General features: G+C 67.0%; 42 protein-coding genes and 1 pseudogene (1 of these 43 running past the window's edge). 14 read left to right on the forward strand and 29 right to left on the reverse strand.

Features of this window, described 5'->3' with window-relative positions; translation table 11 throughout:
• From ACVOKU_RS11040 to dnaA, 11 genes are all read right to left on the reverse strand, one after another.
• Window positions 1-111, reverse strand: partial view of an ExbD/TolR family protein gene (locus ACVOKU_RS11040; protein ID WP_053517211.1) — the start only. It extends 303 nt beyond the left edge of the window; only the first 111 of its 414 coding nucleotides appear in the window; it begins with the start codon at window positions 109-111; its stop codon lies beyond the left edge, outside the window.
• Between the two features lie 3 nt (window positions 112-114).
• On the reverse strand, window positions 115-540 hold the full coding sequence (locus tag ACVOKU_RS11045) for an ExbD/TolR family protein (RefSeq protein WP_053517212.1): 426 nt from the start codon (window positions 538-540) through the stop codon (window positions 115-117).
• Between the two features lie 61 nt (window positions 541-601).
• The gene (exbB, locus tag ACVOKU_RS11050) at window positions 602-1,363 is read right to left on the reverse strand and encodes a TonB-system energizer ExbB (RefSeq protein WP_053517213.1); all 762 of its coding nucleotides are present in this window, start codon (window positions 1,361-1,363) and stop codon (window positions 602-604) included.
• A 92-nt stretch (window positions 1,364-1,455) separates the two neighbouring features.
• Window positions 1,456-2,124 (reverse strand): energy transducer TonB, encoded by a 669-nt coding sequence (locus tag ACVOKU_RS11055; RefSeq protein ID WP_053517215.1) that lies wholly within the window; start codon window positions 2,122-2,124, stop codon window positions 1,456-1,458.
• Window positions 2,125-2,267: 143 nt separating this feature from the next.
• Window positions 2,268-3,461, reverse strand: coding sequence for a tetratricopeptide repeat protein (locus ACVOKU_RS11060; protein ID WP_128987818.1), 1,194 nt, complete (start codon window positions 3,459-3,461; stop codon window positions 2,268-2,270).
• A 132-nt stretch (window positions 3,462-3,593) separates the two neighbouring features.
• A complete protein-coding gene (locus ACVOKU_RS11065) occupies window positions 3,594-4,400 on the reverse strand; it encodes a M48 family metallopeptidase (RefSeq protein WP_053517217.1) in 807 nt (268 codons plus the stop codon).
• 70 nt (window positions 4,401-4,470) lie between these two features.
• On the reverse strand, window positions 4,471-5,316 hold the full coding sequence (locus ACVOKU_RS11070) for a CPBP family intramembrane glutamic endopeptidase (RefSeq protein WP_279942069.1): 846 nt from the start codon (window positions 5,314-5,316) through the stop codon (window positions 4,471-4,473).
• A 67-nt stretch (window positions 5,317-5,383) separates the two neighbouring features.
• Window positions 5,384-7,843, reverse strand: coding sequence for a DNA topoisomerase (ATP-hydrolyzing) subunit B (gyrB, locus tag ACVOKU_RS11075; protein ID WP_065182134.1), 2,460 nt, complete (start codon window positions 7,841-7,843; stop codon window positions 5,384-5,386).
• 112 nt (window positions 7,844-7,955) lie between these two features.
• On the reverse strand, window positions 7,956-9,050 hold the full coding sequence (recF, locus tag ACVOKU_RS11080) for a DNA replication/repair protein RecF (RefSeq protein WP_481559927.1): 1,095 nt from the start codon (window positions 9,048-9,050) through the stop codon (window positions 7,956-7,958).
• 706 nt (window positions 9,051-9,756) lie between these two features.
• Window positions 9,757-10,857: a DNA polymerase III subunit beta gene (gene dnaN, locus ACVOKU_RS11085; protein WP_005411731.1), complete on the reverse strand. Its 1,101-nt coding sequence runs from the start codon at window positions 10,855-10,857 to the stop codon at window positions 9,757-9,759.
• Between the two features lie 275 nt (window positions 10,858-11,132).
• Window positions 11,133-12,464, reverse strand: a complete 1,332-nt coding sequence (gene dnaA, locus ACVOKU_RS11090; RefSeq protein ID WP_053517222.1) for a chromosomal replication initiator protein DnaA — start codon at window positions 12,462-12,464, stop codon at window positions 11,133-11,135.
• 254 nt (window positions 12,465-12,718) lie between these two features.
• Between dnaA and rpmH the strand changes: the two genes are divergently transcribed.
• From rpmH to ACVOKU_RS11115, 5 genes are all read left to right on the forward strand, one after another.
• On the forward strand, window positions 12,719-12,859 hold the full coding sequence (gene rpmH / locus ACVOKU_RS11095) for a 50S ribosomal protein L34 (protein WP_005411729.1): 141 nt from the start codon (window positions 12,719-12,721) through the stop codon (window positions 12,857-12,859).
• A gap of 5 nt (window positions 12,860-12,864) precedes the next feature.
• Window positions 12,865-13,359, forward strand: coding sequence for a ribonuclease P protein component (rnpA, locus tag ACVOKU_RS11100; RefSeq protein WP_080375251.1), 495 nt, complete (start codon window positions 12,865-12,867; stop codon window positions 13,357-13,359).
• Window positions 13,359-15,074: a membrane protein insertase YidC gene (gene yidC / locus ACVOKU_RS11105; RefSeq protein WP_481559928.1), complete on the forward strand. Its 1,716-nt coding sequence runs from the start codon at window positions 13,359-13,361 to the stop codon at window positions 15,072-15,074. Before rnpA ends, yidC begins: the two co-directional genes overlap by 1 nt.
• Window positions 15,075-15,186: 112 nt before the next feature.
• Complete coding sequence (gene mnmE / locus ACVOKU_RS11110; protein WP_481559929.1) at window positions 15,187-16,536, forward strand: tRNA uridine-5-carboxymethylaminomethyl(34) synthesis GTPase MnmE; 1,350 nt, start codon at window positions 15,187-15,189, stop codon at window positions 16,534-16,536.
• A gap of 101 nt (window positions 16,537-16,637) precedes the next feature.
• A complete protein-coding gene (locus tag ACVOKU_RS11115; RefSeq protein WP_481559930.1) occupies window positions 16,638-17,753 on the forward strand; it encodes a glycerophosphodiester phosphodiesterase in 1,116 nt (371 codons plus the stop codon).
• 70 nt (window positions 17,754-17,823) lie between these two features.
• Here ACVOKU_RS11115 and ACVOKU_RS11120 read toward each other — a convergent pair whose 3' ends face one another.
• Window positions 17,824-18,594 (reverse strand): rhomboid family intramembrane serine protease, encoded by a 771-nt coding sequence (locus tag ACVOKU_RS11120; protein ID WP_074902529.1) that lies wholly within the window; start codon window positions 18,592-18,594, stop codon window positions 17,824-17,826.
• Window positions 18,595-18,697: 103 nt separating this feature from the next.
• Entirely contained in the window at window positions 18,698-19,660 is a 963-nt protein-coding gene (locus tag ACVOKU_RS11125) for a TerC family protein (RefSeq protein WP_253118415.1), read from the reverse strand.
• Window positions 19,661-20,010: 350 nt separating this feature from the next.
• Between ACVOKU_RS11125 and ACVOKU_RS11130 the strand changes: the two genes are divergently transcribed.
• Both ACVOKU_RS11130 and ACVOKU_RS11135 read left to right on the forward strand, forming a co-directional pair.
• Window positions 20,011-21,180 (forward strand): class I SAM-dependent rRNA methyltransferase, encoded by a 1,170-nt coding sequence (locus tag ACVOKU_RS11130; protein WP_053517230.1) that lies wholly within the window; start codon window positions 20,011-20,013, stop codon window positions 21,178-21,180.
• Window positions 21,181-21,308: 128 nt separating this feature from the next.
• Window positions 21,309-22,550: a dipeptidase gene (locus ACVOKU_RS11135; RefSeq protein ID WP_481559931.1), complete on the forward strand. Its 1,242-nt coding sequence runs from the start codon at window positions 21,309-21,311 to the stop codon at window positions 22,548-22,550.
• A 51-nt stretch (window positions 22,551-22,601) separates the two neighbouring features.
• Here ACVOKU_RS11135 and ACVOKU_RS11140 read toward each other — a convergent pair whose 3' ends face one another.
• From ACVOKU_RS11140 to ACVOKU_RS11150, 3 genes are all read right to left on the reverse strand, one after another.
• Window positions 22,602-24,029 (reverse strand): amino acid permease, encoded by a 1,428-nt coding sequence (locus ACVOKU_RS11140; RefSeq protein WP_053517233.1) that lies wholly within the window; start codon window positions 24,027-24,029, stop codon window positions 22,602-22,604.
• Window positions 24,030-24,202: 173 nt separating this feature from the next.
• Window positions 24,203-24,832 carry a leucine efflux protein LeuE gene (leuE, locus tag ACVOKU_RS11145; RefSeq protein ID WP_053517234.1) on the reverse strand — a complete coding sequence of 210 codons (630 nt, stop codon included), beginning with the start codon at window positions 24,830-24,832 and terminating at the stop codon, window positions 24,203-24,205.
• A 15-nt stretch (window positions 24,833-24,847) separates the two neighbouring features.
• Entirely contained in the window at window positions 24,848-25,819 is a 972-nt protein-coding gene (locus ACVOKU_RS11150; RefSeq protein ID WP_481559932.1) for a LysR substrate-binding domain-containing protein, read from the reverse strand.
• Window positions 25,820-25,910: 91 nt separating this feature from the next.
• Here ACVOKU_RS11150 and ACVOKU_RS11155 point away from each other — a divergent pair, with 91 nt between their 5' ends.
• Window positions 25,911-26,918 (forward strand): zinc-binding alcohol dehydrogenase family protein, encoded by a 1,008-nt coding sequence (locus tag ACVOKU_RS11155; RefSeq protein ID WP_481559933.1) that lies wholly within the window; start codon window positions 25,911-25,913, stop codon window positions 26,916-26,918.
• A gap of 72 nt (window positions 26,919-26,990) precedes the next feature.
• Here ACVOKU_RS11155 and ACVOKU_RS11160 read toward each other — a convergent pair whose 3' ends face one another.
• Complete coding sequence (locus ACVOKU_RS11160) at window positions 26,991-27,596, reverse strand: glutathione S-transferase family protein (protein WP_481559934.1); 606 nt, start codon at window positions 27,594-27,596, stop codon at window positions 26,991-26,993.
• A gap of 50 nt (window positions 27,597-27,646) precedes the next feature.
• Here ACVOKU_RS11160 and ACVOKU_RS11165 point away from each other — a divergent pair, with 50 nt between their 5' ends.
• The 3 genes from ACVOKU_RS11165 to ACVOKU_RS11175 all read left to right on the forward strand — a co-directional run bounded on the left by ACVOKU_RS11165 (window position 27,647) and on the right by ACVOKU_RS11175 (window position 30,284).
• Window positions 27,647-29,209, forward strand: a complete 1,563-nt coding sequence (locus tag ACVOKU_RS11165) for a DNA recombination protein RmuC (protein ID WP_481559935.1) — start codon at window positions 27,647-27,649, stop codon at window positions 29,207-29,209.
• Between the two features lie 71 nt (window positions 29,210-29,280).
• Window positions 29,281-29,670: a hypothetical protein gene (locus ACVOKU_RS11170; RefSeq protein ID WP_481559936.1), complete on the forward strand. Its 390-nt coding sequence runs from the start codon at window positions 29,281-29,283 to the stop codon at window positions 29,668-29,670.
• A 68-nt stretch (window positions 29,671-29,738) separates the two neighbouring features.
• Window positions 29,739-30,284 (forward strand): glutathione peroxidase, encoded by a 546-nt coding sequence (locus ACVOKU_RS11175; protein ID WP_340044140.1) that lies wholly within the window; start codon window positions 29,739-29,741, stop codon window positions 30,282-30,284.
• Between the two features lie 57 nt (window positions 30,285-30,341).
• Here ACVOKU_RS11175 and ACVOKU_RS11180 read toward each other — a convergent pair whose 3' ends face one another.
• Genes ACVOKU_RS11180 through ACVOKU_RS11205 form a run of 6 tightly spaced genes read right to left on the reverse strand, consistent with a single transcriptional unit; the run spans window position 30,342 to window position 34,428 of the window.
• On the reverse strand, window positions 30,342-31,346 hold the full coding sequence (locus ACVOKU_RS11180; protein ID WP_481559937.1) for an MlaA family lipoprotein: 1,005 nt from the start codon (window positions 31,344-31,346) through the stop codon (window positions 30,342-30,344).
• Between the two features lies 1 nt (window position 31,347).
• Window positions 31,348-31,659: an STAS domain-containing protein gene (locus ACVOKU_RS11185; protein WP_053517244.1), complete on the reverse strand. Its 312-nt coding sequence runs from the start codon at window positions 31,657-31,659 to the stop codon at window positions 31,348-31,350.
• Window positions 31,649-32,311, reverse strand: coding sequence for an MlaC/ttg2D family ABC transporter substrate-binding protein (locus tag ACVOKU_RS11190; protein ID WP_053517245.1), 663 nt, complete (start codon window positions 32,309-32,311; stop codon window positions 31,649-31,651). Before ACVOKU_RS11190 ends, ACVOKU_RS11185 begins: the two co-directional genes overlap by 11 nt.
• Window positions 32,308-32,832 (reverse strand): outer membrane lipid asymmetry maintenance protein MlaD, encoded by a 525-nt coding sequence (gene mlaD / locus ACVOKU_RS11195; RefSeq protein WP_053517247.1) that lies wholly within the window; start codon window positions 32,830-32,832, stop codon window positions 32,308-32,310. The genes ACVOKU_RS11190 and mlaD overlap by 4 nt, the downstream gene beginning before the upstream one ends.
• 58 nt (window positions 32,833-32,890) lie before the next feature.
• Entirely contained in the window at window positions 32,891-33,640 is a 750-nt protein-coding gene (locus ACVOKU_RS11200; protein WP_065174057.1) for an MlaE family lipid ABC transporter permease subunit, read from the reverse strand.
• Complete coding sequence (locus tag ACVOKU_RS11205; protein WP_481559938.1) at window positions 33,640-34,428, reverse strand: ABC transporter ATP-binding protein; 789 nt, start codon at window positions 34,426-34,428, stop codon at window positions 33,640-33,642. The genes ACVOKU_RS11200 and ACVOKU_RS11205 overlap by 1 nt, the downstream gene beginning before the upstream one ends.
• A gap of 190 nt (window positions 34,429-34,618) precedes the next feature.
• On the opposite strand from ACVOKU_RS11205, the gene recC reads away from it, so the two are divergent.
• The 3 genes from recC to recD are packed head-to-tail and all read left to right on the forward strand — an operon-like array spanning window position 34,619 to window position 43,517.
• Complete coding sequence (gene recC / locus ACVOKU_RS11210) at window positions 34,619-37,969, forward strand: exodeoxyribonuclease V subunit gamma (protein ID WP_481559939.1); 3,351 nt, start codon at window positions 34,619-34,621, stop codon at window positions 37,967-37,969.
• A gap of 8 nt (window positions 37,970-37,977) precedes the next feature.
• Window positions 37,978-41,640, forward strand: a complete 3,663-nt coding sequence (gene recB, locus ACVOKU_RS11215) for an exodeoxyribonuclease V subunit beta (RefSeq protein ID WP_481559940.1) — start codon at window positions 37,978-37,980, stop codon at window positions 41,638-41,640.
• Window positions 41,637-43,517, forward strand: a complete 1,881-nt coding sequence (recD, locus tag ACVOKU_RS11220) for an exodeoxyribonuclease V subunit alpha (protein ID WP_481559941.1) — start codon at window positions 41,637-41,639, stop codon at window positions 43,515-43,517. The genes recB and recD overlap by 4 nt, the downstream gene beginning before the upstream one ends.
• 43 nt (window positions 43,518-43,560) lie before the next feature.
• Here the strand turns inward: recD and ACVOKU_RS11225 are convergent, their stop codons facing one another.
• The 6 genes and pseudogenes from ACVOKU_RS11225 to ACVOKU_RS11250 all read right to left on the reverse strand — a co-directional run bounded on the left by ACVOKU_RS11225 (window position 43,561) and on the right by ACVOKU_RS11250 (window position 49,216).
• The gene (locus ACVOKU_RS11225; protein WP_481559946.1) at window positions 43,561-43,959 is read right to left on the reverse strand and encodes a hypothetical protein; all 399 of its coding nucleotides are present in this window, start codon (window positions 43,957-43,959) and stop codon (window positions 43,561-43,563) included.
• A gap of 123 nt (window positions 43,960-44,082) precedes the next feature.
• Window positions 44,083-46,080 (reverse strand): annotated as a pseudogene (locus ACVOKU_RS11230) (FUSC family protein); the annotation flags it as partial.
• Between the two features lie 3 nt (window positions 46,081-46,083).
• The gene (locus ACVOKU_RS11235) at window positions 46,084-47,535 is read right to left on the reverse strand and encodes an efflux transporter outer membrane subunit (protein WP_481559942.1); all 1,452 of its coding nucleotides are present in this window, start codon (window positions 47,533-47,535) and stop codon (window positions 46,084-46,086) included.
• The gene (locus tag ACVOKU_RS11240; protein WP_053517256.1) at window positions 47,532-48,449 is read right to left on the reverse strand and encodes an efflux RND transporter periplasmic adaptor subunit; all 918 of its coding nucleotides are present in this window, start codon (window positions 48,447-48,449) and stop codon (window positions 47,532-47,534) included. Before ACVOKU_RS11240 ends, ACVOKU_RS11235 begins: the two co-directional genes overlap by 4 nt.
• On the reverse strand, window positions 48,446-48,655 hold the full coding sequence (locus ACVOKU_RS11245) for a DUF1656 domain-containing protein (RefSeq protein WP_053517257.1): 210 nt from the start codon (window positions 48,653-48,655) through the stop codon (window positions 48,446-48,448). The genes ACVOKU_RS11240 and ACVOKU_RS11245 overlap by 4 nt, the downstream gene beginning before the upstream one ends.
• A 105-nt stretch (window positions 48,656-48,760) precedes the next feature.
• Complete coding sequence (locus tag ACVOKU_RS11250; protein ID WP_481559947.1) at window positions 48,761-49,216, reverse strand: MarR family winged helix-turn-helix transcriptional regulator; 456 nt, start codon at window positions 49,214-49,216, stop codon at window positions 48,761-48,763.
• Window positions 49,217-49,347: the final 131 nt, after the last annotated feature.

Consider the following 49,347-nt stretch of genomic DNA (forward strand, 5'->3'; position numbering starts at 1 on the left):
GATCGGCGCGGTCACGATGAAGATGATCAGCAGCACCAGCATCACGTCCACGAGGGGCGTGACGTTGATGTCGGCCATGGGGCCCTTGCCACCACCACTACTGAATGCCATGGCTTATTGCCCCTTTTCTTTGGTCGCGACGAAGCCGACGTCCAGCATGCCCTGCTCCTGCGCGACCTTGGTCAGGTCGTTGATGACGCGCATCTTGGTGGTGCGGTCACCACGCAGGTTCAGCGGCGGCTGCGGGGTCTGCTGGGCGGCGGTCGCCAAGCGCGACTCGAGCGTCTGCTTGGTGATTTCTTCGTCGTTCCAGTAGATCGAGCCGTCTTCCTTGACTGCCAGGGTGATCGGACCGGAGCGCTTTTCGGCGTCATCCGGATTCTGGATCAGGTTGGCTTCCGGCAGATCCACCTTGACCTTGTGGGACATCAGGGGCGCCGTGATGATGAAGATGATCAGCAGCACCAGCATCACGTCCACGAGGGGCGTAACGTTGATGTCGGCCATGGGGCCGCCGCTGTTACCACTACTGAAAGCCATAACGGGCTCCGTCTAGATCTTGATGACTACTTGCTTCGTCGCGGGTGGAAGCGCGCCGCAATCAGCGGACGCGCGAACCGGTGGCGAAGAAGTCGTGCAGGTCGTGCGCGAAGGTATCGAACTTGCTGATGGTCGCGCTGTTGATCTTGCTGAAGAAGTTGAAGGCGAACACGGCCGGGATCGCGACGAACAGACCGATCGCGGTCATGATCAGCGCTTCACCCACCGGGCCGGCAACGGCGTCGATCGAAGCGGAGCCGGTGGCACCGATCTTGATCAGCGCGCCGTAGATGCCCCACACGGTACCCAGCAGACCGACGAACGGAGCGGTCGCGCCGACGGTGGCCAGCAGGGTCATGCCCGACTGCAGCTTGTTGCTTTCGCGGGTGACGGCCTGACGCAGGGCGCGGTCGACGAATTCCGAACGGCTCAGGTTCTCACCCAGGCCACCGGTACCGCCGCCTTCAGCGCGCTGGTGGTGGGCAGCTGCCTGGGCAGCGTCCAGGGCGATCTTCGAGAACGGCTCCGAAGCCGGCTGCTCTTCCATCGCACGGATGGCGTCCTGCGCGTTCGGGGTGTCCCAGAACAGGCTGACGACGCGATCGGCAGCGCTCTTCAGGCGGGTGGCGCGGAAGATGTTGATGACGGTCCAGTACCAGGACATGGCCGACATGATCACCAGGGTCAGCAGCACGACCCAGGAAACAGCGAAATCACCCGGCTTGGTGGTCATTTCGTGGATCAGGTGCTCGAAGCCCATCTGCGACAGGGCGTTGGACGGATTGCCCCCGGCAGCAGCGGCGATGAAAATTTCCTGCAGCATGACGCTTACCTTTGTTGTGTGTGGTGATAAAGGGTGTAGCTAAGCTAAACAATCGAACTGGAGCGGGGGTGGCCCGAAGCCACCCGAACGCATCAGTTCAGCGCAAAGTTGACCGGGACGCGAACGCGACCTGCCGTCTTCTTACCGCCAGATTCAGCGGCGTTGAAGCGCCACTTGCGTGCTGCTTCCATCGCAGCACGGTCCAGGTCGCGGTTACGGCTGGACTTTTCCACCGTGACATTGGTGACGTTGCCGCTGGCATCGACATCAATGATCAGGATCACTTCACCCTGGATACCTGCGCGGAATGCTGCCGGCGGATAACGCGGGGGATTCATCGCCTTGGACGAGATGTCCACGCTGGCCTCGATCGACGCCGGCGGGCTTGGCGGCGACGGCGGGGTCGGCGGAGTGACGATGTCGTTCGGACGCGGTTCCGGCACGTCCACGACCGGCGCCTGCGGCGGCGGCGGGACCGGCGACGGCTTCGGCGGCGACAGATTCTTCACCGGCGGCGGCGGAGTATCTGTCGGCGGCGGCGGCGGCGGCGGCGGGGGCGGCGGCGGCGGTGCGTCGACGATGGTCACCATCACATTGCGTTCCTTCTCCGCAGCGGCCTTGGGAGCCACGGCAGGGATCAGAAGCATCATGAAGGCGGCCAGATGCAGGGCGATTACAAACGCGATGCCGACGATGCGAGGCCAGCTCAGCCCCTTGTCATCGGGTTGTTCGTACCGGTGAACGACTAGTTGTTCCGTCATGCGCCAAGAGCTCAATAGTGGGGCCGGGATGCCGGGGGCGGAATCCCTGATCAGCGGTGCATGACACCGCAGGAACCTCCAAGCTTATACCAATCCTGAGCGCCTGCGCATCAACTGAGCAGGCGTTCAGGCGTTATTCCTACTTACTTCAGGTTGATGATTTTCTTGGCATCAGCCTGGTTCTTCACGCCCTTCGCCAGCGCCTGCTGGGCGGCCTGCTTGGCCTCGGGGACGCGACCTTCGGCATGCAGGACGCGTGCCAGGTTCAGGTAGGTCTCACCGTCCTTGGACAGCGGGGCGGCCTTCTGCCACGCATCGATCGCCTGCGGTACCTGGTCGGAGTAGTAGTAGGACTGGGCCAGCGCCAGGTAGACCTGGTAATCCGGCTTCAGGATGCCCTTCTGCAACCCTTCGTTGATGACCGCGATGACGTCCTTTTCCTTGTTCTCGGTGTTGGCATAGATCGAGTACAGCTGCTTGTACTCGCGCTCTTCGGTGAGCTGGCCGCTGCTGCGCAGCTTGTCCATCACCGCGGCGGCCTTGGGCATCTGGTCGGCCTGCATGTACATGTTGGCCAGGTTCAGCTGCGCCTTCTTGTCGTTCGGGTTCTTCGCCGCCAGGGCCTCGGCGGCCTGCACGGCTTCACCGGTCTGGCCGGCCTCGGACAGGGCCGCCATCAGCAGCTGGTTCCAGCTGTCCTTCGGCTCGGTGGAGCCGGCGATCGCCTGCTTCAGCACCGGGATCGCTTCCTGGTAGCGCTCCAGCTGGTACAGCGCCTGGCCCTTGGCGATCAGCTCTTCCGGCTTGGTCGACTTGCTCTCGGCGAAGTACTTGTCCAGGGTGGCCAGGCCTTCGGCGGTCTGGTCTTCCTGCAGCTGCAGCTGGCCCAGCATCAGCATCGACTGGAAGTGGCCGTTGTTGTCCAGGCCGTTGAACTGCAGCACCTGCTTCAGGTAGGCGATGGCGGCGGCGACGTCGTCGGTCTGGTAGGCGGCCTGCGAAGCCAGCTGCGCGGCCAGCGACTTGTCGTACTCGTTCGCGGCGCTGTCAGCCAGGATCGCGTCGGCCTGGGTGCGGGTCTCCGGGAACTTTTCCTTGTTGTAGCTGTCTACCAGTTTCTGCAGCTTGCCGCCCATCTTGGCCGAGGACTTGGCCGCCGGCTCCTGGCGGGTCGCATTGGGGTACAGCGGTTCGGCCTTGGCCTGCTTGCTGCTGCCGCCGCGGTTGCCACGGTCGGAGGAACGCGAGGACTGCGCGAGCGCATCGGTGACCACGGCGCCGGTCAGGGCGGTCGCGACGAGGACGGAAAGCACAGCTTTGTGTTTACGGAAAATCATCGTTCACCTCGATCGAACCGCCGGATAGCGGCAAAGTCGGACTGTCAGAAAAATCTGAGCCGCCAAACGTATCAGAAACAGATGGCGTGAGAAATCGTTTTATGTGCTGCAATACAGCATGAAACTGCGCACTCATCCGCACTTTGGTCGCAGTCCGGCCGCCTGCGCCTGCTGGTAGACCGGCATCAGGGCAGGGGAATCACGTCGCAGCTCCTGGATCCGGTTGGCCGGATCGGGGTGGGTGGACAGCCATTGCGGGCTGCGTCCGCCGCTGGCGGCCATCATGTTCTGCCACAGGTCCACCGCCTGCGCCGGGTTGAAACCGGCCTGCGCCATCAGCCGCTGGCCGATCACGTCCGCCTCGCTTTCCTGGGTCCGCGAGCCCGGCAGCAGGAACGCCGTCTGTGCCCCCATGCCGCCAAGCTGGTTGACCGTGCTGGCCGCGCCTTCGCCATAGGCAGCGCCGGCCAGTGCGCCGAGTACCGCCAGGCCGGTCTGCGCGCCCATCTGCCGGGTGATGCGCTCCTCGTGGTGGCGGGCGATGACATGGCCGATCTCGTGGCCGATCACGGCCGCCAGCTGGTCCTGGTTCCTGGCTACGGTGAAGATGCCGGTGTTCACGCCCACCTTGCCGCCAGGCAGGGCGAAAGCGTTGGGTTCCTTGTCGACGAACACGGCGGTTTCCCACCGTACGCCACGGTATTGTGGAGGCAGCTGGGCGACCAGCGCGTTGACCACGCACTGCACGTAGCCGTTCTGCCGGCCGTCCGTGCTGATCTTTTCCTTCTGCTTCGTCTCGGCGAACGCCTGCGCGCCGAGCTGGTCAAGCTGTGCCTGCGAGACGCCACCGATCATCTGCCGCCGTCCGGTCGGCGATGTGGTGGTCGCGCAGGCGCTGACCAGGGTGGTGATGACAAGGGCCAGCAGCAGTTGTTTCATGGGTCCACCCCCGTGTTCATGAGCGCAGTGTGTATCGTCGCTGCTTAATCTTTCGTCAAGCGGGCAGCCGTTACGTCGCGCCGAAGAACACCAGCGCCGCCAGTGCCACGGCATTGTTCAGGGCATGTGCGGCGATGGCCGCCCACAGCGTTCCGGTACGGCGGTACAGCCAGCAGAATGCAGCGCCCATGCCGCCGTAGACCAGCCACAGCTGGGCGATCTCGGCCGGGCCGTTGGCGCTGGTGCCGGGAATTTCATGGATCAGGGCGAAGGCAAGACTGCTCAGTATCATGCCCAGCCAGGGGCGACCGGCCTGCCACAAGCGCCCGAACAGGACGCGCCGGAACAGCAGTTCCTCGTAGGCCGGCGCCAGCACCACCGCGAACAGCATCAGGAACAGCGGAAAGCGCGCGACCGCGTTCTGCATCAGTTCCACGTTGGTCGGCACCGGTTCGATGCCGAACTGCCGGGACAGGAAGGCGATGCCGTTGCTGCCCACTACGATCAACGTGGCCACCAGCAGCGTCCAGCCCCAGGTGGAGGGCCGGCGCAGCGCGTCACGCGACGCCTGGCGTTCGGCCGCATTGGCCGGTCGTCGCCAGAAGTACAGCAGCAGGGCCGCGCCGCCGGTAGCGAACAGCGCCATCAGGATCTGCGCCAGGGCACCCGGCTGACCCAGTGCTTCGGTCAGGGTGCCGGGATCGGGTGCGGCGCCGTTGGCCTTCGCGTTTGCGTAGCCGACCATCATTCCGCGGTACAGGCCCCAGAACAGGCCACTGATCAGGCTCAGGCCGAACAGGGTGACGGCGGCGATGCCCAGATCGATGAAGAATCCCGCCAGCGGCGAAGCGGCGCGGGGGGCGGCGGTCGCCGGCGGAACCGGCGGCGGTGCGGAAACCGGAGCGGAAGCGGACATCAGATACCTGCGATCAAGGGGCAAGGGCCGGCGCGCCTCCCCGCGCACCGGCCACGTCCCGATTGTGTCAGATATCCAGGTTGGCGACCTTCAGTGCGTTGTCTTCGATGAAGTCGCGGCGCGGCTCGACGACATCGCCCATCAGGGTGCTGAAGATCTGATCGGCGGCCACGGCGTCTTCGATGCGTACCTGCAGCAGGCGGCGGGTATCCGGATTCACGGTGGTATCCCACAGCTGTTCCGGATTCATTTCACCCAGGCCCTTGAAGCGCTGGATCTGGCGACCGCGCTTGGCTTCATCCAGCAACCAGTTCTGCGCCTTCACGAACGAATCGACCTCGATCGACTTGGCACCGCGGGTGATGGTCGCCCCCTCGCGTACCAGGCCATGCAGCAGCTTGGCTGCCTGGTGGATCGCACGCAGTTCACCGGTTTCCAGGGCCGAAAGCGGCAGCACCTGGATGTGCTCTTCGCCCATATGACGTCGGGTCACCAGCACGGCCGCGGGGCGCTGCTCATTGGCCTCCTGCAGTTCCAGACTGAAACGCGGGCTGCCCAGGCTGCCCTGGTTCAGGCGCCTGGCCAGCGCGTCCAGGCCTTCACCTTGGCCGGCATTGCGCAGGGTGTCCTGTTCCAGCGGCATGAAGTCGACCAGCGCTTCGAGCAGGTTGCGATCGTAGCGATGCGCATTGCGTTCGATCGCGTCCTGCGCGGAGGCATAGGCCAGCAGCAGCTTCTCCAGGGCAACGCCTTCGATGCCGGGCTCGCCGGCAGCCGGCACCAGCGACGCGTTTTCCACCGCGCTGCTGGCCAGATAGCTGTCCAGCGCCGGATCATCCTTCAGGTACAGCTCCTGCTTGCCCTGCTTGATCTTGTACAGCGGCGGCAGGCCGATGTAGACGTAGCCGCGCTCGATCAGCTCCGGCATCTGACGGTAGAAGAACGTCAGCAGCAGCGTGCGGATATGAGCGCCGTCGACGTCGGCGTCGGTCATGATGATGATCTTGTGGTAGCGCAGCTTGTCCGGGTTGTACTCATCACGGCCGATGCCGGTACCGAGCGCGGTAATGAGCGTTCCGACCTGGTCGGACGACAGCATGCGGTCGAAGCGCGCACGTTCCACGTTGAGGATCTTGCCACGCAGCGGCAGCACCGCCTGGTTCTTGCGGTTGCGACCCTGCTTGGCCGAACCACCTGCCGAGTCACCCTCGACGATGAACAGCTCGGACAGCGCCGGATCCTTCTCCTGGCAGTCGGCCAGCTTGCCCGGCAGGCCGGCGATATCCAACGCGCCCTTGCGGCGCGTCAGGTCACGGGCCTTGCGGGCCGCTTCGCGCGCGCGCGCGGCATCGACGATCTTGCCGGCAATCGCCTTCGCTTCGTTCGGATTCTCCTGCAGGAATTCTTCCAGACGCTGGCCGAAGGCACTTTCCACGGCCGGACGCACGTCCGAGCTGACCAGCTTTTCCTTGGTCTGGCTGGAGAAGCTGGGATCGGGCACCTTCACCGACAGCACCGCGATCATGCCCTCTCGCATGTCATCGCCGGTCAGGTTGATCTTTGCCTGCTTGGCGATGCCGTTCTGCTCGATGTAGTTGTTGAGCACACGGGTCAACGCACCGCGGAAACCGGCCAGATGGGTGCCGCCGTCCTTCTGCGGAATATTGTTGGTGAAGCAGTACATCGTTTCCTGGTAGGAATCGGTCCACTGCAGCGCCACTTCCACGGTGATGCCGTTGGATTCGCCGCTGACCGCGATGACGTTCGGATGCAGCGGCGTCTTCAGCTGGGCCAGATGCTCGACGAAACTGCGGATGCCGCCTTCATAGTGGAAGTCGTCGCGACGGCCATCACCGCGTTCGTCCGCCAGCACGATCTTGACGCCGGAGTTCAGGAACGACAGCTCACGCAGGCGACGGGCCAGGATGTCGTAGTGGAATTCGACGTTGTCGTGGAACGCGACGGTCGACGGCCAGAAGCGCACGGTCGTGCCGCGCTTGGTGGTGCTTTCCAGCTTCGCCAGCGGACTGACCGCAGCGCCGTTGCTGAATTCCTGCTGGTAATGGAAGCCGCCCTGGAATACATCCACCAGCAGCTTCTGCGACAGCGCATTGACCACGCTGACGCCCACACCATGCAGGCCGCCGGAAACCTTGTAGCTGTTGTCGTCGAACTTGCCGCCGGCGTGCAGGACCGTCATCACCACTTCGGCTGCCGAGACTTCGCGGCCCAGCTTGGCGCTCATCTGCTCATGCTTGCCGACCGGAATACCACGACCGTTGTCGGAGACCGACACCGAACCGTCGGCATGGATCGTTACCGCGACATGGTCAGCATGCCCCGCCAGCGCCTCATCGATGGAGTTGTCGACCACCTCGAACACCATGTGGTGCAGGCCGGTACCGTCATGGACGTCGCCGATGTACATGCCGGGACGCTTGCGGACAGCCTCCAGCCCTTCCAGGGCGGTGATGCTGTTGGCGTCGTAGTTGCCGTTGTTTACCGGGGTGTTCTGTTCGTCGCTCATTGCGCTTGCCGTAGGCTCCGCAGGTCGGGCGCCGCAGGAAGCGGTGCGCCGAGAATGAAAGGATTGCAACCCGAATTATACCAGCCAGGGTCGAGCCGCCCTGTTGTACGCACTATGGCACAGCCACGATCTGTCCATGTTCCACGTGGAACCGGGTGATGTCAGTCAGCGCCTGCAGCGCGGCCGGCGCTTCAGTTGCCGTGACGAAGATCTGCGCCGGGCCGGCAAGCAGGCGCTCCAGCACCCGCGCCTGGTGGGTGCGATCCAGTTCGGAGGCCAGATCGTCCAGAGCAATGACCGGCCATTCCCCGCGCTGTTCTGCATAGTCTTCGGCCTGGGCCAGCAGACACGCCAAGGCCGTGAGTTTGGCTTGGCCGCGCGAGAGCGCGTCCCGCCCGGGAATCTGGCTGAAGTCCACGCTCCAGTCCGCTCGATGGGGGCCAACGGATGTATAGCCCGCCTGCCGGTCCCGCTCGCGTGCCAACAGCAGTGCATCGGCCAGCGGCAGTTCGTGGCGGCGCCATCCCGGACTCAGGTCCAGCGCCTGGATACCCAGCTGGGGGGCAAGACTGGCCGCCAGCGCGATGGTGCGCTCCTGCAGCCGCTCTAGATAACGCTGACGTCGGCTGGTCAACGGTTCGCCGGCCTCAGCCAGTTCGTGATCCCACGTATCGAGCATCCTCGCCGGCCCACCCTGTTTAAGCAGGGCATTGCGCTGCTTGAGCGCCCGTGAGTAGCGGCGCCACAGGGACAGAAAATCCGGTTCCACGTGGAACAATCCCCAATCGAGGAAACGCCGACGGGGCTCACCACCACCGCTGACCAGAGCATGGCTGCCCGGCTCGAACGTCACCACCGCCAGTGCAGCACATAGATTGCCAAGCTGGCTGACATCTTCACCATCCAGACGCCCCTTCCAGTCCTGTCCGCTATGGCGGAGACCGGCCTTGCGGCGGTGCGGCGATGACTGGCCGCGCTGTTCGTCCCATTCCACAAAGATGTCCAGCGCATCCTGGCCCTGGCGCACCAGGCCGTCGCGCACCCGACCACGGAAGCTGCGCCCGTAAGCCATCAGATGCAACGCCTCCAGCACACTGGTCTTGCCGGCCCCATTGTCGCCCGTCAGCAGATTCAATCCCGGTTGTGGCGACAGATCCACCACGTCGAAGCGGCGCAGCTGGTGCAGGACGAGGCGACGGATCTGCATGGGGTGCGAAGGACCATCCGCACGAAGCGGTAGAGGGGCAGGGAATCCATCAGCTTACTGCATCGGTCAAGTCCGCCGTTGGCGTCAGGCTATCGCCCTGCAGACCATGGCGCGGTTGCGAACGTGTCCTGACCGGCTTACGGACGACGGCCCGCAAAAAACCTGCCGCATTTCCTTGAAATCTGCGCACCAACACCCGTGGCGGTTCCACAGATTTCAAGAATTTCAAGCCAGCGGTTTCACGCTATGCACAGCGGCCCGGTATTACTTATACACAAGGTATGGGCAATCTGTGGATAAAAAAGCCGCTTTGGCCCTGCCTGAAATCTATCCACAGGTTCCCCCCCAGCCCCAGGCGCCGATATGCAGGGGGTTTCATTGCACTAAAAACCAATGAAATCAACGAGATGACCCTGTTTTCCACGAAATCTGGCTCTACCATCACCACCAGGCTTTAGATTTATACCCAGATTTAGAAGCTAGGAAGGGCACACAGCGCCTGCAACGACGTCTGTGGATAGTCGCGTCAGCAAGAGGAGCAACTCCGCGGATCCAGGCAGCCAGAACAGCTACAGGGATCTGTCACACAGGAGACCGGCCTGTTGCAGCGCGATGGAGAACAGGAATGCTCCACGTGGAACCGCAAAAAAAAAAACGCCCGGAACGTTCCGGGCGTCTTCTGGTTCCACGTGGAACAGCGCAACTGTCAGAGGCGCAGCGGCATCACAACATGGCGGGACTTCTCGCTGCTGGACTCGCGCACCAGCGCCGACGAATTGGAGTCGCGCAGCTGGATGATGACCTCTTCGTCGCGCAATGCGGACAGGGCGTCCAGCAGGTAATTCACATTGAAGCCAATGGCCAGATCGCTGACGGTGGTATCGGCTTCGATCTCTTCCTGCGCTTCTTCCTGTTCCGGGTTATGCGCGCTGATCTTCAGGTTGCCCGGCGAAACTTCCACGCGGATGCCGCGGTACTTCTCGTTGGACAGGATGGCCGCACGCTGCAGCGAGGCGCGAAGTGCCTCACGGTCGACCTTCACCTCGCGGTCGGCACCAATCGGAATCACGGCTTCATAGTCCGGGAAACGACCATCAATCAGCTTCGAGGTGAACGTGACATCGTCCCGCTTAACGCGCACGTGGCTACGGCCCACCTCCAGCTCGATCTCCCGGTCGCCGCTCTCCAGAAGGCGCTGCAGCTCGGTCACGCCCTTGCGCGGCACGATGATCTGTCGCTTGGAGCCGCTGGGCTTGGCCAGATCCGTTTCACACAGGGCGAGGCGGTGTCCGTCGGTGGCCACCGTACGCAGCGCATCGCCACGCAGGTCGAACAGCAGGCCGTTGAGGTAGTAGCGCACGTCCTGCTGGGCCATCGCGAACGCAGTGCGTTCAATCAGCTCCTTCAGGGTCGCTTCGCCGATCGCCACGCGCTCGGTGGCTTCCACCTCGTCTACCGACGGGAAGTCGTTGGACGGCAGCGTTGCCAGGGTGAAGCGGCTGCGACCCGCCTGCACGGTGATCTTGTCACCGGTCTGCGAAACGGTGATCCGGCTGCCATCGGGCAGGGCGCGGATGATCTCGAACAGCTTGCGCGCCGGAATGGTGGTTTCGCCGTCCTGGGCATCTTCAACCGCGATCCGCGACACCATCTCCACTTCCAGGTCGGTACCGGTCAGCGAAAGCTGGCCGTTCTGCACCTGGACCAGGAAATTGGCCAGAACCGGAAGGGTCTGGCGGCGTTCGACCACGTTGACGACCTGTGCCAACGGCTTGAGAAAGGCTTCGCGCTGCAGTGTGAAACGCATGTGGTTCCGTGCCCCTATGCTTTAAAAAATGTGGAATAAATCAAAAGCTTGGTGGTGCTGGTAGAGACAGAATCGCTGGAAAACAACGTTAAGTCTTTGTAATAAAAAGGATTTCTGGCCTCGAAACCCTCTGTATTACCGCCCCCCAGAGGGTGGGGAAAGCTGTGGATAAATTCCGCGCGTTGTCAGGCGCCTTTTTTATCCACAGCTCATCCCGCGCTTGCTACCGGATTCTGCACCGTTTTGTGCGATGACGCCTCATCGGCGTCCGTGCATCATTCGCTCAGCTTCCGGATCAGCTTGTCCCAGTCCTCGCGGAGCTTGCCGTCGGTTTCCATCAACGTCCGGATCTGACGGCAGGCATGCAGCACCGTGGTGTGATCGCGACCGGCGAATGCGTCGCCGATCTCGGGCAGGCTGTGCTCGGTCAACTCCTTGGTCAGGGCCATGGCGACCTGGCGCGGACGGGCCAGCGATCGGGTGCGGCGCTTGGACAGCAGATCCTTGATCTGCAGTCCGTAGTAGTCGGCAACGGTTTTCTGGATGTTGGGAATGCTGATCGCCTGCTGCTGGGCGCGCAGCAGGTCACGCAGGGTTTCCTGCGCGAACTCGGTGGTGATCGCACGGCCGGTGAAGTTGGCGCGGGCGGTCAGGGTATTCAGCGCGCCCTCGAGGTCGCGCACATTGGAGCGCATCTTCTTGGCGATCAGGAACGCAACATCATCGGGAATCTCCGCACCGCGTTCGCGCGCCTTGGCCAGCACGATCGCCGCACGGGTCTCGAAGTCAGGCGGTTCGATTGCGACCGACAGTCCCCAGGCAAGCCGCGACTTGAGGCGCGCTTCCAGCCCTTCGACCTCACGCGGGTACCGGTCACAGGTCAGGATGATCTGCTGCTTGCCGTCGAACAGGGCGTTGAAGGTGTGGAAGAACTCTTCCTGGGTGCGGTCCTTGCCGGCGAAGAACTGGATATCGTCGATCAGCAGCGCGTCCACCTGCTGGAACTGGCGCTTGAACTGATCCATGGTCTTTTCCTGCAAGGCCCGGATCATCGCGCTGAAGAACTGTTCCGAGCGCAGGTACAGCACCTTCGCACCCGGATTGGCCTGGCGCATGGCGTTGCCGGCGGCGAACATCAGGTGGGTCTTGCCAAGTCCGGTGCCTCCGTACAGCAGCAGCGGATTGTGCGCGCGATCGCCCGGTTTCTGCGCTGCCTGGAACGCAGCGGCGAGGCCGAGCTGGTTGCTGCGGCCTTCAACGAAGTTGGCGAAGGTGTAATGGCTGTCCAGATTGCCGGCGAACGGCACCTGGGGTTCGCTGGCTGCGTGTGCCGAATGCGTGGAAACCGGCGCGGTCTGCGCCTCTACCGGGCGCGGACGGGAGCCGATTTCAAGAAAAACGTCGCTGAATCCGGCGAAATGCGCCAGCAGCTCGCGGATGCGCGCCAGGTACAGCTCGCGCACCTGGTCGACGATGAAGGCATTCGGTGCATACAGCACCAGGCTGTCCACGCGCAGATCGGCCTGCAGCGGCTTCAACCAGGTGTGAACGTCTTCAGGCGGAAACTCCGCTTCGAGGCGCTCGAGACTACGGGACCAGGCATCCATCAGCAATAATCGTCCGATGGCCGGGGTGGGGGCGCGACAAGGCGCCCAAACACAGGCCGGAAAGGGGGGAAATGGATGGCTCAGACTACCACCGAGCGCCCGCCTTCGGAATGCTTGTCCCCTACTTATTCACAAAAACATCCACAGCTATTGCACAGGCCGGTGAATTCGCGTAGTCCCCAGGGCTTGACGCGGGGTGGGGTACCTCTCTAGAATTTCCGGTTCTTTCCGTCCCATTCATACGAGAGGCCCCAATGGCCACCAAGCGCACCTACCAGCCCAGCAACCTCAAGCGTAAGCGCGACCACGGCTTCCGTGCCCGTATGAAGACCGCTGACGGCCGCAAGATCCTGTCGCGTCGCCGCGCCAAGGGCCGCAAAGTCCTGAGCGCCTGATTGCCATGCCGCACATCGCGGCAGACGCAATCCCTTCGACAGTGAATACTGCAGACCCGCGCAAGCGATTCCCTCGCTCTGCGCGGGTTCGCACGCGTGCCGAATACTCAACGGTCTTCAACGGCGCCCGCCGTGTGTCCGATCCGCTGATGACCCTGCACTGGCTGCCGGCTGACCGGCCGGCCAGGCTGGGTCTGGCGGTTTCCCGCAAGGTCGATCCGAACGCCGTCGGGCGCAACCGGATCAAGCGCGTCCTGCGCGACATCCTGCGTCAGACACGAACCGATATCCAGCCAGGCGACTTTGTCGTCGTGGCCCGTAGTGCTGCGCGTCACGCCAGCAATGACGACATCCGCCAGGCCTTCCTGCGCCTGCTGCGCCGCCTGCGTGCATTGCCCGCGCCGGGCGTGGACGGCACAATGCCGCCGCCTGATGGCATCGCAACTCCCTCTTTGACCGAGCCGGCACCGCGTTCCGGCCCCGCCGAGCCTGTCCGCTGATGAACCAGACCCGCGTATTTCTCATTTTTGCCTGGCTGATGGTGGCCGTGCTGCTGTGGATGGAGTGGAGCCGCGAGCAGGCCGCTCCGACCCCTGCTCCGACGACCCGTTCTGCCCCGGCCGCGGCGCAGACCGTGCCGGGCGCCGCCGCAGGCAGCGTTCCCAGCGCCCAGGTGCCCGCAGCCCCGGGCCAGGCGCCCACGCAGGCCCAGGCCAGCGCGACCCCGGCCGCCCAGCGCGTGACCGTCACCACCGACGTCCTGCGCCTGGTACTGGACGGGGGCCGCGTGCTCGACGCCGAGCTGCTGCAGTTCCCGCAGACCAAGGATGAAGGCAGCCCGCCGGTCCGCCTGCTGACCGAAGATCCCGCGCATCCGTACAGCGCGATCAGCGGCTGGGCCAGCCAGGACAAGAACGCCCCGGTGCCCGGCGCCGACGGCTTCAAGCTGGTCGGTGACACCCGCGACTTCGTGCTGGCCAAGGGCCAGAACGAACTGCAGATCCCGTTCGTGTGGACCGCCGACAACGGCGTGACCATCAAGCGCACCCTCACCGTCTCGCGCAACGAGTACGCCGTGCGCTTCAAGGATGAAGTCAGCAATGCCGGCGCCACCACGTGGAACGGCTACGTCTACCGCACCCTGGACCGCACCCCGACCATCCTGTCGCGGAGCATGACCAACCCGGATTCCTTCAGCTTCAACGGCGCCACCTGGTACGACAACGACAAGAAGTACCAGCGTCGTGCGTTCAAGGATTACCTGGAGGACGGTGCCCTGAACCAGACCATCACCGGCGGCTGGCTGGCGATGCTGCAGCACCACTTCTTCACCGCGTGGATTCCGCAGAAGGACCAAGCCGCGCACTACGTGCTCTCCCAGCATGATGGCCGCGATCAGATCACCGCCAACGGCCCGGCCTTCACCGTGGCCCCGGGCCAGTCCACCAACACCGAAGCACGCCTGTGGGTGGGCCCCAAGCTGGTCAACCAGATCGCCAAGGAAGACGTGCCGGGCCTGGACCGCGTGGTCGACTACAGCCGCTATTCGCTGCCTGCATTGATCGGCCAGGGCCTGTTCTGGGTGCTGAACCAGGTGCACAAGCTGGTTAACAACTGGGGCTGGGCCATCATTGGCCTGGTGGTGCTGCTGAAGCTGGTGCTGTACCCGCTGTCGGCCGTGCAGTACAAGAGTGGCGCCAAGATGCGCCGCTTCCAGCCGCGCATCCAGCAGCTGAAGGAACGCTATGGCGATGACCGCCAGAAGTTCCAGACCGCGATGATGGAGCTGTACAAGAAGGAGAAGATCAATCCGATGGGCGGCTGCCTGCCGATCCTCATCCAGATGCCGATCTTCTTCGCCCTGTACTGGGTGCTGGTGGAGTCGGTCGAACTGCGCCAGGCGCCGTGGCTGGGCTGGATCCAGGACCTGACTGCGCGCGACCCGTACTTCATCCTGCCGGTGATCAACGTGGCGGTGATGTGGTTCACCCAGAAGCTCACGCCTGCGCCGGGCATGGACCCGATGCAGCAGAAGATGATGCAGTTCATGCCGTTGGTGTTCGGCGTCATGATGGCCTTCATGCCGTCCGGCCTGGTCCTGTACTGGGTGGTCAACGGCGGCCTGGGCCTGCTGCAGCAGTGGTGGATGACCAAGCGCCATGGCGGCGATCCGGTCCCGGCCACCGCCGCGTCGGCTCCGGTCAAGAAGAAGTAATCGGTAGAGTCGGCCGCTGGCCGGCTGACCGCAGCAGAAGCCCGCCGCAAGGCGGGCTTTTCGCATGCGGCGTTAGAATTCCCCGCGTGCGCAACCGGAGACGTTCCAAGCGATGAATGACGCAGCCCGCACCGACACCATTGTCGCCATCGCCAGCGCGCCAGGTGCAGGTGGCGTCGGCATCCTGCGCCTGTCCGGCCCGCGCGCCGCCGCCATCGCCAACGCACTGGGTGCAACCGGCCTGCGCCCACGTCACGCGCATTACGCGCGCCTGCGCGACGCCGACGGCGAGGTGATCGACGATGGCATCGTGCTGTGGTTCCCCGCACCGAACAGCTTCACCGGCGAAGAAGTGGTGGAACTGCAGGGCCATGGCAGCCCGGTGTTGCTGCAGCAACTGGTGGCACGCTGCATCGCGCTCGGCGCCCGGCAGGCGCGGCCCGGTGAGTTCAGCGAGCGCGCCTTCCTCAACGGCAAGCTCGATCTGGCCCAGGCCGAGGCCATCGCCGATCTGATCGCTGCGGGCGACAACCGCGCCGCGCGTGCTGCCCGTCGCTCGCTGGACGGGGTGTTCTCGCGCCGCATCGACGCCGTGGTCGAGCAGCTGGTGCTGCTGCGCGTGCACGTGGAAGCGGCCATCGATTTCGCCGATGAGCCGCTGGATACGCTGGGCGGCGCGCAGGTGCGCCGCGGACTGGAACTGGCACGCAGCGACCTGGCCCTGCTGCGCCGCGATGCCGAGCGTGGCCGCCGCCTGCGCGATGGCCTGCACGCGGTGCTGATCGGCCCGCCCAACGCCGGCAAGAGTTCATTGCTCAATGCGCTTGCCGGCAGCGAACGCGCCATCGTCACCGACATCGCCGGTACCACCCGCGACACGCTGCGCGAGACCATCCGCCTGGATGGACTGGAGCTGACCCTGGTCGATACCGCCGGCCTGCGCGATGGTGGTGATGCCATCGAACGCGAAGGCATGCGCCGCGCGCGCGTGGAGATCGAACGCACCGACCTGGCATTGATCGTGCTGGATGCACGCGATCCGGCGGCGGGCGAGGCGGCCATCGGCGAAGCGGTGCGGGCCGTGCCGCACAAGGTCTACATCCACAACAAGTCGGATCTGCTGCAGGCCGGCCCAACCGTGGACGATCCGGACCGTGTGTTCGTTTCGGCCGCCACCGGTGCCGGACTGGAGGACCTGCACGCGCGCCTGCGCGCCATCGCATCGGCAGGCGCTGGCGAACAGGTGGATGGCGAATTCTCCGCGCGCACCCGCCACGTGGATGCAATCGAGCGTGCGCAGGAACATGCCCGTCGCGCTGATGGCGAGCTGGCCCACGAACACCTGGAACTGGCAGCCGAAGAGCTGCGGCTCGCACATGACGCGCTGGGCGAGATCACCGGGCAGATGAGCGCCGATGACCTGCTGGGACGGATCTTCTCCAGCTTCTGCATCGGCAAGTAAGCCGGGGTCAGATTCCCGCAGGGGCTCTGACCCCAGGTCCCCCGCCTGTCACATTGCCGCCGCATACTGCCGCCCATCACCTACCGTTGGGGGACGTTGCAGTGAAGTCGTGGGGTTGTGCGTTGCTGTTGTCGCTGGCCGTGGCACCATCGGTGGCCATGAGTGCTGAATCCTCTCTCCCGGCCGCGGCCAGGGCGTCGGTCTACGGTCATCGCGGCGCCAGCGCGCTGCTGCCGGAACACACCCTGGCTGCGTATGCACAGGCCATCGCCGACGGCGCCGACTACATCGAACCGGACCTGGTGATGACCCGGGACGGGGTGATGGTGGCCCGCCATGAGAACGAGATCGGGGGCACCACCGATGTCGCCTCGCATCCCGAATTCGCCAGCCGCCGCACCCGCAAGGTCATCGACGGGCAGACGGTGGACGGATGGTTCACCGAAGACTTCACCCTGGCCGAGCTGAAGACGCTGTACGCGCGCGAACGCCTGCCCGAACTGCGCAGCACGGCCTACGACGGCCAGTTCCGCATCGCCAGTCTCGATGAAATCCTCGCCTTCCTGGTTCAGCAGGCCGGCCGCGCCAATCGCGGCATCGGTCTGGTGCCGGAGATCAAGCATCCGACCTACTTCCAGTCCATTGGCCTGCCGATGGAAGACACACTGCTGGCTGCGTTGCGCGGCAATGCCTACACCAACGTCGGCCCGGTCACCATCCAGTCGTTCGAGACCGCCAACCTGCGTTACCTGCGCAGCAAGATCCCGCAGGACAGCAACATCCGCCTGCTGCAGCTGCTGTGGAAGGGCGACAGCCAGCCGGCCGACGTCGCCAAGGCCGGAGGCACGCTGACCTACGCACAGATGATGACTCCTGCGGGCCTGAAGGACATCGCGGCCTATGCCGATGGCATCGGTCCTGAACTGCGCTCGATCATTCCGCTGGACGCCAACGGTGCGCTGGGAACGCCGACCGCGCTGGTGCGCGATGCGCACGCGGCCGGCCTGATGGTGATCCCGTATACCTTCCGCCCGGAGAATCAGTTCCAGCCCGGCAACCTGCGCAGGGGGGCGGACAACGCGCGCAATGCCGAAGGCTCGATCGCCGAGATGCGCGCCTATCTGGCCACCGGCATCGATGCGTTCTTCACCGATGACCCGGCGCTGGGCCGGCAGGCGGTGGATGGCACTGGCGCGGCGGGCAACGCGGCGAACTGAAGCGTCAACGCCGCCGGGCATGGCCCGGCGCTACCCGGGGTGCCGGGCCATGCCCGGCACCCATCCCACCTCAGCCGCGCGGTTCGTCCGGCCGCCGGAACGGGATGACCACGTAATCCTGCCCTTCGCGCGGCTGCCACAGGACCGGCACACGGTGTGGCGACGGCGGCTCCAGTTCATCGTCGGCCAGCGGTTCTGCGTTCTCTTCCTCGTCCTCCCAGCTGTAGCGCGGACGCGGTGGCAGCGGGTCGGCGGTGCGGAACAGCAGCGCTGCGATGATGCCGGCGAAGGCGCCGCCCATGTGCGACTGCCAGGACACGCCGTCGGCATGCGGCAGGATGGTCATCAGCATGCCACCGTAGAACAGCATGCCGATCAGGCCGGTGGCGATGGCGGCGCGGTCGCGGCGCAGCAGGCCGAGGCCGGCGAGCAGGAACATCAGGCCGTGGGTCACGCCACTGGCACCCAGATGGACGCTGCCGGGATTGCCCAGCATCCATGCGCCCACACCCGATCCCAGCCAGAGCAGGGGCAGGGCGCGGACGGTGGCTTTGGGATAGACGCTGCCGGCCAGGGTGCCGAGGATCAGGATCGCGATGCTGTTGGCGGCGATGTGCTCGACCGAGGCATGCAGCAGCGGGCCGCCGAGCAGGCCGAGCAGGCCCTTGGCTTCCAGCGGCGCTACCGCCCAGGGGCGCCAGTCGAACGTGCCCTGCAGGGCGAACACGACCACCAGCACCAGCACGGCGGCCAGACTGACATTGAACGCCCGCAGGATGCGGAGGCGGTCGTTGCGGGGGGCCGGCACGTCGCCGGCGGGCAGGGGCGCGTTGCTGTTCATACCTCAAGCAATGGCGGTGGCTGGCGCGAAACCAAGGCCACCGCTGCGGGAGAGTGGACGCGGCCAGCGGGACAATCCCGCTGGCCGTGTCTGCCAGCCGCGATCAGGCCTGGCCTTCGCCTTCCTTGGGCGGGTACTTCAGGCTCAGCACGACGGTGGCGGCAATGATCAGCGCGACCACGCCCAGCGAGACCGGGGTCGGGATCTTGAACAGGTCGATGATCATCATCTTGATGCCGATGAAACCCAGCACCAGTGCCAGGCCGTACGGCAGCAGGTGGAAGCGGTCGGCCATGCCGGCCAGCAGGAAGAACATCGCACGCAGGCCCAGCACCGCGAACACGTTGGAGGTCAGCACGATGAACGGATCGGTGGTGATCGCGAAGATCGCCGGGATGCTGTCCACCGCGAAGATCACGTCGGTGACGGCGATCAGGATCAGCACCGCGAACAACGGGGTGAACCAGCGCACGCCGTCGCGCTTCACGCTCAGGGCGTTGCCGGCGTACTCCGGCAGCAGGCGAAGGTGCTTGCGCATCCAGCGCAGGGCCGGGTTGCTCTCCAGGTCCGGCTCCTGTCCGGCGGCAAACCACATCTTCCAGCCGGTGAACAGCAGGAAGGCGCCGAACACGTAGAGCAGCCAATGGAACTGGCTGATCAGCACGCTGCCGGCGAAGATCATGATCGTACGCAGCACGATCGCACCCAGGATGCCGATGATCAGCACCTTCTGGCGCTGCTCCTCCGGCACCGCGAAGTAGCTCATGATCATCAGGAAGACAAAGATGTTGTCCACCGCCAGCGCCTTCTCGACCAGGTAGCCGGTCAGGAACTCGAGACCGACCTTGTTGGCCACGACCTGGCCGGCCGTCTCATTCAGGTAGTACCAGAGGCCGGCGTTGAACAGCAGGGCGAGCGCGACCCAGCCGATGGACCACCACAGGGCCTCCTTGAAGGTGACCTTGTGCGGGCCACCATGGCGCATCAACACGAGGTCGACCAGCAGGGCGATGACCACCACCGCTGCGAAGCCGCCCCACAACCACACGTTACCGATCGTCTGCATTGGGAATGTCCGTTGGAAAGATGAATGCCAGGCCGGACGGCGAGGATCTGCAACGGAGGATCGGGAGGGGATCCAGGGACAGAGCTTCGCCAGTACGGCGAAGGTCTCGCTCGCAGTTCCAGTCGGCTGGAACTGCCGTTGCACCGGAGCCTGCGGGCTCGAAATGACGGCGACAACGTCTGGGAGCTACTCCCCTTCTGGCGCCGATTCTGCGGCCTGCCGCGTCCGCCGTCAAATGCCCGGGCACCGGGGTCGGATCCCCGCAGGGGCCCCGAGCCCATGTTCCCGCCAGAGAGGGGTCAGAGCCCCCGCGGGGATATGACTCCCGGCGGCCGGTTTACAATAGGTGGATGAATACCCCCCTTCCCGTTGTCCGTCTCAAGAACGCGTGGCGCTCCAGCCACCCGTGGATCTTCCAGAAACTGGTCGAGAAGCCGACCGTCCGGCCCAAGCCCGGTTCCCTCGTCGACGTGGTCGGGGTGGACGGGGAATTCATCGGGCGCGGGTTCTACAACGGGCACTCGCGCATCGCCGTGCGCATTCTTGAAACCCATCAGGCCGTTGCGGTCGATGCCGGCTGGTTCTCGCGCAAGATCGCCCAGGCGGTGTCGCTGCGCCGTGACGTGCTGAAGCTGGACGCCGTGTCCGACGCCTGGCGCGTGGTGCACAGCGAGGGCGATGGCCTGTCCGGCCTGGTGGTCGATCGCTACGGCGACCTGGTGGTGGTCGAGTTCTTCGCCGCCGGCATGTTCCGCCACCGCGAGTGGATCTACGATGCGCTGCGTGAGCAGTTCCCCGGCTGCCGCTTCCACAGCTTCGCCGACGAACACGTGCAGAAGCAGGAAAGCTTCGATTTCCACGGCAACACCACCACCGAGGCGTCGGTGATCACCGAGTACGGCATCAAGTTCCGCGCCGATCCGGCCGGCGCGCACAAGACCGGCTTCTTCGCCGACCAGCGCGAGAACCGGCAATGGCTGAGCCAGCAGGTGGAAGGCAAGAGCGTACTCGACCTGTGCTGCAACACCGGCGGCTTCGCGGTCTATGCAGCGGCACGCGGGGCCTCGGACGTGGTCGGCATCGACATCGATGAAGACGTCATCCAGATCGCCAAGGGCAATTCGCGCCTGAACAACGTGCGCCCGAAGTTCATCCAGTCCGACATCTTCCCGTGGCTGCGCGATGCCGCCAACCGCGGTGAGCAGTACGACGTGGTGATCCTGGATCCGGCCAAGATGACCCGCGACCGCGACCAGGTGATCAATGCGCTGAAGAAGTACCTGGACATGAACAAGCTGGCGCTGGGCGTGGTCAAGCCCGGTGGCCTGTTCGCCACCTTCTCCTGCACCGGCCTGGTGGCCGAGGACCAGTTCCTGGACATGCTGCGCCGTGCGGCCTATTTCTCCGGCCGCACCCTGCAGATCCTGAAGGTTGCCGGTGCCGGCGCGGATCATCCGTTCATGGCCCATGTGCAGGAATCGCGTTACCTGAAGGCGGTGTTCTGCCGCGTGGTCGATTGACCGCGTGGCGCTGTAGAGCCGAGCCCACGCTCGGCTGATCTGTCTGGCAGCCGAGCATGCGCTCGGCTCTACAAATTGGCCGGCCGCAGCGCTATGGTCGGGTTCTTCCCATTGCCGGTAGGAACCCCATGCCGTCGTTGCGCCGTCTGTCCGTGCTGCTTGCCCTGGCGCTGAGCGCGCCGCTGACCGCCCATGCCATCGAGTTCAGCGCGCAGGAGCTTGCGCGTGCCAAGACATTGCAGCAGCGCCTGCTGACGCTCGACAGCCACCTGGATACGCCGGCCAACTTTGGCCGCACCGGCTTCGATATCGAACAGCGCCATGATCGCAACGCGCTGTCACAGGTGGACTACCCGCGCATGGTCGAGGGATCACTGGACGGCGGGTTCTGGGCGATCTACACCGACCAGGGCGACCGCAGCGCTGCCGCCCACCTGGCCGAGCGCGATCACGGCCTGCAGCGCCTGCTGGAAATCCGCGAGATGGTGGCGGCAAACGGCGATCGGTTCGCTCTGGCCCTGACCGCTGACGATGCAGCGCGGATCAAGGCCGCCGGCAAACGCGTGGTCTACATCAGCATGGAGAACGCCAGCCCGCTGGTGGCCGACCCCAGCCTGCTTTCGTTCTATCACCGTGCCGGCCTGCGCCTGCTGAGCACGGTGCATTTCGCCAACAACGAGTTCGCTGATTCTGCGACCGATCCGAAGGGACCGGAGTGGAAAGGCCTGAGCCCGGCCGGCAAGGCGCTGGTGCGCGAGGCGGTGAAGCTCGGCATCGTCATCGACCAGTCGCATGCCTCCGATGCCGTGTTCGACGATCTGCTGGCGATGATGCCGGTGCCGTTCGTGCTCTCGCACAGTTCAGCCAAGGCGGTCTACGACCATCCACGCAACCTCGACGACGCGCGGCTGAAGAAGCTGGCCAAGGCTGGTGGTGTGATCCAGGTCAACGCCTATGGCGGCTATCTGATCGACACCGGCAAGACGGCCGAGCGCAAACAGGCCGAAGAAGCACTCAGCCGGCAGCTGGGAGGCTGGGAAGGCATGGGCATGGAGCAGGGCGTGGCCCTGTTGAAGGCCGAACAGGCGCTGGACCATGAACACCCCGTCCGGCACGCCAGCCTGGAGGACTTCTTCGCCCACTTCGAGCACATCCTCCAGGTGGTCGGGCCCGAACACGTGGGCATCGGCCTGGACTGGGACGGCGGCGGCGGCCTGAGTGACCTGCCCGATGTCAGCCAGCTGCCGAAGATCACCGCGTGGCTGCTGCGCAAGGGATACACGGAACAGCAGATCGCCGGCATCTGGGGCGGCAATCTGCTGCGGGTGATGCGGCAGGCGCAGGACTACGCCGCCAGGCAGGGCGGGTAACCGCCCCGCCCGGGCCGGATCTGCGCCGGGCCGTGCCCGGCGCGGTCTGGATCAGCGCGCGATCAGCGCATGGCGGCGGCTGTACAGGAAGTACAGCACCAGGCCCGCGACATTCCACAGCAGGAAGTACAGCTGCGTGGTGTGCGGCAGGCTGATGAACAGGTAGATGCAGCCCAGCGCGGCCAGTGGCCCGACGATGAAGGCCAGCGGCGTGCGGAAGGTTCGCTCGCGGTTCGGTTCACGCACGCGCAGCACGACCAGGCAGATGCCTACCGCGGTGAACGCCGCCAGGGTGCCGGCATTGGCCAATGCCGCGATCTCGTCCAGGCGTGCCACGCCGGCCAGGGCCGACACCACCAGCGCGGTGAACAGCGTGGTGGCCACCGGCGTACCGGTGCGCGCGCTGACCTTGGACAGGCCACGCGGCAGCAGGCCATCGCGGCTCATGACGAAGAAGATGCGGCTCTGCCCGTACAGGAAGGCCAGCAGCACGGTCGGCAGGGCGATGATCGCGATGACACCGATCACCATCGCCGCGGTGGGGTGGCCGAGCTGGCGCATGATCAGCGCCAGTGGCTCGGCGCTGTGGCCGAACACCGCGTAGCTCATCGCACCCACGGCGGCCAGCGCGACCAGCACGTAGACGATGGTGCAGCCGATCATCGAGCCGATGATGCCGATCGACAGGTCGCGGCCCGGGTTCTTGGTCTCCTCGGCAGCGGTGGAGATCGCGTCGAAACCGTAGAAGGCGAAGAAGATGATCGCGGCGGCCGCCATCACGCCTCGCTCGACACCATCCGGACCCAGTGATTTGGCGAAGCCATACGGCATGAATGGCTGCAGGTTGCTGCTGTCGAAGGCCGGCAGTGCCACTGCCACGAAGATGGCCAGCGCGATCAGCTTGAACACCACCAGGATCGCGTTGAGGGTCGCGCTCTCCTTGGTGCCGGCCATCAGCATCAGGGCCACCAGCCAGGTGATGACGATCGCCGGCAGATTGATCATGCCGCCTTCCACGTGCGGACCCGCGGCCAGCGCGGCCGGCAGGGTCACGTCCCAGCCGAACTGGGTGTGGACCCACTCCAGGAAGCCGACGAAGTACCCCGACCAGCCCACGGCCACCGTGCTGACCACCAGCGAGTACTCCAGGATCAGGCTCCAGCCCACCACCCAAGCGAACACCTCGCCCAACGCGCTGTAGCTGTAGGTGTAGGCACTGCCGGCGGCCGGCATCATCGTCGACAGCTCGGCGTAGGACAGGGCCGCACAGGCACAGACCGCACCGGCGATGGCGAAGGAGATCAGGACGGCCGGGCCGGCGAGATTGGCACCGACGCCGATCAGCGTGTAGATGCCGGTACCGACGATGGCGCCGATGCCCAGCGCGATCAGGTGCGGCCAGCTGAGTGTCGGGACCAGTCGCCTGCCGGCTTCGTGGACGGTGACGGAATCTAGGGACTTGCGCCGGAGCAGGGACATGCAGGCCTCGGAAGGGGTGACTGATAACGACAAGTCTCCGAGTGTGACCGAACGCAGCGCAGCATTACCACTGACGGGGGTCATGCCGGACGCAGCGCGCGCATGACCGCGACGACACTGCCGGAATCAGCACAAAGGTTGCGGAACGGGCCCGACAGCCGTCGCCGTGCCGGTCAGCCGTTCAGTCCCAGGCGGATGCCGAAGCCGACCAGGAACACTCCGGCCACGCGCCGCAGCGCGTCGCTGACGCGCGGATGCTGGATCAACCGGCGCCGCGCCAGGTTGCCCACCCAGATCAGCAGCGAGCAGTAGGCGATGCTGACCACGAAGATGATCCCCGCCAGCGCGACGAAGGTGGCGATGCCCTGGTGCGCCCTGGGATCGATGAACAGCGGCAGGAAGGCCATGTAGAACAGGATCGCCTTCGGATTGAGCAGGCTGACCAGGATCGCCTGCTGGAAGTAGCGGCCCGGCTGCATGCGGATCGGGCCGGCATCGCCCCCCTCCTGCCTGGGCGTGCGCAGCAGGCTGATGCCCACCCACACCAGATAGGCCGCGCCCAGGTACTGCACGGCGTGGAAGACCAGCGGGTTGGCCTTCAGCAGGGCCGCCACGCCGGCCAGGGCCAGCCACATCAGGATCTGGTCGCCGACCAGCAGGCCGGCCAGTGCGGTGTAGCCGCCGCGCACCCCGCCCCGGCCGGTGGCGGTCAACAGGGTGAACGTGCCAGGCCCGGGCAGGGCGAGGAACACCAGCACGGCGACCAGAAACGTCCACAGGTCCTGGATGCCCATCCACGGCATGGCGGTGTTCTCTCGCTACGGGGAGCCGGTATTGTCGGCCAGTGCCGCGCGCTGCGACAGGGGGCCGCCGCTACCCTCGGGCATGCCCGACAGCAGCGGTTGCAGGTGCTGGCGCAGTTGCGCATGCAGTTGCCGCACCGCGGGCGAGAACTGCTTGCGGTGCGGGCAGACCAGCTGCAGCGGGATGTGGCTGCCCACACCGCCAAGCAGCAGCCGCAGGCGCCCGGCCAGCACGTCCTCGCGCAGGTCCAGCCAGGACTTGTAGGTGATGCCCTCACCGGCCACCGCCCAGCGGCGCACCACATCGGCGTCGTCGCACACCAGCGGGCCCTGTACCGGGATCACCACGCGACGGCCGTCGACCTCGAAGGCCCAGCGGTCGTAGGCGCGACCACCGAGCTGGTAGGCCAGGCAGTCGTGCTCGCGCAGATCCTCCAGCCGCTGCGGCGTGCCGCGCCGCTGCAGGTAGCCGGGCGACGCCGCCAGCACGCGCCGGTTGCCTTCCAGCAGGGGCAGGGCGACATAGCTGGCATCATCGAAGTGCCCGATGCGGATCGCCACATCGACCGGATCGCGGAATACATCAGCCACTTCGTCGGACAGGCGCAGATGCAGCCGCAAGCGCGGATGCATCGCACGGAACCGGGTCAGCCACGGCAGCAGCAGGTTGCGTCCGAAGTCCGACGGGGCAGACAGCCGCAGCGTGCCATGCAGCTCGGCATCCTCGCCCTGCACCCGGGCCTGGCCTTCGCGCAGGGTCGCCAGCACCTCCTGCGCGTAAGGCAGGTACAGCGCGCCTTCGGCGGTCAGCCGCAGGCTGCGGGTAGTGCGCACGAACAGGCGCAGGTCCAGTTCGCGCTCGAGCCGGGCCACGGCGGCGGCGACCTGACCGGGCAGCAGGTCGGCCTCGCGCGCGGCCTGCGAGAAGCTGCCCAGCGCGGCGGTACGGACGAACAGCTGCAGGTCGTCGAAGCGGATCATTTTCATCGCAGGAGTGAAAGTCCTGCCCGATTGTGCGCCTTTCCGGCGGACCGTGCGCGGCGCACGCTGTGGCCTCCTTTCCCACTGGACCGCTGCCATGCGCGCCATTGCCTATTCCCATGCCGGCCTGCCGATCGACGATGCACAGGCCCTGATCGATATCGACCTGCCGCTTCCGCAGCCGGGCCCGCGCGACCTCCGGGTGGCGGTACGCGCGGTGGCGGTGAACCCGGTCGACACCAAGGTCCGCCGCAACATGGCCACCGATGGCCCGCGCGTGCTCGGCTGGGATGCCGTCGGCATCGTCGATGCGGTGGGCAGTGAGGTGACCCTGTTCCAGCCGGGCGACGCGGTCTACTACGCAGGCGTGATCGACCGGTCCGGCAGCAATGCCGAGTACCAGCTGGTGGACGAGCGCAGCGTGGGCCGCAAGCCGGCCAGCCTTGATGATGCGGCCGCCGCAGCCCTGCCGCTGACGGCGATCACGGCCTGGGAGCTGCTGTTCGATCGCCTGCGCATCGCCGAGGGCGCAGGCGAGGGCCAGACCCTGCTGGTGATCGGCGCGGCCGGTGGCGTCGGCTCGGCCCTGGTGCAGCTCGCGCGTCGCCTGACCCGCTTGACCGTGATCGGCACCGCCTCGCGCCCGGAGACGCAGGACTGGGTGTACGCGATGGGCGCGCACCATGTGATCGACCACAGCCAGCCACTGGCCGAAGGGTTGGCACGGCTGGGCATCGCGCAGGTGGAGCATGTCGCCAGCCTGACCCACACCGACCAGCATTTCGCGCAGATCGTGGAGGTGCTGGCGCCACAGGGCCAGTTGGGGCTGATCGACGATCCTGGCCAGCTGGACGTGATGGCGCTCAAGCGCAAGGCCCTGTCGCTGCATTGGGAATCGATGTTCACCCGCCCGCTGTACCGGACGCCGGACATGCAGCAGCAGCACGTGCTGCTGAACCGCGTCGCGGACCTGGTCGATGCCGGCGTGCTGCAGACCACGCTGGGCGAGCATTTCGGCCGCATTGAAGCGGCGAACCTGCGCCGCGCGCATGCCGTGCTGGAGAGTCACCGCGCCAAGGGCAAGATCGTTCTCGAAGGCTGGTAGAGGCCTGTCTGCCTCCTGCAGAGCAAAGCATGACCCAGTCCTGCAGGAGGCCTCGCGGTACGTACCGCTGCCTCAGGGTTCACCGTTGTCGACGTGTTCGGCGAACCCGGGTCGCGACCGCAGGCGGTCAAACCAGGCGTCAACGCAGGGCAGCGCGGGCCTGGCGCCGGGGGTGCTGCGCCAGCGCTGGGTGGACAGACCGAGCACGATGTCAGCCAGGGTGAAGTGGTCGCCGGTGACATACGCTCCCGTGCCGGCCAGCTGGGCATCCAGCAGACCCATGAGCTCATTCCAGCGGGCCAGGCCGGTCTCGGCGCGGCCGTCGTCGGGATAGTCAGGATGCTGCCGCACGCGCGCCATGAACACGTGGCGCCAGGCGGTGTTGAGGTCGGTCGCCTGCCAGTCCATCCATTGCTCGACCTTCGCACGCGCCTGCGCATCTGCCGGCAGCAGGTCAGCGCGTCCGGCGCGGGAGGCCAGGTAACGGCAGATGCTGTTCGATTCCCACAGCACGAAGCCGCCGTCGCGCAGCACCGGCACCTGCTGGTTCGGATTCAGCCCGGCCAGCCGCCGTGCCGACGGTGCCGGATCGTGCTCGATGGCCAGCCTGAGCTCGGCGCACAGCCACAGCACCTTGCGTACGTTGATCGACGTGGGCTTTCCGAACAGCGCGAGCATGGGCGGGGCGGGACGCAGCAGTTGAGACTGGCCCAGCCTACACTGGTGCCATGCAAACCGAATTCCTGCTCATCGCCGGCCTCCTGTTGGTCGTGCTCATCCTGCAGCTGGTCGCCCTGCTGCGCCGCCCACCGCATGATCGGCTGGAGCAGGCCGTACGCGAGGAGGCGCGGGCCGGCCGCAGTGAACTGCGCGAACAGCTGGATGGCTTTGCCCGGGCGCTGACCGACCTGTCGACCCGCACCGACCAGCGCCTGGACCTGCTGCGCGAGGCGCTGGGCGAGGATGCACGCAAGGCGCGCGCCGAAGCCGCCGACAGCCAGCAGCGCAGCGGCGCCCTGCTGGCGCAGCGGCTGCAGGAACTGCGCGGCCAGCTGGAGAGCTTCGGCCAACAGCAGGAAGCGCGAATCCATGCCTTCGGCCAGCAGCTGCAGGAACTCACCGGCCGCACCGATGCCCAGCTCGGCGCGCTGCGCCAGACCCTGGTGGACGATGCACGCAAGGGCCGCGAAGAGGGTGCACTGTCCCAGCAGCGCCTGACCGAGAGCCTGGGCCTGCGGCTGCAGGAGCTGACCCAGCGCAATGAACAGCGCATCGCCGAGATGCGCACCACTCTGGAAGAACAGCTGCGCGCGCTGCAGAACGACAACGCCCAGAAGCTGGAGCAGATGCGCCACACCGTCGATGAGAAGCTGCAGTCGACGCTGGAAACACGACTGGGCCAGTCGTTCACCCTGGTCTCCGAACGCCTGGAGCAGGTGCAGCGCGGGCTGGGCGAGATGCAGCAGCTGGCCACCGGCGTCGGCGACCTCAAGCGCGTGCTGACCAACGTCAAGAACCGCGGCAGCTGGGGCGAAGTGCAGCTGGAGAACATTCTCGAGCAGACCCTGACCCAGGAGCAGTACGCGCGGGGCGTCAAGGTCCGTCCGGACAGTGGCGAGATGGTCGACATCGCCGTGCGCCTGCCGGGCCGCAGGCACGACGACACGCCGGTATGGCTGCCGATCGACTCCAAGTTCCCGCGTGAGGACTATGAGCGCCTGCTCGATGCGCAGGAGCAGGGCGATGCCGAGGGCGTGCGCCTGCAGGGCGTCCAGCTTGAGCGCGCGGTGCGGGTGCAGGCCAAGTCGATCTGCGAGAAGTACATCGTGCCGCCGCACACCACGGATTTCGCAGTGATGTTCCTGCCTACCGAGGGCCTGTATGCCGAAGTGATCCGGCGCCCGGGCCTGGTCGACGGCCTGCAGCGCGATCACCGCGTGGTCGTGGCCGGACCGACCACGGTCACCGCTCTGCTCAACAGTCTGCAGATGGGTTTCCGCACGCTGGCCATCGAGCAGCGGTCCAGCGAGGTGTGGAGCCTGCTGGGGGCGGTGAAGAGCGAATTCGGCAAGTTCGCCGGCATCCTCGAGAAGGCCGAGAAGCAGATCAGCACCGTGGGCCGCAGCATCGGAGACGCCAGCCGCAAGACGCGCACCATCGAGCGCAGGCTGCGCGGAGTGGAATCGCTGGCCACCGAGCAGGCGCAGTCGCTGCTCGGCGACCTGGGCGAAGGGGATGCGGAAGGCAGCGGCGAAGATGACGGAAGTGAAGGCGGGACCGACGCCCGCTGAGCGACGCAGACACCCTGCCTACGGGGGCGATGCGTATGCTGGCGGCCTGTCCATCGCCAACAGGTACCGCCATGCGTTTCCACCTTGCCGCCAGTGTGGCCCTGGCCGCAGCGCTTGCTGCATGCAGCAGTACACCGCCCGCCACGCAGGCCGGTGATGCCCAGCCAGGCCCGGAGGCCACGCAGGCCTACCAGGACGCGCGTGATGTGGACTGCCAGGCCGCCGGCGGCACCCTGCAGCCGCTGGGACGCCTGCAGCGCCTGCAGTGCGTGATTCCATACGCCGACGCAGGAAAGACCTGCAGCAGCAAGCGTGACTGCACCGGCCAATGCCTGGCCAGCGACGGCATCGCCGTCGGCACGGCAGCCACCGGCACCTGCCAGCGCGACGTCAGCCAGAACTTCGGCTGCCGTCAGCGCATCGACGACGGCAAGGCACAGGGCACGCTCTGCGTGGATTGAGGCGTTCCGGCGCAGCCACGCGGCGCTATGCTGATGGGCCATTCCCCGCTGTTGCCGGAGCACCCCGCGTGAGCACCCCGATCCAGGACATTCCCCTCACCACCATCGACGGCCAGCCGTCCACTCTTGCCGATTACCAGGGCAAGGTGCTGCTGCTGGTCAACGTCGCCTCCAAGTGTGGCCTGACCCCGCAGTACGAGGGCCTGCAGGCGCTGTATGCGCAGAAGCAGGCACAGGGGCTGGAAGTGCTCGGTTTCCCGGCCAACAACTTCCTTGGCCAGGAGCCGGGCAGCGAGGCGGAGATCCAGCAGTTCTGCCAGCTGACCTACGATGTCACCTTCCCGATGTTCGCCAAGATCAGCGTGGCCGGCGACGACACGCACCCGCTCTACCAGCAGCTGATCGCCGCGCAGCCGCAGGCCATCGGCGAAGGCCCGCTGCGCGAGCGCCTGTCCAGCAAGGAGATTCCGATCCACCCGGCGCCGGCGGTGTTGTGGAACTTCGAGAAGTTCCTGGTGGGCCGCGACGGCGCGGTCATCGCCCGCTTCGCGCCGGATGTGGCCGCCGATGATGCGCGTCTGCGCGAGGCCGTCGACGCCGCACTGGGCGCCTGATCGCCCGCAATGAAAAACCCCGCCGAGGCGGGGTTTTTCATCGGGTGCCGGCAGGACTCAGTTGCCCCACTGCGGCATCGGCATCGCATCGATCGGGATCGGCGAATTGGGATCGTCCTGGCCGCGGTTGCGCTTGCCACGCAGATCGTTCTCGATCTGGTAGTTGCGACGCTGCAGCCACGCATCGCGGACCAGCGCGTACTCGTCCACCGCCGAACTGCGCAGATCGTCCACCGCCAGCAGCTGCGCGCGGCTGTCGACCAGCTGCAGGCCCTGCAGGCCGATGCGGACCTTGTCCTCTTCGATGTTGCGGATCGGCGAGAGCGGCATGTCGCCGGCCAGGCCGAACACATCACGCACGGTGCGGGGACCGAAGAACGGCAGCTCGACGTAGCGCGAACGACGCCAGCCCCACGCGCCCAGCGTCTGGCCGAAGTCTTCCTTGCGGTTGGCGACCATCGCCTTGCTGGCCGGATCGAACAGGCCACCGATACCCAGCGTCGAGTTCATCAGGAAGCGACCCAGCGTGTCCCAGGCATCATCCGGACGGCCCTGCAGCAGCTGGTTGACGATCGTCACCGGCGAGCGCAGGTTGCTGAAGAAGTTGCTCACACCGGTGCGGGCAAAGCGTGGCACCACGTGGGTGTAAGCCGTCGCCAGCGGTCGCGCGACGGCATTGTCGACCGCCACGTTGAACCGGTGCACCTTGCGGTTGAACGGTTCCCACGGGTCGTAGGCCACCGCGTTGCCAGCCGCACCGTCGGCGCCGTACAGCGCGTCGAAATCATCGTCGCCGCCGGGCTGCGCAGCGGCAGCCGAGGCACTGGTTCCAGCAGACGCGTCCGTGGCCGGAGGCGTATTGGCCGTGGCCGTTTCGCCGCTGGCCACGGGGGTGGGCTCCACTGCCGGTGCGGGGGCATCGGTGGCGGTATCGGTGGCGGCGGTCGGGCTGGCCGGAACCAGCGTATCGGCAACCGGCGCATCGCTGCGCGCGGGCTTGCCGGCACAGGCGCTGAGCGCGGCGGCCAGGACGATCAGGGGGAGAGCGCGTACGACGTTCATGTCAGCTCGCAGCAGAAGTAGCGTTGAAATCCAGGTCGGGCGACAGCCGGTAGGCTGCGCTCAGTTCGTTGTAGCCGGCGGGCATGCCGGAGATCACCAGGGGGTGGCCGGCCTTGCGCGCGCGCGCGGCCAGTTCGGCCAGCAGGGCCAGGCCGGCGCTGTCCACGCGCTCGACCTCGCCCAGTTCCAGCCGTGCCAGCTGCGCCGGCAACGCCTGCAGCTGCGGCCACAGGGCAATGACAGCGGCACGATCCAGCGCCCCGCGCAGGCGCAGGGTGCCGCCTTCCAGCAGTGCCAGCGCGTTACTTGCCATTGCCGGCCGGTCCGGCCTGGATGCTGCCGCTGTGCAGTTCGTTGGCCACCTGCCGGATGCCCTTCTGGCGCAGGGGACTGTCGAACTGGTTGCGGAAGGTCTGCACGTAGGAGATGCCCTCGATGTTGACGTCGAAGATCTTCCACTGGCCGTTCACGTTGCGCATCCAGTACTCGACGGGCGTCGGCTCGTTGCCCGCACGCACCAGCTCGGTGCTCACCCGCACGCCGCGGTTGCCGGGCAGCGGGCTTTCACCCTTCAGGCGGAAGCTCGGCCTGCCCTGGATGTTCAGCAGGGCCGAACCGTAGCGCTGCATCAGGCTGTCGGCCATCGCATCGGCGAACAGCTTGATGTCCGCATCCGACGCGCCGCGTGCATGCGTGCCCAGCACCAGGCGCGCCGCGTAGTCGCGGTCGAAGGTGCGGTTCAGTTCGCTGTCGATGTAGGAGCGCAGGCTGGACGGATTGCTGCTGAACTCGCTCTTGCGCTGCTGCAGGGTGGACAGGATGCGGCTGCTGGCATCGATGACCACTTTGCCGGCCTGGGCCTGCGGAGCGGCGGCAGCGGGGGCCGCGGCCTGCGCCTGGGCGAGCAACGGGGTCGCCAGCAGCAGCGAGGACGCGAGCAGGGCCGGGATCAGTTTCATCTTCATGGTTGCGGTTCCTTTGCAGGCGCCTGTGCGCCATCGTTGGGCTTCGGGTCTGCGCCGCCGCCGGCGCCGCCACTGAACATGTACTTGCCGACCAGCTGGATCAGGTCCACCGCCGGCTGGGTGAAGACGATCTCCTCACCGGGCTTGAGCACTTCCGGATCACCACCGGGCTGAAGACCGATATAGCTCTCGCCCAGCAAACCACTGGTGAAGATGCCGGCCGAGGTATCCGCCGGCAGGTCCTTGACCTTGCTGTCCATGCGCAGGGTCACGATGGATTCGAACTTGACCGGGTCCAGGTCGATTGCGGCAACCTGGCCGACGGTAACGCCGCCGATCTTGACCGGCGCCTGCTTGCGCAGCTGGCCGACCTGGGAGAAGCGCGCCTTCAGCTCGTAGCCGTCACCGCCCCAGCTCCAGCGCTGGTTGGTGGAAGCCACGGCCAGCACCAGCAGCGACGCCAGGGCCAGCAGCAGGAATGCGCCGACGGAGAATTCGAGTCTGGGACCGCGGATGGCCATGGGGAGTACCTGATCGAGTCGTTGTGGCCGCGCGCACCGCGCACCGCCGATGGAAGGGTTAGGTGAACAGCATTGCCGACAGCACGAAGTTGAACATCAGCACCAGCAGGGAGGCATTGACCACCGCACGGGTGGTGGCCACCGAAGTGCCTTCGATGGTCGGCTCGGCGTGGAAGCCGACATAGGCGGCGACCAGGGCTGCAGTGCCGCCGAAGATCGCCGACTTCAGCATCGCCACGCCGAAATCGTCCCAGAAGTCGACACTGTTGCGCAGCGCCGACCAGAACACGCCATTGTCCAGCCCGAGCACGTGCACCGCTTCGAAGTAGCTGGCGCTGATCGCCAGCGAACAGAAGATGCCGGTCAGCAGCGGCACGGTCAGCACGGCTGCCCAGAAGCGCGGCGCCACGGCCTTGGCCACCGGGTCGATCGCCATCAGCTCCAGTGCCTTGATCTGGTCGGTGGCGCGCATCAGGCCCAGTTCGGCGGCGATCGAGCTGCCGGCACGGCCGATGAACAGCAGCGCGGTCAGCACCGGGGCCAGTTCACGGTAGAGCGACAAGCCGAGCAGGGTCGACAGGGCATCGGCCGCGCCGAAGGTGGTCAGCGTGCGGTAGCCCTGCAGGGTCAACACCAGACCGACGAAGGCGCCGCCGACAGCGATGATCGGCAGCGAGCGCGCGCCGATCTTGTAGATCTCGCGGGTCAGTTCGGCCAGGAAATCACGGGTCGGCAGCGAACCGCGCAGCACGGTCAGCGAGAACAGGCCGGCGCGGCCAAGCGAGCGGGTGGCTTGGATGAAGGGCATCAGGCGACCCTCGCGCGCGGCTCGGCGTCGAACGGGATGGGGCCATCGGGCTGGCCGTGCAGGAACTGACGCAGCAATGGGTCCTGGCTGGACTGCAGCGCGTCGGGCGTGCCCTGGAAGACGATGCCGCCGTTGGCGATGGCGATCACCTGGTCGCAGATCGGCAGCGTCTCGTGCACGTGGTGGCTGACGATGATGCTGGTCAGTCCCAGGCTGTGGTTGAGACGCTGGATCAGGCTCATGATCACCCCGGACGCGATCGGGTCCAGCCCGGTCAGCGGCTCGTCATAGATCATCAGCGGCGGATCCAGCGCCAGCGCACGGGCCAGCGCCACGCGGCGCGCCATGCCGCCGGACAGCTCGCGCGGCCAGGCGTCGGCCGCGGCCAGCAATCCCACCGCATGCAGCTTCATCTGCACCAGCCGGCGCAGCACCGCCGCCGGCAGGCGGGTGTGGGTGCGCAGCGGCAGGGCGACGTTCTCGGCCACGGTGAGGTCGGTCAGCAGGCCATTGCCCTGCAGCAGGACGCCGACGCTCTTGCGCATCTCCAGCAGCTCGGCGCTGCGGTGCGGGATCGGCTTGCCGAACAGGGTGATATCGCCGGTCGCCGGGCGCAGTTCGCCGGTCAGCGCGGCCAGCAGGGTCGACTTGCCGCTGCCGGAGGGACCGAGCACGGCGGTGATGCTGCCCTTCGGCACCTGCAGGGAAACGTCGCGCAGGATCGTGCGTCCGCTCCGGTCGATGCGGACGTTGGACAACTGCACCAGACTGGAGGTGGAAGCCGACATGGGCACCATTAACATTTTTTCGACATCGAAGGATCGGGTCAGCCGGCTGAACATAAGCAGACTGGACGGTGCAGTATTGTGGCACGGCAGGGCCCCGGGCAGGTCGGGACAATCGCCGGGCGGCCCGGAACAATCCGTGCCGGTGACAGGTTTGACCATTGAATACTGCCAGCCGTGCTGCACACTGTGCATGATGAGTGACCCGGGCAGCGACTTCCGCCTCTACCATTCCAACTCGCTGGATGTGCTGGCCGCGCTGCTGGCACGCAACGTCCGTGCGCCGATGCCAGGGCAGCCGCTGCTCGCACCGGACGTGGTGCTGATCCCACAGGTGGCGATGCGGCGTTGGCTGCAAGCGACATTGGCCGCCGAATACGGTGTCGCCGCCAACCTCCAATTCCTCACCCCGGGTGAGTTCGTCGCCCGTGCGCTCAACGCCAACGTCGAGGGCGAAGCCGACGATCTCGATGCTGCCGGCCTGCACTGGCGGCTGTACCGGGCGCTGCGCGATCCGGCGCTGCTCGGGCAACCACCGATGCGCGCGCTGCAGTCCTATCTGGCCGGCAGTGATGGGCTGAAACCCTGGGCCCTGGCCGGCGAGCTGGCGTCGGTGTTCGAGAAATACCAGGCCTGGCGGCGCGACTGGCTGCTGCGCTGGGAGGCCGGGGCCGACCCGGCCGATCCCCAGGCGATCCTGTGGCGCGCCGTTGCCGGTGGGCATGGCTACCGCGCGCGTCGCATCCAGACCTACCTGGACCGCTTCGAGGGCGCCGGCCAGCCATTGCCGCAGGGATTGCCGCCGCGCCTGTCCGCATTCGCGACGCTCAACATCTCCCCGGACGTGCTGCGGGTGATGGCAACCCAGGCACGGGTGGGCGAGCTGCACTTCTACCTGCCCACCCCGGTGCAGTCGTACTGGGGCGACCTGCAGACCCTGGCCGAGCGGCTGCGCAGCGGCGCTCCCGATCCGTTCGGCGAAGCGGCGGGAGAGAACCGCCTGCTGGAAGCCTGGGGCGCAGCCGGCCGCGACTTCATGGCGGTGCTGGGCAGCTATGAAGTGGTACACCCGGCCGGTGAGATCGCCGCCTACACCGACCCGGAAGACGACGCGCGGCCGACGATGGCCGACGGCGGCCTGTCCGACAGCCTGCTGCACCGCCTGCAGCGCGATCTGTTCCACCGTCGGGCGCTGCCGTCCGGCGAACTGCGTGATGGCCTGGCCGGCGATGATCCCAGCCTGCAGGTGCACGCCTGCCACACCCGCCTGCGCGAGCTGCAGGTCCTGCATGACCAGCTGCGTGGCCTGCTTGAGGATGACCGCTTCGACCCGCCGCTGCAGGCCCGCGAGATCGCCGTGCTGGCGCCGGACATCGATCCCTACGTGCCCTACCTGGAGGCCGTGTTCGGTGGCCGCGGCGGCGAGGACGACCACATTCCCTACGCGTTGGCCGACAGCAGTCCGCTGGCGGGCGAACCGCTGGCCGATGTGTTCGTGCACCTGATTGGCCTGCCGGTCTCGCGGTTCGGCCTGAATGAAATGCTGGATCTGCTGGCCAGCGCGCCCCTGGCCGAGGCGGCCGGACTGGACGCGACCGACTTCGACCGCCTGCATGGCTGGCTGCAGCAGGCGGGCGCACGCTGGGGGCTGGATGCGGACCATCGCGCCCGGCACGGCGCGCCGCCGGATGATGCCTACACCTGGCAGTTCGCGCTGGATCGCCTGCTGCTGGGCCATGCCACCGGCAGCGATGCCGACCTGGCCGGCGTCGCACCGTGGACCGGGCTGGAAGGTGGCGCGCTGGATGCGCTGGACCGCCTGCTGCGCCTGCTGCGGGTACTGGCCGCCTATCAGCGCCGTCTTGGCGAGACGTTGACTCCGGAGCAGTGGCGGCAGCGCCTGCTGTCGCTGCTGGATGCGCTGCTGCCGACCCCGCCCGGCTCACCCAACAGCCAGCGCGCGCTGGAGCGGCTGCGCAAACTGCTCAACCAGTTCGCCGAAGACGCAGACAAGGCCGGCTTCAGCGACGGGGTGCCTCCTGAAGTGATACGTGCGCATTTCGGCTCCGCCCTGGCTGAAGCCGACACGCGTGCACCGCTGCTGACCGGCGGCATCAGCTTCGGCCGCATGGTGCCGATGCGATTGCTGCCGTTCCGGGTGATCTGCGTACTCGGCCTCAATGATGGCGATTTCCCGCGTCGCGATCCGGCGGCCGGCCTGAACCAGCTCACCGCCGAACTGGACACGCCCCGACGCCGCCCGGGCGACCGTTCCACCCGCGAGGACGATCGCTTCCTGTTCCTGCAGCTGTTCGCCGCCGCACAGGACGTGTTCTACCTCAGTTACCTCGGCGCCGATCCACGCGATGGCAGCGTGAGGGAACCGTCGGTGCTGGTCAGCGAGCTGATCGACGCCGCAGCGGCCTACCACCTCGATCCAGCCGCCGCCGCCGCGGGATTCACGGTCCGCCACGCGCTGCAGCCGTTCTCCCCCGCCGCGTTCGGCGATGGCGACCCGCGTCGCTTCAGCTACCGCCGGCAATGGCATCCGGCAGCCGGTCGCCTGGCCGGGCAGCGTGGCGGGCTGTCGCCGTGGTTCGACGCGGCGGCGCTGCCGCCGCCGGTCGAAGCTGCGGTGGAAGAAGAACTGTCTCTGGACAGTCTGCGCCGGTTCCTGTGCGACCCGGCTGGGCAGTTCCTGTCGCAGTCTCTGGGCCTTCGACTGGCCGATGAGGTCGAGGACGTCGTTGATCTGGAGCCGCTGGTGCTGTCCGCGCGAGGGCCGGACACGCGCAGTGTGCAGGCCGCGGTGGTGCGTGCCACCCTCACCGGCGATGACGACCCGCTCTACCCGAGGCTGCGCGCACGTGCGCTGGTGCCGTCCGGTGCGCTGGGCGAGCGGCAGTTCGAGGTGGAACAATCGAAGACCCGTCCCTATGCCGACGCAATGCTGCGCTGGATGCAGGGCGTACAGCCGGAAAGCCGCCGCTATGAGGTCCAGATCGACGGCGTGCGCCTGCACGGCCGGGTTGCCGATCGCCATCCCGGCGGTCTGGTGCGGCTGCGCGCGGGCACGCTCAACGGCAACGCGGTGATCCGCCAGGGGCTGGACTGGCTGCTGGCCAATGCGGCAGGCGACGCGTTGCCGCTGGTCCAGTTCCACGACGGCGGTGACGCCGGTCAGGGTCCGCACGTCCTGCCGGCACTGTCCGTGCCCGCGGCACGCGCCGCCCTGCGCGCGCTGCTGCAGCTGCGCCGGCATGGCCTGCGTGAACCATTGTGGTTCGCTCCCTACACCGGCTGGGTGCTGTACACGACCAGTGGCGAGAAACAGCGCAGCGAGGGCTGGAAGCAGTGGCATGGCAGCGACCGCAGCTGGGGCGAATCCCGCAGTGACGCCTGGCAGTTGCTGATGCGCGGGGCCGATCCCTTCGCAGACGATGCCCGGTATGCCGAGCTGCTGCACAACAGCCAGGTGGTGTTCGGCGCGCTGCGCGAAGGCCGCGTGCCCGGCGCCGGTTCACATACAGAGGTCACCGGATGAACGCTACCGTGGCAGGCAGCCCCATCGAACAGCCCGGTATCGACCCGTATCTCGCACTGCCCCTGGATGGCGTCCGCCTGATCGAAGCCAGTGCCGGCACCGGCAAGACCTTCACCCTGGCCACGCTGTTCACCCGGCTCGTGGTCGAGCAGGGCCTGCGTATCGGCCAGATCCTGGCGGTGACCTTCACCGATGCCGCGACCCAGGAACTGCGCAAGCGCATCCGTGAGCGATTGGCGCTGGCCGCGCGGATGGTCGACCTGCCTCCGGGCGACGGCGAGGCACCCGACATGCGGCTGACCCGGCAGATCCTGTGGCGCCATCTCGATGCCGGCAATGAGAGCGCGGTGGCCCTGAAGCGCCGCCTGCAGGTCGCTGCCGACGAAATCGATCTGGCCGCGATCTTCACCATCCACGGCTTCTGCACCCGCGTGCTGCGCGAGCACGCACTGGAGAGCGGCCACACCTTCGATCCTCCGGAGCTGCTGACCAGCGACCGCGAGCTGATGGAGGAACTGGCGGCTGACCTGTGGCGCGTGCACGCCAACGATCCGGCCACACTGGAGCCGCTGACCTTGTTGTGGTCGAGCCCGGACGCACTGGCAGGCGACCTGCGCGCGCTGCTGGCCGCACCGCCGCTGCATCCATTGCCATTGCCGACGCTGCCGGACGATCCGCGGCCGCGGATGCTGCAGGCCGCGCAGGTCCTTGCGGCCGCCATCGACTCCGGTCTTGACGCGGCCCGTGGGCAGATCGCCACGGCGTTCGAGAAGAAGGTCTTCGATGGACGTCGTGCCAAGCGGCCGAGCTTCGACAAGGCATTCTCCACCCTGGTCGCCGGGCAGGCGGTCGCGGACTGGTCACGCGATGGAAAACTCCATCTGGAGAAGCTGCTGCCCACCTCGATGCAGGCCCTATGCCGGGACGATCAGCAGGGCGCATGCCCGGATGCACCGCTCTTCGACGCATTGCAGGCCTGGTGGGATGCCGCCGACGTGGTCATGTCGTGGCTTCGCCAGCGCGCGATCCGCTTCCTGCACGCCCTGCGCGCCGAAGCCGCGCAGCGACTGGCCCTGCTGAAACAGACGCGACGGGTGCAGACCTACGATGACCTGATCGACGGCGTGGCGCTTGCCCTGCAGGGGCCGCAACGGCTGACGCTGGTGCAACGGCTGCGCGCGCAGTACCGCATTGCCCTGGTCGATGAATTCCAGGATACCGATGACCGCCAATGGGGCATCTTCCACACCCTGTTCGGCGATTCGCCGGAGGTGCGCGAACTGGGACTGGCGCCAGCGCTGTTCCTGATCGGCGATCCGAAGCAGGCGATCTATGGCTTCCGCGGCGGCGACATCCATACCTACCTCAAGGCCAGGCAGGTCGCTCAGCCCGCGCCGGCACTGGACCAGAATTTCCGCTCGCGGCCTGCGCTGCTGCGCGTACTGCAGGTGCTGTACGACAACGGCGGTGAGGACGCCTTCCTGGAGCGTGACATCCGCTTCGAGCCGGTGCGACCGGGTGGCGTGCGCGTCGATGCGGATTACCAGCGTGATGGCCATGCCGCCGCAGCTCTGACTCTGCGCGTGCTGCGCAGCGGCGGTGACAGGCCGCTGGCTGCCGATGCCTCCCGCGAGGCGGCGACGCGGGCCTGTGTGGCCGCCATTCACCAGGTGCTGGTGGACGCGCGCGCCGGCAGGGCCCTGCTGCGTGGTCGCCCGGTGCAGCCGGGTGACATCGCCGTGCTGGTGCGTTCGCATCGCGAGGCCACGCTTGTGCAGCGTGCACTGGCGGCTGTTGGAATTCCCGCGGTGGCTGCCGGCAGACAGAGCCTGTTCGCCACCAGCGAAGCCCGCGACCTGCGCGCGCTGCTGCTGGCCCTGCTGCAACCGGCCGACGAAGGCCGCCTGCGCACCGCGCTGGCCACGGTGCTGCTCGGCCAGCCTGCCAGTGCGATCGCAGCGATGGAACGCGAAGGCGACCTGCAGCGGGGATTCCAGACCCAGCTGCTGCACTGGCGCGAGCGATGGCAGCGCGGCGGACCGTTCGCGGTGATCGCCGACGTATGCGCCGCACAGGGCGAACGTCTGCTGGCGCTGGTCGACGGCGAGCGCCGGCTGACCAATTACCTCCAGCTCGGCGAGCTGCTGCAGGAGGCGTCGGCACAGGCACTGGGCATGCATGGCCTGCTGGACTGGCTGCAGGGCCGGATGGCCAGCGCCGACCAGGACGATGAGCAGCAGCTGCTGCGCCTGGAATCGGACGCGCGCCGTGTGCAGATCATCACCCTGCACAAGAGCAAGGGCCTGGAGTACCCCCTGGTGTTCCTGCCGTTCGTGGGCATCGAGCGCGGCGCGAACAGCAGCGCTGCACACTGCACCGTGCATCTGGACGGCGAGCGCCAGCTGCACTGGAAGCTGGACAGGGACGAGGTGTGGGAGGCCGTCAGCCGCCAGGCGCGGCACGAGCAGCAGGCAGAGGACGCGCGCCTGCTGTACGTCGGCATGACCCGTGCCGAGCACGCGCTGTGGATCGCCATCGGTGACCTCGCCGGTCTTGCCAGGACCCCGCTGGCCCCGTTGCTGGGCGACCTGCAGGCCCTGCGTGGGTGTGCCGACGTGCAGGTCGACGACAGCGAGCCGGTGGCGCAGCTGCCGCAGCTGGCGGTGGAAATGGACGGCGAACTTCCGGCAGTGCGCACGCAGGCGCGTCGCGTGCCCCACGACTGGTGGGTATACAGCTTCACCCAGCTGGCGCATGCCGATGCCGGCAGTGGCAGTGACATCGAGGCGGCCGCCACCGAACTGCCGGCGCCGGCGGCCGACGAACCGGTCGGCGCGGAGCTGCCTTTGGAGCCCGCGCTGCCGGATCCTGCCGCGACCGAAGAGGCCGCGCCGGTCGACCCGCGCTTCATGGGCAGCCGCTTCGGCAACGTGCTGCACGAAGCGATGGAGAACGTCGACTTCACCGCATGGGGCGCCTGGCAGCCCGGCCAGGAAGCGCCGGAAGGCCAGGCCGCCGTGCTGCGCAAGGCATTGCGCGACGAGGGCTATGCAGATGCAGACCTGGATGACGGCATCGCGGTGCTGGTGCCACTGGTCGGACAGACCCTCATCGCGGAGCTGCCGGAGGGGGGCGCGCTGTACAGCGTGCCCGCGCAGGATCGCCGTGCCGAGATCGACTTCCACTTCGCCATCGAGCCGACCGCTGTGCCGGCACTGCTGGATGTACTGCATGCCCACGGCATCGCCAGCGCGCGCCGGGGCTTCGGCCAGCGCCGCCGGCTGGAAGGGCTGATGACCGGCATGATCGACCTCACCTACGTGCGCGATGGCCGCTGGTACGTGCTCGACTACAAATCCAACCGGCTGCCGGGCTACACCCCCGACCTGCTGGCCATCGCCATGCGCCACAGCGAGTACGACCTGCAGGCCCTGATCTATACCGTCGCGCTGCATCGCTGGCTGCGCTTCCGGCTGGGGGCGGCCTACCGCTACGAACGCGACATGGGCGGCATCCGCTATCTGTTCTGCCGCGGCCTGGATGGCACTGGCAATGGTGTCTACACCGATCGTTTCCCGCTCGAACTGGTGGACGCGCTCGATGCGTTGTTCGCCGGAGGCAGGCAGGCCCAGGCTGAGCTGGCGGCACGCGCGCTTGGAGCCAGCGCATGAGCCTGCTCAGGGACCTGTACCGCAACGGCCAGCTGCGGACGATCGACCATGCCTTGGCGACCGGCCTGCAGCGGCTGCGCACCGACACCCCGGAGGACGTGGCGCTGGCGGCGGCGCTGGCCTCGCTGGCGGTATCGCTGGGGCATGCCGGTTTCGATCCGGCGCAGCCGCACCGGCTGCTGGAAGGCGTATCCGCCTGGCCGGCGCCGGAATCCTGGATCGAGCAGCTGCGCGCCTCGCCCTGGGTCGCGACCCCCGGGCGCGCCGATGCTGTCGCAGATGACGCCCCGCTGGTGATGGAGAACGGCCTGCTGTACCTGCGCCGCTATCGCGAGTACGAGCGGCAGCTGGCGGCGGGCCTGCAGCGCATCGGCGGCCATCCGCTGCCGGCGCCGGATCTGCCCGCGTTGGCGCCCCTGTTCGCACGGTTGTTCCCGCAGGCCCGGGATGTCGAGGATCATCAGGCGCGCGCGGCAGGCGTGACCCTGCGTCATCCCTTGGCGCTGGTGACCGGTGGACCCGGCACCGGCAAGACCACCACCATCGCGCGCCTGCTGCTGTTGCTGGCTGCGCAGGCAGCGCATGCCGGCCAGCCACCGCCGAAGGTGGCCTTGGCCGCACCGACCGGCCGCGCCGCCGAGCGGATGGCCGAAAGCCTGCGTCTGGCCGTGCAGCGGTTGCAGGAGGAGGGCCTGGACCCGGCGCTGTGCGCCGCATTGCCTACCACCGGCACAACGCTGCATCGCCTGCTGGGCGTCATTCCCGACTCGCCCCGTTTCCGCCACCACGCCGATAATCCGCTGCCGCTGGATGTGGTGGTGATCGACGAAGCGTCGATGATCGATCTGCCGATGATGGCCAAGCTGGTCGATGCCATCGCCAGCGGCACCCGCCTGATCCTGCTCGGCGATCCTGACCAGCTGCCCTCGGTCGAAGCCGGCGACGTGCTGGGCGCGATCCTGCGAGCCAGCGGTGATGGCATGGGCACGCGCGTCGATGATGCACTGGCGTTGCAGGGGATGTTGGCGGCACCGGCATTGCAGCCGCCGGCGCCGGGCCATGCATTCACCGGTCGGCGGGTACAGCTGCAGCGCGGTTACCGGCAGAGCGACGCATTGGATCTGGCACCGTTGGCGCGTGCCGTCCGCGATGGTGACAGCGTCACCACGCTGCGACTGCTGCGCAGTGGCGAACTGTCGGGAGTCCGCTTCCACGAAGGGGAGCCGGATCCGCTGCGTGACCAGCGTGAGCATCTGCTGGGCCGCTGGCGTGCATTGGCCGATATCCGGGACCCGGTCCTGGCACTGCAGCAGGCCGGCCGCCTGCGCGTGCTGACCGCGCTGCGTGAAGGGCCGCAGGGAGCCCGTGGCCTCAACGAGCGGATCGAACAGCTGCTGGCCGGCACCACCCCGGGCTACTTCCAGGGGCGCCTGCTGCTGGTAACCGAGAACAGCTATCGGCATCGCTTGTTCAACGGCGATGTCGGCATCTGCCTGCGCGACAGCACGGGCGCGATGGTGGCGTGGTTCCCCGGCGACACCGCCGATCAGCCGCGCGCCTTCCATCCGGCCGCATTGCCGGCGCACGAGAGCGCGTTCGCAATGACCGTGCACAAGGCACAGGGCTCGGAGTTTGATGAGGTCTGGTTGCAACTGCCACGGCAGGACAGTCGCGTGCTGTCGCGCGAGCTGATCTACACCGGGCTGACCCGTGCCCGCCAGGTCCTGCATGTGGCGGCCAGTGCCGACGTGCTGCAGGCCGCGCTCAAGCGCCATGCCAGTCGAATCGGCGGCCTGGCCTGGCGGCTGGGTGCGGACCAGGCGGCTGAAGAACCGGCGCGCATCGAACAGCCCACGGTGCAGGGCCAGCTGTTCTGAACCGGGGTCGGATCCCTCCCTTCGTGAGGGCTCCGACCCGGCGTCATTCCGCGATCAGCACCAGGCCATCGGGGAACACGATGGCTGCTTCATCGGCACTGACATCGAAGAAGCCCACCCCGTGCTCCTCCGCAAGGTCCTGTACCCGGCCATGCGCACGCTCGGCCACGGAGTAGGCAAACGCACCGTAGATGACGTGGCGGCCGATGCTGTAGTCGGTGACCTCGGCGCGATCGTCCTCATCGTTGCTCAGCGGACCATTCAAGGGCGGGAACTCCCGCGCCATCGCGGCGAACCAGGCCTGCAGTGCCGGACTGCTGACCACCGGATCGTCGTACTCGTGGTTCTCGCCCCAGGCGGTCTGCTTCTCGAACCAGGCGATGAACGCTGCCGCCTCACGCGGGGCGGCGCTGGCCTCGAACACCATCATGTCGTAACTCATTGAACCGTCCTGTTGTCGGGGCGAAAGGCCGCCGGGCATGGCCCCGCCCGAACGGTATCCCTGGTATCGCCCGGCCAAGCAACGCCGAACGCCATAAAACGACGGAACCGCGGGGTCCCCCCACGCCATCACCTCCGGGAACAGGGCGAAGCGCAGGCCCACCAGGCCCATCAACGCCTCGTCGCGTGCCTTGCAGGCCGCCACGCTGCCGACCCGCCCCAGCGAGGCATCCAGGCGCTCGCGCAGCGCGTCGGCTGCCGCCATCGGTTTGCGCGCGGCAATCTGGCGGCGGTAATGCATAGCGACCTCTTCAAGGATGTGTTCGACCGCCTCGCGGCTGCGCTCGGGCAGTTCCAACCGGGCACGCCGCAGCTGCAGGATGTTCAGGCCGATGCGGGCCTCGTTGAGCATGTCCACCGAGGCGATGTCGCTGCCCTCCGGCGTCGCCGCCAGGCGCGGCGCGAGCAGGCCCAACAGGTCAAGCATGCGCGCGGCGAAGCGCTGCCGATCCTGCTGGCCACGTCCTTCGGCGGCTTCGGCCAGCGTGGCCCAGCCTTGCCGCACCAGCCGCCGAGCGGTCCATTCGGCGCCTACCGATCGGAACAGGCGGGTCATCACCACCGCGAAGCCGATGCCGATGAACATCGCCACCGACGAGTTCACGAACGTCTGGATGTTGGCGCTGTAAGTGTTCTGCAGGCTGAGCAGTGCGGCCAGGTTGACCGTCAGCGGCAGCGCGAACAGCGCACTTTTGGGGTGATGCAACAGCAGCCCCAACGGCAGGAACGCGACCGCCAGCACCAGCGCCAGCAGGCCGAAGTCGTGCACGGCCGGGAACACGCCGAACAGATACAGGCCCGCCACTACAGAGGCGACCATCGCCCACACCAGGAACTGCACCATGCTGGGTGCGGGATCGTCCTGCGCGGCGAAGAATGCAGCGGTCACCGCGGCCATCATCGCGCCGTTGCCGCCACCTTCCCAACCCAGTGCGATCCACAGCACGCAGTAGCTCATCAGCGCCACGCCGGCACTGAGCGCAGAGAACAGCGCCATGCCGTAGTCGACGTGCCTGTCGGCGGCCACCCGTTCGGTGCGGATGCGGTAATGCGCGCGATCCAACGGCGCGGTGCCCTGGTCGATCGCGTGTTGCAGGGTGCGGCAGTCCTGCCACAGGTCCACCAGTTCCTCCAGGCGCAGCAGCAGGCTGGCCAGCTGCAGGTGCTGCAGGTTGCGGTCCACCTGCGGCTTCAGCGCGCTGATGCGTGCACGCAGGCGGGCGTACTCGCTGGCGTTGGTGGGCCCGTCCAGCCAATCGCGGAGGTCGTCGACCAGCGCTGGCAGCCCGTCTGGCAGCGACTGGCCATCGCTGCGCAGCGCACTCAGGCGATCGGCGATCGAAGACAGCACCGGCAACAGCAACAGCATGCGCTCGCGCAGCCGTTCCATGGAGACCGCCGCGCCGGTGTGGCGCGGATCATCGCGGCGCAGGAACTCGATCAATGCCTCGAACTGCACCAGATCGGCGGCCAGGCGGTTGCGCGGTGCATGCGCGCGGCCTCGCTCCAGGATCTGCCGGCACCACTGCGCCGCATCCTCCATCCAGGTGCCGATGCGTGCGCGCAGCATCGGCCGCACCGAAGCCGGGAACAGCAGCGAGGCGAACAGCACCGCCACCACCGTGCCGAGGATGATCTCCACGCTGCGTGCCACGACCGTGTCGAAGATCGTCTCCGGCGAGGTCACGGCGGGAAAGCCGATGAAGGCGGTCGTATAGCCTGCGAGCAGGAAGGCATAGCCGCGCGGGCCGCGGTTGAGCAGGGCCAGGAACAGGCAGCCGGCCAGCCAGAGCGACATCGCCGCGCTCAGCAGCAGTGGGGTCTCCACCAGCGCGGGCAGCACGAGCAGTGTGGCCAGGCCGGCCACCAGGGTGCCGACGATGCGGTATACGCCCTTGGCGCGGGTGGGGCCCAGCAGCGGCTGGCTGACGATGTAGACCGTACCCATCGCCCAGTACGGGCGCGACAGGTTGCCGGCCATGGCGATGTACAGGGCGGCGATCGCGGCCAGGTAGGTCTTGATCGAGAACAGCCACGCCTGGCGATCGGTCACGGCGTTCATCACTTAGTTCGCCGTGGCCCGTGGGGCGGCCGTCGCCTGCCAGCCACCGCCGAGCACCAGGAACAGGTGGATCTGGTCGCGCGAGACCTGTGCTTCGGCTGCGGCCAGCGTGGCATCGCTGGTGGCCAGGCTGCGGTCGGCGTCCAGGCTGGCCAGATACGGTGTCCGCCCACCCTGGTACAGCCGGCGGTTCTGCTCGGCTGCCAGCGCGGCCTGTTCCTGGGCGATGCGCAGCGACTGCAGGCGGCGCAGGTCCTGTGCGTAGCGGTCCAGAGCGGTCTGCGTCTCACGCAGTGCCTGCAGCACGGTGTGGTCGAACTCGGCCAGCGCCGCATCGGCGCCCGCTTCGGCCGCGTGGATGCGTGCATGGCTGCCCGATGACGGCAGCGTCCACGAGATCAGCGGCCCGATCGACCACTGCTGGGTCATGGGCTGGCCGAAATCTTCCAGCGGGCCGGCGGCGCCGATCGAAGCCCCCAGACGGATGTCCGGATAGAGTTCGGCGGTAGCCACGCCAATGCGCGCGGTGGCCGCGGCCAGCCTGCGTTCGGCCTGGCGCACATCCGGACGACGCTGCAGCAGCGCACGGCCATCTCCGACCGGCAGCGGCTGCGTCAGCGACGGTGCCTGTGCGCAGTCGATCACCCCGGTCGGCAACTGGCCGGGGGTCTGGCCGAGCAGGGCGGCCAGGGAGTACGCCGCCGCCGAGCGCTGCGCGCGCAACGGCGGCAACGCGGCTTCCAGCAGGGCGACCTGGGCATTGGCACGGGCCAGTTCCGGCGGCGTGCCGCGGCCGGCCGCGATCAACCGCGCGGTCACCGAGCGGCCGCGCTGCTGCAGCTGCAGCGAATGCTCGGCCACATGCAGTTCGTGGTTGGCGTGGCAGATCTCCAGATAGCTGTCGGCCACCTGTGCGACCACGCTGACCTGGGCCAGGTCGCGCGCCGCAGCGACTGCCTGCTCGTCGGCCCGCGCCGCTTCCGCACCGCGCTTGAGCTTGCCGAACAGATCGAACTGATAGCTGACCGCGAACTTGCCATCGGCCAGGTTGATCACCGGCAGTTCGTGTTCCTGCAGGAACGATTCGGCCGACAACTGCGCGCGGCTGACGCCGGCCTCGGCCTCGTACTCGAAGCCACCGGCGTCCAGTGCCTGTTCGTACACGGCCGCCGCGCGGCGCAGGTGGGCATCAGCGGCTTTCAACTCAACGTTGTCGCGCAGCGCCTGGCTGATCAGGCCGTCCAGCACCGGATCGTCGTACAGCGACCACCAGCGCGCCGGCAGCGGCTGGTTGGCGGCGATCTGCGGGTTCTGCGTATCGATGAACGCCGCATTCGCCTCCGGGCGCTTGAATGCCGAGCCTTCCGGTAGTGCATAGTCGGGACCAACGGTCCTGCACGCGGCCAGGCTGGCCAGTGCGACGATCAGGCCGAGGCGGGACAGTGCGGTATTCACAGGCGGCCCCGCGTCGGCGTGGGGCCGGCCTTGCTGTCATCCGCGCGGCGGCCGGTATCCACCGTCACGGTGGCAGTGCGGCCGGCGATCAACTCAACACCCGCGGGAAGATCATCGATGGCAATCCGCACGGGAATGCGCTGCGCCAGCCGCACCCAGTCGAATGCGGGTGTGACGTTCGGCAACAGGCTGCTGCCGTTGCTGCGGTAGCGGTCCTCGATGCCGGCGGCGATGCTCTCCACATGTCCCTGCAATGGCCTGGATTCACCCATCAGGCGGATGTCCACGCGCTGCCCGGGCACCACACCCTGCAGGCGGGTCTCCTCGAAATAGCCATCGATGCGGAATGAGCCGGTATCCAGCAACGCCAGTACCGGTTTGCCGGCCACCACGTAGTCTCCGACGCGCAGCGTACGGTCGTTGACCCGGCCGTCTGCCGGTGCGCGCACTTCGGTGCGGCCCAGATTGAGCTCGGCCAGATCGACTGCGGCCTGTGCCGTGGCCAGCGCGGCCTGTGCGGCCTGCAGCTTGGCCCGGCGCACTTCGGCGTCCTCGGCAGCGACGAGGTCCTGCAGGCTGCGATCACGACCGATCTCGCGCTTCAGCTGGGCCACCGACGCCTGGCGCTCGGCCAGGCTGGCCTGTGCCTGCTCCAGTGCGATGCGGTAGCGCGCACGGTCGACCACGAACAGCAGGTCGCCCTTCTTCACCGCCTGGTTGTCGGCGACGTTCACCGTCTCCACCAGGCCGGACACATCCGGCGCCATCTGCACCACGTCCGCGCCGACATGGGCGTCACGGGTCCAGGGTTCGTCCATGTAATAGACCCACAGCTGGCGCAGCACCAGCAGCGCGACGATCACGGCGGCACCGGTGAGCAGCACCGGCAGGGACTTCTTCACGATCTTGTTCACGATTGCATCCAGCGCAGAAGGTGGAACAGCAGGCCCAGCACGATCCCGTACAGGGCCAGGTTGAACAGCGCCGGGTGCCAGACATGGCGGTAGGCACCAGCGCGTTGCAGCAGCGCGTGCAGACCGCTGTTGAGCAGATAGGCCAGCAGCATCAACCCGAGCAGGGTCGGGACGAACACTCCGTGGAGACTGAATTCACCAGGCATCGGTAGGGCAGGGCAGATGGGGGAGGGGAGGAACAACGGCACAACAACAACGGGTGACAGCCGCTGGCGTGGCAACGGCAGCGGCGGCATCCGGGGACATCGGTCTCACGTGATGCGGTCGGCGGCCTCGGCCAGCAGGCGCCATGCCTTCAGCACGGCGTGCAGTTCATCCATGGAAAGCGCGCCGAACACGTCCTGACGCAGGTCGATCAACTGATCTTCAAGTTCCTGCACCAGCGCCTGGCCGGCCTCGGTCAGCCACAGCAGGTTGGCGCGACGGTCGCTTGCATCACTTTCACGGCGGACCAGGTCGCTGGCACAGAGCTTGTCCAGCAGGCGTACCAGCGAAGGCCCCTCCATGCCCAGCTGCTGGGCCAGGGCGACCTGGCGGATGCCGCCGCCGGAGCGGCCGATCATCAGCAGGGGCATGGTGCAGGCGGTGGAGATCCCGTAGCTGCCCAGCCGGCTGTCGGCCAAGCGCTGCCACTGCCGCCCTGCATACAGCAGGCCGGAGCTGAGCTGCATCTGCAGCACGGTGCGCTCGTCGAGGGGGCGGTACATAGATAGATAGGATACTACTAATTTCATTCCTATCAATATGTTTTTCTGAATGGGCGCCCCATTGCGGTAGCGGCGGGGCCCGCGCGGCCCGCCGGCCGGGGGCCCCCCAAAAGGGCCCCCCCGGCGAGGCC

The organism is Stenotrophomonas sp. STEN147, from assembly GCF_056757995.1.

Bases quoted from the DNA above. Each gene is read 5' to 3' on its own strand.
- ACVOKU_RS11190 (WP_053517245.1), bottom strand. From the start codon at position 32,311: ATGAAGATGAAACTGATCCCGGCCCTGCTCGCGTCCTCGCTGCTGCTG.
- yidC (WP_481559928.1), top strand. From the start codon at position 13,359: ATGAACCAGACCCGCGTATTTCTCATTTTTGCCTGGCTGATGGTGGCC.
- ACVOKU_RS11055 (WP_053517215.1), bottom strand. From the start codon at position 2,124: ATGACGGAACAACTAGTCGTTCACCGGTACGAACAACCCGATGACAAG.
- ACVOKU_RS11170 (WP_481559936.1), top strand. From the start codon at position 29,281: ATGCGTTTCCACCTTGCCGCCAGTGTGGCCCTGGCCGCAGCGCTTGCT.
- ACVOKU_RS11120 (WP_074902529.1), bottom strand. From the start codon at position 18,594: ATGAACAGCAACGCGCCCCTGCCCGCCGGCGACGTGCCGGCCCCCCGC.
- ACVOKU_RS11140 (WP_053517233.1), bottom strand. From the start codon at position 24,029: ATGTCCCTGCTCCGGCGCAAGTCCCTAGATTCCGTCACCGTCCACGAA.
- rnpA (WP_080375251.1), top strand. From the start codon at position 12,865: ATGCCGCACATCGCGGCAGACGCAATCCCTTCGACAGTGAATACTGCA.
- recD (WP_481559941.1), top strand. From the start codon at position 41,637: ATGAGCCTGCTCAGGGACCTGTACCGCAACGGCCAGCTGCGGACGATC.
- ACVOKU_RS11155 (WP_481559933.1), top strand. From the start codon at position 25,911: ATGCGCGCCATTGCCTATTCCCATGCCGGCCTGCCGATCGACGATGCA.
- ACVOKU_RS11200 (WP_065174057.1), bottom strand. From the start codon at position 33,640: ATGCCCTTCATCCAAGCCACCCGCTCGCTTGGCCGCGCCGGCCTGTTC.
- ACVOKU_RS11070 (WP_279942069.1), bottom strand. From the start codon at position 5,316: ATGTCCGCTTCCGCTCCGGTTTCCGCACCGCCGCCGGTTCCGCCGGCG.
- recC (WP_481559939.1), top strand. From the start codon at position 34,619: ATGATGAGTGACCCGGGCAGCGACTTCCGCCTCTACCATTCCAACTCG.
- ACVOKU_RS11165 (WP_481559935.1), top strand. From the start codon at position 27,647: ATGCAAACCGAATTCCTGCTCATCGCCGGCCTCCTGTTGGTCGTGCTC.
- ACVOKU_RS11205 (WP_481559938.1), bottom strand. From the start codon at position 34,428: ATGTCGGCTTCCACCTCCAGTCTGGTGCAGTTGTCCAACGTCCGCATC.
- ACVOKU_RS11060 (WP_128987818.1), bottom strand. From the start codon at position 3,461: ATGATTTTCCGTAAACACAAAGCTGTGCTTTCCGTCCTCGTCGCGACC.
- leuE (WP_053517234.1), bottom strand. From the start codon at position 24,832: ATGCCGTGGATGGGCATCCAGGACCTGTGGACGTTTCTGGTCGCCGTG.
- ACVOKU_RS11045 (WP_053517212.1), bottom strand. From the start codon at position 540: ATGGCTTTCAGTAGTGGTAACAGCGGCGGCCCCATGGCCGACATCAAC.
- ACVOKU_RS11180 (WP_481559937.1), bottom strand. From the start codon at position 31,346: ATGAACGTCGTACGCGCTCTCCCCCTGATCGTCCTGGCCGCCGCGCTC.
- gyrB (WP_065182134.1), bottom strand. From the start codon at position 7,843: ATGAGCGACGAACAGAACACCCCGGTAAACAACGGCAACTACGACGCC.
- ACVOKU_RS11150 (WP_481559932.1), bottom strand. From the start codon at position 25,819: ATGAAAATGATCCGCTTCGACGACCTGCAGCTGTTCGTCCGTACCGCC.
- mnmE (WP_481559929.1), top strand. From the start codon at position 15,187: ATGAATGACGCAGCCCGCACCGACACCATTGTCGCCATCGCCAGCGCG.
- mlaD (WP_053517247.1), bottom strand. From the start codon at position 32,832: ATGGCCATCCGCGGTCCCAGACTCGAATTCTCCGTCGGCGCATTCCTG.
- recF (WP_481559927.1), bottom strand. From the start codon at position 9,050: ATGCAGATCCGTCGCCTCGTCCTGCACCAGCTGCGCCGCTTCGACGTG.
- exbB (WP_053517213.1), bottom strand. From the start codon at position 1,363: ATGCTGCAGGAAATTTTCATCGCCGCTGCTGCCGGGGGCAATCCGTCC.
- ACVOKU_RS11065 (WP_053517217.1), bottom strand. From the start codon at position 4,400: ATGAAACAACTGCTGCTGGCCCTTGTCATCACCACCCTGGTCAGCGCC.
- ACVOKU_RS11135 (WP_481559931.1), top strand. From the start codon at position 21,309: ATGCCGTCGTTGCGCCGTCTGTCCGTGCTGCTTGCCCTGGCGCTGAGC.
- dnaN (WP_005411731.1), bottom strand. From the start codon at position 10,857: ATGCGTTTCACACTGCAGCGCGAAGCCTTTCTCAAGCCGTTGGCACAG.
- ACVOKU_RS11250 (WP_481559947.1), bottom strand. From the start codon at position 49,216: ATGTACCGCCCCCTCGACGAGCGCACCGTGCTGCAGATGCAGCTCAGC.
- ACVOKU_RS11160 (WP_481559934.1), bottom strand. From the start codon at position 27,596: ATGCTCGCGCTGTTCGGAAAGCCCACGTCGATCAACGTACGCAAGGTG.
- ACVOKU_RS11225 (WP_481559946.1), bottom strand. From the start codon at position 43,959: ATGAGTTACGACATGATGGTGTTCGAGGCCAGCGCCGCCCCGCGTGAG.
- ACVOKU_RS11130 (WP_053517230.1), top strand. From the start codon at position 20,011: ATGAATACCCCCCTTCCCGTTGTCCGTCTCAAGAACGCGTGGCGCTCC.
- ACVOKU_RS11125 (WP_253118415.1), bottom strand. From the start codon at position 19,660: ATGCAGACGATCGGTAACGTGTGGTTGTGGGGCGGCTTCGCAGCGGTG.
- ACVOKU_RS11245 (WP_053517257.1), bottom strand. From the start codon at position 48,655: ATGCCTGGTGAATTCAGTCTCCACGGAGTGTTCGTCCCGACCCTGCTC.
- dnaA (WP_053517222.1), bottom strand. From the start codon at position 12,464: ATGGATGCCTGGTCCCGTAGTCTCGAGCGCCTCGAAGCGGAGTTTCCG.
- rpmH (WP_005411729.1), top strand. From the start codon at position 12,719: ATGGCCACCAAGCGCACCTACCAGCCCAGCAACCTCAAGCGTAAGCGC.
- ACVOKU_RS11185 (WP_053517244.1), bottom strand. From the start codon at position 31,659: ATGGCAAGTAACGCGCTGGCACTGCTGGAAGGCGGCACCCTGCGCCTG.